Origin of the sequence: Neisseria sp. RH3002v2f (assembly GCF_014596375.1) — a bacterium.
In the GTDB taxonomy this organism is placed as follows: domain Bacteria; phylum Pseudomonadota; class Gammaproteobacteria; order Burkholderiales; family Neisseriaceae; genus Neisseria; species Neisseria cinerea.
The window spans coordinates 1-56,142 of the sequence record NZ_MAYZ01000026.1 but is presented as its reverse complement, the minus strand read 5'-3'; the positions used below and the strand labels follow the sequence as shown (position 1 = coordinate 56,142).

Below are 56,142 nucleotides of genomic sequence, written 5' to 3'. Positions count from 1 at the left end.
TTTTGTCTTGCAGCTTGCCGTACAACAGCCTCAACTGAGCCTGCTGCAAATCCAACGTCTGCCGTAATTCCGCCACCATCGCGTTCAGGCCGGTAATCACGTCCTCCTGAAGCGCAGATTGGATTTCCAGTTCGACAATACGGCACTCCAGCCCTTCAAGCCCATCCATTTACAGCACCATCGCGGCAATCCAACCGGCAATCAGCAGCGGGATGTTGTAGTGGAGAAAGGTTGGAATGACGGAATCCCGGATATGGTCGTGTTGTCCGTCAACGTTCAAACCCATGGTCGGGCCCAGCGTCGAATCGGATGCGGGCGAACCGGCATCGCCCAACGCACCCGCCGTACCAACAATAGAGACTGTGGCAAGCGGCGAAAAGCCCAGACTGATGCACAACGGTACATAAATCGCGGCAATAATGGGCAAAGTGGAAAAGGACGAACCGATACCCATGGTTACCAAAAGCCCCACCAGCAGCATAGCCAATGCCGCCATGCCTTTGTTACCGCCGAACATCGCCATGCTGCTTTCGACCAGCGGCTGGATGTGTCCGGTCGCACTCATCACGGCGGCAAAACCCTGTGCCGCAATCATGATAAAACCGACCATGGCCATCATCTTGATGCCTTCACCGAAGACATCGCTGGCCTTGTTGCGGTTGATTACGCCCAACATCATAAATACGGCGAAACCGAGCATCGCCCCCAACACCAGCGAATCTTCGTACATCAGCTGGATGGCAAAACATACGGCAATGGCGATGGCCGCAACCAGGCTGCGGTACGAAGACGCCTGAGGTTGGTTTGCCGCATCGGCATTGCCCGCCGCATCGGTATCATTGCTTTGATACAGGCGAGGCTTGCGGTAATGTACAAACGACAGCAGGAGTCCGGTTACCATACCCAATGCGGGGATAGCCATTGCCGCCATAACGTTGATGTTTTTAACGTCGAGTTCCGGCGCGGCGGAATGTATGTTGCCCAACAGAATTTCATTTAAGAAAATCGCACCGAAGCCGTAAGGCAGAAACATATAGGTCGTAACCAGACCGAAAGTGATGACGCACGCAACCAGTCGGCGGTCGACCTTCAGGCGGTTGAACACCAAAAGCAGCGGGGGGACAATCATCGGAATAAAGGCAATATGGATAGGCACGACGTTCTGGCTCATGATGCCCATCACCAAGATGATGGAAAGCAGCATCCATTTGACCGCGCCTTCTCCCGAACGCACGCTGTCGGGCATACTGCTCCGGTTCAATTTGCGGATAATCGCACCCGCAAGCTGTTGAGGCAGTCCCGAATGGGTGATTGCCATGGCAAACGCGCCGAGCATGGCATAAGAGAGCGCAATTTTCGCGCCGCCTTCCAAGCCTTTGTTAAATACGGGGATAATTCCAGCCTGACTGACCTGTCCGGCCGCATCGGTTATATTTTGCAGCGGCATACCTGCCACCACGCCGCCGACAAATGCACCGACCGTCAAACTCAATACCACATGCACGCGCGACAGCGACAGCACCAACATGACGATTACGGCGATTACGACTGCATTCATCTTCGTTTCTCCTTATTTTTTCTCCAAAAATTAAAATAAAATTTACATATCGAAACCCATCATAACCCAATAACGGAAAAACCGCCAATTGTGTAAACACTTATTTCAAATGCTTCATATATTTCCCAAACGTAACCCTGTCCAGCCCGGCCAGGTCGGTCAAGGTTTCCACTTCCGTAAACCCATGGGCCGCCAACACGCCGCGCACCGCACCGCCCTGATTGAATCCGTGTTCCAACAGCAGAAACCCGCCGTCTGCCAGATACTTTGGCGCACCCTCCGCCAATGCCCTGATGCAGCTCATGCCGTCTGAAAAATCGGTCAGCGCGTTTTTCGGCTCAAACCGCAAATCCCCTTGAGAAAGATGAATGTCGCCGTTTTCGATATAAGGCGGGTTGGAAACGATGACATCCCATTGCCTTTCAGACGGCATATCGGTGTCGAACCAGGAACCGTGTGCAAACTCGACCGCCGCACCCAAATCTGCCGCGTTCTTCCTGGCGGTTTCGAGTGCGCTCAGACTGATGTCGGATGCACGGACGAAGGCATCCGGGCGTTCGAGTGCGACGGTAAGGGCAACCGCGCCGCTGCCCGTCCCCAAATCCCATATACTGCCGCATTCCGGCAAACGTCCGATGGCCGCCTCGACCAAATGCTCGGTTTCGGGACGCGGAATCAACACGCTCGGATTGACTGTAAAGCGTCTGCCATAAAATTCACGCACACCCAAAATATAGGCGACCGGCTCGCCGTTCAGACGGCGTTGCACCAGCATGTCCGCATGCTGACGGACGCTGTCGGGCATTTCGTCCCCGCCACGGGTAACCAGCTCGATGCGGCTGTATCCGCCGGCGTGCTGCAACAGCATCCGCGCTTCGTTCTTGGGCAAAGGGCTTAAGCGAAGCCATTGATCGGGAGTCATATTTTCCTTTCATGGAAAATGCCGTCTGAAAGGTTTCAGACGGCATTTCGTGTTGGTCTGTTTCAGATTTCGCTACCGCCGACGGTCAGTCCGGCATCAATCCGCAAGGTCGGTTGCCCCACGCCGACAGGGACGCTCTGCCCTTCTTTGCCGCACACGCCGACACCGCTATCCAACGCAGTATCGTTGCCTATCATGGAAACATGTTTCAACACTTCGGGGCCGTTGCCGATAATGGTTGCGCCTTTGACGGGATATTGCAGTTTGCCGCCTTCGACCCACCACGCTTCGGATGCGCTGAACACGAATTTGCCGCTGGTAATGTCCACTTGTCCGCCGCCGAAGTTGACGGCGTAAATGCCTTTGTCGATGGACGCGATGATTTCGTCGGGTTCGTAGCCGCCGTTTTCCATAAAGGTGTTGGTCATGCGCGGCATAGGGACGGAAGCGTAGCTTTCGCGGCGGCCGTTGCCGGTCGATTGCGTACCCGTTAGGCGGGCGTTGGTTTCGTCCTGCATATAGCCGACCAAAATACCGTCTTCAATCAATACAGTGCGGCGGGTTTCGTTGCCTTCGTCGTCGATATTGAGCGAGCCGCGCCTGTCGGCAATATCGCCTTGATCCACAACGGTAACGCCTTTGGCGGCCACGCGCTCGCCGATTCGGCCGGAGAAAACGCTGGTTTCTTTGCGGTTGAAATCGCCTTCCAAACCATGTCCGACCGCTTCGTGCAGCAACACGCCCGGCCAGCCGTTGCCCAAAACGACAGTCATCTCGCCGGCAGGCGCAGGACGGGATTCGAGATTAATCAGGGCTTGTTTGACGGCGGAATCGACAAACTGCCGCACGAGGGTTTCATCGAAATAAGCCAAGTCGTAGCGTCCGCCGCCGCCCGCGCTGCCCTGTTCGCGCCTGTCGCCCTGTTTGGCAATGACGGTAACGTTCAGGCGCACCATCGGACGAATATCCGCAGCGTGTTTACCGTCCAAACGGGCGATGTACACCATATCGTATTCGCAGGTCAAACCGGCCATCACTTGCACGATACGCGGATCGGCGGCTTTGGCCAGCGTTTCGACTTTGTTCAACAACGCGACTTTGGCAGCGGAATCAAGGCTGGCAATAGGATCCATCGCCATGTGGACAGGCTTGCCGTAGGCAGGTGTCGGCACTTTGACGCTGGCCTCGCCACCGGCCGCACCAATCACGCGCACGGCTTTGGCAGAGCGGTTGATCGAATCGATACACAGGCTGTCGGCGTAGGCAAAAGCGGTTTTATCGCCCGAAACGGCACGAACGCCCACGCCCTGATCGATTTGGAAGCTGCCCGATTTGACGATGCCTTCTTCCAAATGCCAACTTTCATAGGCGGTGCGCTGACAATAAATGTCGGCATAATCGACATGGTTGGCGCCGATAATACTCAGGCTTTGGGCGAGCAGATCGGGAGAAAGATGATTGGCTTCGAGCAAATCTCGCTGTACGGCATAATAGGTTTGATGCATGGTGTCGGGACATAGAAAATCAGTGGGCCGATTATACGGCATTTGTTATGGAAATGTATCGTGCCGCCTGAAATGTAAGATTTTTGCCAACGCCCCCTGCTTTTGTGTACACTTAAAGCTTCTTGTCGGAGTGCCGCCGCCGGGCGGCTGAGATTGCGAAAGCAAAATCCGTAGAACCTGTCGGGGTAATGCCTGCGTAGGAAACAAACCTTCCCTGCCCGTTCGGGCCTCCGTTCCCTTTTCCGCACTTCCCCGACCACCTTCCTTCTTTTTAAAGGACGTCATATGTCGGGCAATATTTCACAACAACCTTCGTCTGCCGCCTCCGCTGCCGGCATCGGGCTGATTTGGTTCGGCGCAGCGGTATCGATTGCCGAAATCAGCACGGGCACACTGCTCGCCCCCTTGGGCTGGCAACGCGGTTTGGCGGCACTGCTGCTCGGCCATGCCGTCGGCGGCATATTGTTTTTCGCGGCGGCATATATCGGCGCATTCACGCAAAAAAGCGCGATGGAAAGCATACGCCTGTCGTTCGGCACAGGCGGTTCCGTCTTATTTTCGGCGGCGAACGTGCTGCAACTGGTCGGCTGGACGGCCGTCATGATTTATTCGGGTGCGGCAGCAAGTTCCGCACTGGGCAAAATGCTCTGGCAAAACGGATCGTTTTCCTGGTGGGCTTTTGCCAACGGCGCGCTGATTGTCTTGTGGCTGGTTTTCGGCGCACGCAAAACAGGCTGGCTGAAAACCGGTTCGATAGTGCTGATGCTGTTGGCGGTTCTGTGGCTGAGTGCCGAAGTCTTTTCCACGGCAGGCAGCACTGCCGCACAGGTTTCAGACGGCATGAGCTTCGGAACGGCAGTCGAACTGTCCGCCGTCATGCCGCTTTCCTGGCTGCCGCTGGCCGCCGACTACACACGCCAAGCACGCCGCCCGTTTGCGGCAACCCTGACGGCAACGCTCGCCTATACGCTGACGGGCTGCTGGATGTATGCCTTAGGTTTGGCAGCGGCGTTGTTCACCGGAGAAACCGATGTGGCAAAAATCCTGTTGGGCGCGGGCTTGGGCATAACGGGCATTCTGGCAGTCGTCCTGTCGACCGTTACCACCACTTTTCTCGATGCTTACTCCGCCGGCGTAAGTGCCAACAATATTTCCGCCAAACTTGCGGAAACACCCGTCGCCGTTGCCGTCGCCGTTGTCGGCACACTGCTTGCCGTCCTCCTGCCCGTTACCGAATATGAAAACTTCCTTCTCTTGATCGGCTCGGTATTTGCGCCGATGGCGGCAGTTTTGATTGCCGACTTCTTCGTCTTAAAACGACGTGAGGAAGTAAAAGGCTTTGATGTTGTCGGACTGGCCTTATGGCTGGCCGGCTTCATCCTCTACCGCTCCCTGCTGTCGGCAGGCTGGGAAAGCAGCATCGGCCTGACAGCACCTGTAATGATTGCTACCGCCATTGCCACCGTATCGGTACGCCTACCGTTTAAAAAATCATCCGACATACAAAGGAACCCGTCATGACCCGTATCGCCATCCTCGGCGGCGGCCTCTCAGGAAGGCTGACCGCACTGCAACTTGCAGAACAAGGTTATCAGATTGCACTTTTCGACAAAGGCACCCGCCAAGGCGAACACGCCGCCGCTTATGTTGCCGCCGCCATGCTCGCGCCTGCGGCGGAAGCGGTCGAAGCCACGCCTGAAGTCATCAAACTCGGCAGGCAGAGCATTCCGCTTTGGCGCAACATCAGAGGCCGTCTGAAAACGCCTGCCATGATGCAGGAAAACGGCAGCCTGATTGTGTGGCACGGGCAGGACAAGCCATTATCCAGCGAGTTCGTCCGCCATCTCAAACGCGGCGGCGTGGCGGATGACGAAATCGTCCGTTGGCGCACCGACGATATCGCCGAACGCGAACCGCAACTCGGCGGACGTTTTTCAGACGGCATCTACCTGCCGACCGAAGGCCAGCTCGACGGGCGGCAAATATTGTCTGCACTTGCCGACGCTTTGGACGAACTGAACGTCTCTTGCCATTGGGAACACGAGTGTGCCCCCGAAGACCTGCAAGCCCAATACGACTGGCTGATCGACTGTCGCGGCTACGGCGCAAAAACTGCTTGGAACCAATCCCCCGAACACATCAGCACCTTGCGCGGCATACGCGGCGAAGTGGCGCGGGTTTACACACCCGAAATCACGCTCAACCGCCCCGTGCGTCTGCTCCATCCGCGTTATCCGCTCTACATCGCCCCGAAAGAAAACCACGTCTTCGTCATCGGCGCGACCCAAATCGAAAGCGAAAGCCAAGCCCCTGCCAGCGTGCGTTCCGGGCTGGAACTTTTATCCGCGCTTTATGCCGTCCATCCTGCCTTCGGCGAAGCCGACATCCTCGAAATCGCCACCGGCCTGCGCCCCACGCTCAACCACCACGATCCCGAAATCCGTTACAACCGCGCCCGACGCCTGATTGAAATCAACGGCCTTTTCCGCCACGGTTTCATGATTTCTCCCGCTGTAACCGCCGCCGCCGTCAGATTGGCAGTGGCACTGTTTGACGGAAAAGACGCACCCGAACGTGATGAAGAAAGCGGTTTGGCGTATATTGGAAAATAAGCTTGAGATCGTCTGAAAACGTCGCGTTATCAGTTTTATAAAAGTAACAATATGAATTTAGAAACCAAAATTCCGCCGCCGGCGATATGTTTTATTTGTGCGTTGTTGATGTACATCTCTGCCCAAGTGTCGGCATTGGCCGGAATATTGCCGCACTTTCCTGTATTGCTGTCGGTTGTTTTCATGGTGTTTGGGACTCTGTTGAGCGTATTAGGTGTGCGAGCGTTTCGCCGTGTGCGCACGACCGTCAGCCCGCTCAACCCCGAACAAACCGAACACTTCGTTTCAGACGGCGTGTACCGTTTCAGCCGCAACCCGATGTATGCGGGTCTGGGCTGCTGGCTGGTCGCATGGGCGGGCTATTTGGCGCACCCGCTGCCGTGGTTGTTTTTGGCTGCATTTGTTGCCTATATGACACGCTTTCAAATCATGCCCGAAGAACGCGTTTTGGTGCAGAAATTCGGCGCAGAGTACGAGTCTTACTGTCGGCGCGTCCGCCGTTGGTTATAAAAGCGAAAGCTTCCCATCAAGTATCGCCCCTCTTCTGCTCTACGGCATGAATGTGAATACTCGATGTTTTCAGACGACCCCTATTGCTCCGTAAGAAATGAAAAAGGACACCCATGACCTTCCCGACCCTAAAATCCCCGCTCAAATTCTACGCCGTCGTTCCCACCGCCGATTGGGTGGAGCGCATGGTCAAAGCAGGTGCCGACACGGTGCAACTGCGCTGCAAAACCTTGCATGGCGATGAATTGAAACGCGAAATCGCCCGCTGTGTTGCCGCCTGTCAGGGCAGCCGCACGCAGCTTTTCATCAACGACCACTGGCGCAAGGCGATAGAAGCGGGCGCATACGGCGTGCATCTCGGGCAGGAAGACATGGACACCGCCGACCTCGCCGCCATCGCCGCCGCCGGTTTGCGTTTGGGTTTGAGTACGCACTCCGTCGCCGAACTCGACCGCGCCCTGTCCGTACACCCCAGCTATGTCGCCAGCGGCGCGATTTTCCCGACCACGACCAAACAAATGCCCACTGCCCCGCAAGGCTTGGAAAAACTGCGCGAATATGTGAAACAGGCTCACGGCACACCCGTCGTCGCCATTGGCGGCATCGATTTGAACAACGCCCGAGCCGTCCTTGCCACCGGCGTTTCCTCACTAGCCGTCGTCCGCGCCGTTACCGAAGCGGAAAATCCCGAGGCCGTGGTTAAAGCGTTTCAGGCTTTGTGGAATGAATAAGGTCTTATTACAGACGAACTTTACACTCAAAAAATAAAGAGGATGTCCATGAAAAAATTGCTCAACGGATTATTGATCGGCGTTTTATCTTTCAGTTTCATATCGACAGCTTCAGCCGCAAATAACAAGGAAGAACCGCAGAAAAAAGAACTGTATCTGCTTTGCGGTGTGCTGACCGGCGCGCTTGAACATATGAATAAAGATGAAAGAGCTTCCGACCGATTTATAGAACAAAAAATGAAAAACCTTCCGGCAGACAGGGTTAAGGCGGTAGAAAAAAAATTCAAGGAAATGTATAGCCCTGACGGTATGGCAAAAGCACTTTTTGTTATTCACTGGTATTTGAATAATGAAATCAGTGACGCTCTACAAAAGATGCCGCCATTGAGCAATCGTGAGGCGGAAGATATTCGCCGCAACTGGATAGCCACATTGAAACAGGGTGATGAATCATTCAGCAAAGAAAATGATGACTATGTTGCATACATCAATACAATCGAATTTATTCGACAAGAAGGTCTGATGTTGCAACAAAAAGGCGTAGATTTGAAACAATGTGGTAATTTTTTTGATTTGTATTATTAGGACAAAAAAATAATTTGCCCCTGCAAGTGTTGTAGGTTGAATTGAAACCCAACCTTTGCCAAAGGTCGTCTGAAAACCTCTATAAACACCGAAATATCGAGAAACCATGAACATCATCTTAAACGGCGAACCCGCCGAACTTCACGGCACAACCGTTGCCGACCTCATCGCCCAAACCGCGCCGCAAAAGCCTTTTGCCATCGCCGTGAATACCGGATTTGTCGCCAAAGGCGCGTATGCGGAAACGGTTTTGAACGAAAACGACAAAGTCGATATCGTGCGACCGGTGGTCGGCGGCTGAATACCATCTGAAACCCCAAAGGCACGCCGCCGGCTTTCAGACGGCATCGTATCCCAAACATATCAAGGAATTTTTATGCTCACCCTATACGGAGAAACTTTCCCTTCACGGCTGTTGCTCGGCACGGCTGCCTACCCGACCCCTGAAATCCTCAAACAATCCGTCCGTATCGCCCAACCCGCGATGATTACCGTCTCGTTGCGCCGCGCGGGAAGTGGCGGCGAGGCGCATGGTCAGGGATTTTGGTCGCTATTGGAAGAAAGCGGCGTGCCCGTACTGCCGAACACAGCAGGCTGCCAAAGCGTGCAGGAAGCGGTAACAACGGCACAGATGGCGAGGGAAGTGTTTGAAACCGATTGGATCAAACTCGAACTCATCGGAGATGACGACACATTGCAACCTGATGTGTTCCAGCTTGTCGAAGCGGCGGAAATCCTGATTAAAGACGGCTTCAAAGTGCTGCCTTATTGCACCGAAGACCTGATTGCCTGCCGCCGCCTGCTTGATGCGGGCTGTCAGGCGTTGATGCCGTGGGCGGCTCCCATCGGCACGGGTTTGGGAGCGGTTCACGCCTACGCACTGAACGTCCTGCGCGAACGCCTGCCCGACACGCCGCTGATTATCGACGCGGGCTTGGGTTTGCCCTCGCAGGCGGCGCAAGTGATGGAATGGGGGTTTGACGGCGTATTGTTAAACACCGCCGTTTCCCGCAGCGGCGACCCCGTCAACATGGCGCGCGCCTTCGCACTCGCCGTCGAATCCGGGCGGCTGGCATTTGAAGCCGAACCAGTCGAGGCTCGCACCAAAGCGCAAGCCAGTACGCCGACCGTGGGGCAGCCGTTTTGGCATTCGGCGGAATATTGAAAAGGGCAGAGAAAATGCCGTCTGAAATGTATTCAGACGGCATTTGTGTTTTCAGGATATCGATAAACCAAACCCGTTTGCGGCTCACTTGCGGTAAAGGCATACGATAAGTAAACCTTGATATCCCGGCGTAAACCTTTATTAGAAAACGGGTACATAAAATATACTGGACATCGTGCGCGCACCCTTTACAAAATATTTAATTTCTTTATTTTCATCATATTACAGAAAATATGTATTTATTTCTGATTTTTTATTGATAATTATTATTATTAGCGTATAATTAAAACCACTCGGAAGTCGTCAATTCCGAACCATTAAACACCGTATTCCCCATAATTCACTTTCACACTTGGAGTCTGCATATACGAGACATACATTCCCTTTTTATATATCAGATACTCAAAACCGAAATGCCAAACCCACCGTAAAGGTGGGTTTGGCATTTCTCCGTCTGCGGTTATTTGCAAGACTTAAAGTTCAGGCTCCCGTATGGGGACGTAATCTTGCGGATTTCGCGCGCGTCTTCATCATTAACGCCGGAAAACAAAACCGTCATGCGCGATACACTTAAGGATTCGTCCTGACCGTCGGATTCGGCAAAATGTTCGACAATGCGCGCACCTCCAAACCCCGCGCCGGCAAGCCGGTTTTGCAGCGTTTGGGCATTTTGGCGGCTGTTGCTCACACCCAGGCTCAATTCACCGTTAAGCGGTACGGCGTTAAAGCCTTGGGCAGACAATTCGGCCACCTGTCCTTCGGCATTGCCGGAAAGAGGCAGGACGACACGGTAGGTCTTGCCTCCGGGTTTTCTTTTGGCAGTGCGTTTTTCGACACTCCGGCTAGCAACGTGCGACCATTTGCCCAGAAGACCTTTAATCCGATGGTAGTCGTCTTCATCCATCGTGAGGCTTGCCTGAGCCGAACATGAAGCACGTCCATCCGGTGCGGCATTCATTTCACCGTTTTCCCCCTCTTCGCCTGCCTTTTCGGCGGCGAGTTTTTCTCGGCGTGCTTTTTCTTCACGCTGTTTTTTCTCCCTCAGTTTTTTCTGTTCCGCTTCTTTTTTCAAGCGCAACTGCTCTGCCTGTTCTTCGGTCAAAATATCGCTTGCACCAAGCAGTACGCCTGTATCCGATTCAGATGCCGTCTGAACGTCTGGCTCGTATTCCGGGGCTTCTAAAGCAACGGGACCGGTTGCCGGCATACTTTCGACAGCCTGTGTTTCCGATACGCTTGCCTGCTTCGGGGTCAGTTTGTAGCCTACCGTACCGCCGAATACGGCAATATTAATCGCAACCAAAAGGATAAATAGCCATTTCATCTCTGTATTCCCTAAATATGTTCATATTCCCTGCCTTCGGCGGCAATCATGTTCAACAAACCGTAAATAACGAGGTTGTCGACAACGCGCACGGTATTGGCTTCTAAAAACGCAGACGGCATGGCTTCTGCGACTTTTGCCGCACCGCCGCCGGTAATGATGACATCGACAGGCTTGCCTGCCCCGATTTTTTCTTTCAAACGGCCGTGCATCATCATAACCGAACCGCAAACCGCATCCATCATACCGCTGGCGACGGCATTACCCGTCGTGGTCGGAAACGGATAAACTTTACCGACAGGACGGTTTAGATTGGCCGTTTTGACGGCAAGCGATTCTTTCATTAGATGGAAACCGGGCATGATGGTTCCGCCGAGATAATGCCCGTCATCGGTGAGCGCATCAACCGTTACCGCTGTGCCGCAGCTGACGACGACGCAGGCATTTCGGCTGAAACGGCGGCTGCCCAATGCGTTAAACCAACGGTCGGAACCATGTTCTTCGGGATGACGGTAGTGATTGCGTATGCCCAAAGCCTGAGCGGAAGACGGCAGCCATTCGATTGTACTTGCAAGCTGTTCCTGAACCTGTGCCTTTTTTGATTCCCCGCACACGGCGCAACCGACAATACGGACACGGCCATCCGCCCTTTCCGCCCACTCCACGCCCAAACGGGACAAATCACGGTACGGTGCACGGCTGACTGCTGTAAATATGCCGTTTTCCACCCATGCCCACTTGAGCTGGCTGTTACCGCCGTCCAACAGCAAAAAACGTTCCGGTTCCCGCTTTCTCGGAACAGAGACCGGCCTATCGTCGGGACGCAGGCTGATTTCTCCGCTGACTACGGTTTGCCTGCCGTCTCCGGTATCCAGATGCAATATACCTTTCTCGTCCACACCGCTGACCGTACCTTCGCAAACGGTTTCGCCGTCGCGCAAAAGCAATACTGCCTTGCCGTGATCGCGGTTGGCCGTTTCATATTCCTTTAAAAATGGTGCAAACCCTTCTTCCGCATATTGTTCCAACACCGCATCCAACTCGGCCAACAACGTTTCCAACAACACGGTGGCATCCGCATTACCACGCTGCAATGCCGTCTGAAACAGCGATTGCACGGAAGCGGCATTTTCGACTTCCTTGGGCAGGACAAAATTGATGCCGATACCGATGACGGCAACCGTCTTGCCACCGACCCTGACCGTTTCGATAAGGATGCCGCCCAATTTATCGCGCCCGACAACCAAATCATTGGGCCACTTAATCTGTACATCCAAACCTAAACGCAACAAAGCTCGGCGGCACGCCACTGCCGTTGCCAGCGACAGCGAACCCAACTCATACTGCGGCCGGTCAAACACCCAGCCGAAACTGAACATCAGGCACTCGCCCAAACGGTGCGACCATTTCCTCCCCTGCCGCCCCCTGCCCTTACTTTGCAGATGAGCCACGCATAAGGCCTTATGTACTTTGTCCGGAGAAATCCGCGCCAGCTCCAGTATCTCATCGTTGCTGGAAACGCACTCGTGTTTCAATGCTGCCTGAAAACCCGACTTTTCCCCTAAAATACGCAAATTTTCAGCATTAAAAACCGCCAGCGGGCGCACCAGCCGCCAATAACCGTCATGCTGGCGCAGCAGTCCTCGTATATGCGCCGGCATCTGCTGCCAAAAACCGTTCAACTGATGCGGCCTCATATCCGCCATACGCGCCAGTTGCGAGACGTGTTGCGGCAAACCACCAGCAAGTTCTGCCAAAATCCGCCATTGCCGGGATTTTAAAACCATCATTTCCAACCCTCTGACGCACGGATTTTCTCCAGCGTTCCGGTTGTCGACGTTTGATGCAGGAAAGGAATCGAAAACACCTTACCTCCGCGCGCCAGCGTTTCCGCCGACCCGACAATCTTATCCACGGTCCAATCGCCGCCCTTGACTAAGACCTCTGGTCTGACTGCCTCTATCAAAGCCGCCGGCGTATCCTCGTCAAACCATGTAACCAAATCCACACTTTCCAACGCGGCGACAACGGCGGCACGGTTTTCCAAACTATTGATGGGACGGTCGCCCCCCTTACCCAAACGGCGTACCGAAGCATCCGTATTCAAAGCCAGAATCAGGGCAGCCCCTTTCGAACGCGCCTGCGCCAGATAAGTAACATGACCGCGATGAAGGATGTCGAAACAGCCGTTGGTAAACACCAGCGGGCGCGGCAACCGAGCCAACCGTTCGGACAATGCCTCAGGCGGACAGATTTTCGATTCAAAATCAGGAACAGACCAATGGCCAACCATCAAAGCCTCCGACAGAAACCATAAAAGACAGAAAAGCTACATGATACAGAAGCATATACGAAAGGCAAAGCCGAAGGCACACATGCCCCATCTAAAATACCCTTTCCCCACAGGGAAAACAGCTTCAGACGGCATATCCGCCGCACCAATATGACTGATGCAAATAATGAGCACAAACGGAAAAAGACCTGTACTGAAAAGTACAGGTCTTTATCTGGGGTGGCTGATGGGGCTCGAACCCACGACAACCGGAATCACAATCCGGGGCTCTACCAACTGAGCTACAGCCACCATAAAAACGGTTTGCAATTAAAAATCTTGGCACGCCCGACAGGAATCGAACCTGTAACCCCCGACTTAGAAGGTCGGTGCTCTATCCGGTTGAGCTACGGGCGCTCATGCCGATTCGTGCTGGTTGATTGGTCGGGGCGGTGGGATTCGAACTCACGACCCTCTGCTCCCAAAGCAGATGCGCTAACCGGGCTGCGCTACGCCCCGACTTGAAGTTTTGAATTGTACATATGGACGGAAAACACGTCAATGCTTATTTTTAAAATCCTAATAAAACCTACGTAGTATTTTGATTTATAAAAATATTTAACCAGATTCGAAATCTAAGCTCCATTTCCGGATAAATTTATTTTCGGCATCCTGCTGTAAAAATATACGGAAAATGCGATAATTTTTAGCAATTTCTACCTGTTTAATAAAAGGACGGACATGTCGGCACAATTAATCAACGGTAAAGAAGTTTCACAAAAGCGTTTGGAAGCGGTAGCCGAAGCTGTGGCGAAACGCCAACGCGACAGCCTGCATACGCCTTGTCTGGCCGTGGTTTTAGTCGGAGGCGACCCTGCCAGCGCGGTTTATGTGCGCAACAAGAAAACAGCCTGCCAAAAATGCGGCATCAAATCGCTGTCGTACGAGCTGCCCGAAAAAACGCCGCAGGAAGAACTGTTGGTACTGGTTGACCGGTTAAATGCCGATCCCGAAATAGACGGCATCTTGGTTCAGCTGCCCCTGCCGAAGCACCTCGACAGCCAAGCGGTCTTGGAACGTATTTCGCCGGATAAGGACGTGGACGGCTTCCATCCTTACAATGTGGGCAGGCTTGCAGTCAAAATGCCGCTGATGCGCCCGTGTACGCCCAAGGGCGTGATGACGCTTTTAGAAGCTTACGGCATTGATCCGAAGGGGAAAAAAGCGGTCGTGGTCGGCGCATCCAATATCGTCGGCCGTCCGCAGGCACTGGAATTGCTGCTGGCGCGCGCAACGGTAACAATCTGTCACAGTGCGACCGAAAATCTGGCGGATGAAGTTGCCGGGGCCGATATCCTTGTCGTTGGCGTAGGCATTCCGAACTTTGTCAAAGGCGAATGGATCAAACCCGGCGCGGTCGTTATTGATGTGGGCATCAACCGTCTGGACGACGGCAGCCTGTGCGGCGACGTGGAATTTGAAACGGCAAAAGAACGGGCGGCGATGATTACGCCTGTTCCCGGCGGTGTGGGCCCGATGACGATTGCCACATTGATGGAAAATACCCTGCACGCTGCCTCCCTGCACGATATTTAAGTATCAGGGAAATAAAAATGCCGTCTGAAAAGCCTTTCAGACGGCATTTTGTATGGCTGTTTATCCGGGCAGCTTGACGACAACCGTATCCGCCATCATGTCGTAAAGCGTGCGGCGGTCGCGTTTGATTATAAAAAGCAGGACAAAGTTGGCAAGAAATGCCAGCAGGTTGATGGCGCTTTCTCCGTTTTCACCTGCTATAAGACCGATAATGGCGGCAATAATGGCAACCAAAACCGACCATGCGATTTCGCGTACCAAAACCGTACCGACAAAACCGGGATTACGTCCGTCAGTTTTCAATACCCTGATTTTCATGATTTTCTTACCTAATGACTGCCCATCCCTGCTCATATAGTAGATTTGGATGACGGTGTACGCCAAAATGCCCGCCAGTCCTACCCAAAAGGAAGTCATACCCAAAAGCAGTCCGAATATTTCCTCACTGTCTCCGATTCTGCCTTCATGCTTGACGGCGAAGACAATCAGTCCGACAAACGGCACCAACAAAACCAAAAAGGTAAACAATTGGTTCAGCAAGGCCGCAAGTATCCTGTCTCCGGCACCGGCAACCGTTACCTCGATTTCCTGAATGTCAGACCTGCCGACACCGGCCGCACCGATATAGTTGTTTCTTTCTTCCATGTCTCTTCCTGATAATGGTTCTTAACCGACCACCGATTCTACCGTCCTGACACCGAAAACGCCAATATTTAAAGAAATCCCGATAAAAAACTTTACATTTTCTTAAGACGGCGTTAAAACGCTTCCTTTACGTAATACATAATTTTGTTAACGATTTTCCTCAAGGAGCAACACATGAAAGTAGGTTTCGTCGGCTGGCGCGGCATGGTCGGTTCGGTTTTGATGCAGCGTATGCAAGAAGAAAACGACTTCGCCCACATTCCCGAAGCATTCTTCTTTACCACTTCCAACGTTGGCGGCGCGGCACCTGATTTCGGTCAGGCGGCTAAAACATTATTGGATGCAAACAACGTTGCTGAACTCGCCAAAATGGACATCATCGTAACCTGCCAAGGCGGTGATTACACCAAATCCGTGTTCCAACCCCTGCGCGACAGCGGCTGGAACGGTTACTGGATTGACGCGGCGTCCTCACTGCGCATGAAAGACGACGCGATTATCGTCCTCGACCCCGTCAACCGCAACGTCATCGACAACGGTCTCAAAAACGGCGTGAAAAACTACATCGGCGGCAACTGTACCGTCTCCCTGATGCTGATGGCTTTGGGCGGCCTGTTCCAAAACGATTTGGTCGAATGGGCGACCAGCATGACGTACCAAGCCGCTTCCGGCGCGGGCGCAAAAAACATGCGCGAACTCATCAGCGGCATGGGCGCGATTCACGCCCAAGTAGCTGACGAGCTTGCCGATCCTTCCAGCGCGATTCTCGACATCGACCGCAAAGTGTCCGATTTCCTGCGCAGCGAAGACTATCCGAAAGCCAACTTCGGCGTACCGCTCGCCGGCAGTCTGATTCCGTGGATCGACGTGGATTTGGGTAACGGCCAGTCCAAAGAAGAATGGAAAGGCGGCGTGGAAACCAACAAAATCCTCGGTCGCAGCGACAATCCGACCGTAATCGACGGTTTGTGCGTCCGCATCGGCTCTATGCGCTGCCACAGCCAAGCCATCACCCTGAAGCTGAAAAAAGACCTGCCCGTTTCCGAAATCGAAGCGATTTTGGCAGGCGCGAATGACTGGGTGAAAGTCATCCCTAACGAAAAAGAAGCCAGCATCCACGAGCTGACTCCTGCCAAAGTTACCGGCACGCTGTCCGTCCCTGTCGGACGCATCCGCAAACTAGGCATGGGCGGCGAATACATCAGCGCATTCACTGTCGGCGACCAACTCTTGTGGGGTGCGGCTGAACCTCTGCGCCGCGTGTTGCGTATCGTATTGGGCAGCCTGTAAGCCGGATGTGAATAAAAAATGCCGTCTGAATCCTGTTTCAGACGGCATTTTCCTTGCAACCCCAGTTAACCGAAATTCCGATAAAGCAACCAGTCACGCCAGCAACATTTCCTGCATCAGCTTCATGCCCCACTGCCAGCCGCCGAGCATGCCGTTCAAACTTCCCGGATGCGGGGACAGCAAAAGGCGGGCGTTCCACGTGTCTGCCTGTTTTTGCGCCCAACCGTGCGGCACGCCCCCGTGTTCGGGTACAACCAATGCGGCACGGCAAGGACAGCGGACGCGCCGGAAGGTGTGTTCCGCATCATCGGAGAAAATATCGGGATGCTGCGGTACAAGGATGATGTTGGCAATTTTCTTCCGTGTCAGGATGTCTGCCCGATACAGCCACGCCAAGAATGCGGCCGCGCCCGCTCCGTGTGCGACAACGGCGATATGTCTGCCCTGTATCCGTTCGAATGCCGTCTGAAGCCCTGCCTGCCATTCCCCTATGCTTTGACCGGCCGATGCTTCGGACATCTGAACGACGGGATAACTGACCGCCCAACGGTCTATCCACATCTGATCCTCTCCGGCATCGCGTATCAGCCAAAGCGTCAAATCTTCGAGTTCAAAACCCTGCATACCGCCCCGCCTATTTCAGCAGGTCCCGGAGGGTAAAGGCGATGAGCAGCGAAGCGGGTACGCTCAATATGGCGCAGACGGTCAGGCAGACAAAAATATTCACCACCCGCCGCCAGCCTTTCCAACCCAAACATTTGGCCGCAATCAGCAGGCAGGGCAGACAAATCAGCAGCCACACCAACGCCCATATCGGGTTGGCCTTGGTCGGCGCAAGCCAGCCTTGCATCCGCAACAGCATAAATATCGCCCACACCAACATGGGCAGGATAAACGCAGCGACAACCCATGCCACGCCTATTCCTGTTTTTCCGTCCACATTCCAATCATATTTACCCAAAACTTTATTCGGCAGCATAGTCATACTCCACGACCAGCGGCGCATGGTCGGAAAATTTTTCGTCTTTATAAACGTGTGCGGACACGGCTTTGGTGGCAAGCTCGGGCGTAACCATCTGATAATCGATGCGCCACCCGACATCTTTCGCATACGCCTGCCCGCGGTTGCTCCACCAGGTATAGCCCGGCACATCGGGATAAAGTGTGCGCCACATGTCCGTCCAGCCCAGCGTATGGATGACTTTGCCTATCCACTCGCGCTCTTCAGGCAGAAAACCTGAATTTTTCTGGTTGCCTTTCCAGTTTTTCAGGTCGATGTTTTGGTGTGCGATGTTCCAGTCGCCGCAAACGACAATGTCGCGTCCTTCGTTTTTCATCGCTTCGAGCATAGGGTAAAACACATCAAGGAAACGGTATTTCACCTGCTGGCGTTCTTCCGCACTGCTTCCGCTGGGCAAATAAAGCGAAATGACGCTCAACTTGCCGAAATCGCAACGCACAAACCGCCCTTCCCTGTCGAATTCTTCAATGCCCATACCGATTTGCACATTGTCAGGCGCGCGTTTGCTGTACACCGCCACGCCGCTGTAACCGCGCTTTTCGGCGCAATGCCAATGGCCGTGCATCTCGTGCGGATTCTTCATATCGGCAGACAAATCGGCTTCCTGCGCTTTGAGTTCCTGCACGCAGACAATGTCCGCGCCCGATGCGGCGATGTATTCGTAAAATCCCTTTTTGTAAGCGGAGCGGATGCCGTTGACGTTGGCGGAAATGATTTTAAGCATAATAGAAAATGTGTTCTCGCAATAAAAAATGCCGTCTGAAAACATAGAAAAGGCAAGAGACAGCACTCCTGCCCTTTACCGTACCCCTTAACCGCGGCGCCAAGTCGTGCCGCCGGCGTTGTCTTCCAAAATGATTTTGTGTTCGTTCAAAAGGTCGCGGATGCGGTCGGATTCCGCCCAGTTTTTATCCGCGCGCGCCTGTTTGCGGCGGGCAATCAAATCGTCGATTTCTTCGTTGGAGAGGCCGTCTGAAACCGCGCCGCCCTGGAGGAACTCAATCGGATCGCGTTGCAGCAGGCCGATGATGCCGCCCAAGGCTTTCAGGCAGCCGGCGAGGTGCGCATCATTGGTTTTGTTCACTTCGCCTGCCAGTTCAAACAACACAGCAACCGCTTCGACCGTACCGAAATCGTCGTTCATGGCGGCGTAGAAGCGGCGGGTGTAGTCGTTGACATTTTCAAATAAGTCAAACTTAGCTGCTGGTGTGTTTTTCAACGTAGTGTACAGACGGGTCAGCGCACCTTTTGCGTCGTCCAAATGCGCGTCGGAGTAGTTCAGCGGGCTGCGGTAATGGGCGCGCAGGATGAAGAAGCGCACGACTTCGGGGTCGTATTGTTTCAACACTTCGCGGATGGTGAAGAAGTTGCCCAACGATTTGGACATTTTTTCGCCGTCCACACGGATGAAACCGTTGTGCAGCCAGTATTTGACGTGGCTGGCAATGCTTTGACCATGGTGGGTTTGCGCGTGGTTATGGCCGCAGGAATGACCACTGGCGCCGACGCTTTGGGCGATTTCATTTTCGTGGTGCGGGAACTGCAAATCCGCACCGCCGCCGTGGATGTCAAAAGTATCGCCGAACAGGTTTTCACTCATGGCAGAACATTCGATGTGCCAACCCGGACGGCCGTTGCCCCAAGGGCTTTCCCATGCCGGTTCGCCTGCTTTCGCCGCTTTCCACAACACAAAATCCAGCGGATCGCGTTTAAAACCGTCCACTTCCACACGCTCGCCTGCGCGCAGGTCGTCCAACGATTTGCCCGACAATTGGCCGTAAGCCGAAAACTCGCGCACGGCATAGTAAACGTCGCCGTTGGCGGCAGGATAAGCCTTGCCGTTTTGAATCAGGGTCTCAATCATGGCAATCATTTGCGGGATGTTTTCCGTCGCCTTCGGCTCAATATCCGGACGCAACACACCCAAAGCATCGGCATCTTCGTGCATAGCCTGAATGAAACGCGCAGTCAGCTCGCCAATAGTTTCGCCGTTTTCAGCTGCGCGCGCGATGATTTTGTCGTCGATGTCGGTGATATTGCGCACATAAGTGAGCGGATAGCCGCACTCGCGCAGCCAGCGGGCAATCATGTCGAACACCACCATCACGCGGGCGTGACCCAAGTGGCAATAGTCGTAAACAGTCATACCGCAAACGTACATACGGACGTTTTTAGGGTCGATGGGGGCGAAGGGTTCTTTTTGTCGGGTAAGGGTGTTGTATATATTTAGCATATTCAATAGGTTAATTTAATGATAATACATTTTGATGACGAATCAGATTAAACTGCCGGCGAACATGGCTTTCACCATATTTGCTTTCTAAGCGTTTAACAATAAAATGTCCGCGAGCGATATCTTGATAAAAATCAGTAAACATGACGTTTAGAGTTGCACCTGCAACTGCACCAATTCCGGGAACTAATTGCGCCGCCACTTTTTCGGTAAGCGGAACACCCAAACGTGTGGCAACAACTTGAATGATTTGCGCTAATGCTTTGCCGATAGCCGAAGTGTCAATCACTTTGGCGGTTGCACCCTGTGTCAAAACAAATAGTTCTTTTGAGGTTACATTCATGATTTGGCTCAATGCGATACGGCTGGCGTAATAACCGCTTTCAGCACTGTCATCACCTTTGTCTTCATTGACGGTAAAACCGAAGACGGCAATACATTCCAATTTGGTTTGGTAATCGTTGATGTTGAAACCTTCGCTGCGTGCTACGTCCAAAATGGAACGCATCATAATAGCAGTGGAAATCGGCAACTCGGCTGCCAAAGCAGTGAAGCCGAAAAAACCACCAACCGCGCCCGTTACGCCTGCCATTAATTTATGAGTTTTAGTAGAGGCTTCAGTTTTCTCACTATTCATAGTGGATACACTGGCATCGAATACTTTATGCAATGCCGTCTGAATAATTTGATTAACTTTGTCTGCCGCACCTTTGGGCAGCTTGTCTAACAGGTATTCCACAGGCGAACCGACTATTGCCGTCATTTTGGCAGTTAATGACGGACTGGTCAGCAGGACAACGGCTTGTTTCAATTCATCAAAATCCCGCGGTGCCATAGGTGTGTCGTTTAAAGAAGAAACAGATATATTTTCAGGATCCATCAAATTCTCCTCTACCTTTATTTTTAGACGATATTTCACGCTGGAATGCCGCCTGAAACTTTATTCAGCCTGTAAAACGTTGATATCCGTTTTTGGCTGATTTTCCGCAAATTCTACTTGGGCGGCTGCTTTTTCTACCTCCTCTTTCTCGGCCTCTATGCGTTTTTTCTCGGTCAGGTATTGGTTGATTTGGTGTACCAATTCCTGCGTGCCTTGGTGTGTCAGCGCGCTGATTTGGAAGAGGCGCGGGGTTTCCATGTCGAATTGGAAACGGTCGTCAGGTTTGGGATAGTCCCAGCCGATGGCTTCGAGGAAAGCGGCGCTACGCGCTTGGGCTTCTTCTTCATCGAGCATATCGAGTTTGTTCAGCACCAGCCAGCGCGGTTTGCCGTAGAGTTCTTCGTCGTATTTGCGCAATTCGTTGATGATAGCAAGTGCTTCTTCGGCGGGGTTGACGGTTTCGTCGAAAGGGGCCAAATCGACGACGTGCAACAGCAGGCCGGTGCGCGATAAGTGTTTGAGGAAACGGTGGCCTAGGCCTGCGCCTTCTGCCGCGCCTTCAATCAGGCCGGGGATGTCGGCCATGACGAAGCTGTGATTTTCGTCGATGCGCACGACGCCTAAATTCGGGTGCAGTGTGGTGAAGGGGTAGTTGGCGATTTTGGGACGTGCGGCGGAGACGGCGGTAATCAGGGTGGATTTACCGGCGTTGGGCATGCCTAATAAGCCGACATCGGCGAGGACTTTAAGCTCGAGTTGCAGGGAGCGGGTTTCGCCTTCTTCGCCGGGCGTGGATTGTTTTGGAGCGCGGTTTATGGAGGATTTGAAGTGGATGTTGCCCAAGCCGCCTTTACCACCTTTGGCGAGGCAGACGCGCTGGCCGTGATAAGTGAGGTCGGCAACGATTTCGTCGGTGTCGAGGTCGCGGATGAGGGTGCCGACGGGCATTTTGAGGACGATGTCGTCCGCACCTGCGCCGTAGCGGTCGGAGCCGTGGCCTTTTTCGCCGTTTTTGGCTTGGTAGCGTTTGACGAAGCGGTATTCAACGAGGGTATTGGTGTTTTCGTCGGCTTCTGCCCAGACGCTGCCGCCTTTGCCGCCGTCGCCGCCGTCAGGGCCGCCGCGGGGTACGAATTTTTCGCGGCGGAAACTGGTTGCGCCATTACCGCCTTTGCCTGCGGCAACTTCGATTTTTGCTTCGTCGATGAATTTCATTCAATGCTCTTGTTTGTTGGTTTCAAATGAGAGTTCAGACGGCATGGCGTGTGTTTTGATGCCGTCCGAACAGAATTTCGGACGCTATTATAAGGGATAAGCGGTTTTTCAACACGCCGTACCAAAACTATTTGTTCCGCCCATCTTAATGAATTTTTAAGCAAATCTTCAGCCTGCAAACAAAATATATCCAACTTCTTTGGTACAATCGCGCCTTTTTGACATTCCAACCCGACGGAATGTCCGTTCAAACCGTTACATATAATAAGGATTTTTTATGAACACAAACCAACCTGCCGTTTACGACCCGTTGACACGTGAGCTGCACTGGCTGACCGTTGCCGGTTTCATCGGCATTCTGACCACCATTGTCCTGTGGACGATTTACGAAGAGGCGGAATGGGCGGGCAGCCTGTTCGGCCTGCACAAATCTTTCGGTTTCCTTACCCTGCTGCTTATCGTATTCCGTATTATTTGGGCGGCTGCCAACCGTACCGGGCGCCCGCAAAGCGACAGCAAGGCGGCAGCAGTCGGTCACCGTATCTTATACCTGTTGATGCTTACCGTTCCTGTTATCGGCATGATCCGACAATACGGCAGCGGACGCGGTCCTCTGAAAGTATTCGGAATCGAGCTGATGCAGGGTTCGCCTGAAAAAATCGAATGGATGGCAAATTTGGGTAACCTGTTGCACGGCAATCTCGGTTGGCTGCTGTTTGCCGTCGTCGTCGGACATATCGCCATGGTCGTCATCCACCGTATTCAGGGCAGAGATGTTCTTTACCGTATGACGGGTCGTGTCCGCTGATTCCGTTCGCACTATGGTGCCGGCCCGTCCGGCACTATTTGTTTTTCCAAGACAGGGCCAGATCGTACAAAGCTTTTTTTCCCTCGCCCGTGATTTTGGCAGCAAGCTCCGCCGCCTGCTTGGTCGGCAGCTCGGCCGCAAGGATTTTCATCACATTTTGCACCGATTCCGGCAATCCCCCGGTGTTTTCGTTTTGTGCCGGATACAGTATCAACACCATCTCGCCGCGCGATTGGTTGCTGTCGGCAGACAATGCCGTCTGAATTTCCCCAACCGTGCCGCTTAGGAACGTTTCAAACGTTTTCGTGATTTCGCGTGCCAGCATCAGACGGCGTTCGGGGAACAGTTCCACCATATCAGCAAGCGTTGCCCCGATTCGGTGCGGCGTTTCAAACATGACGATAGGAAATGCCGCACGCACCCATTTGGCAAACAATTTTCTACGTTCTCCCGATTTCGGCGGTACAAAACCGTTGAAATAAAAATCAGATTCCGCCACACCAGCCACACTCAAAGCCGCCATCACCGCGCTTGCGCCGACAACAGGGACAACTTTAAACCCGGCCTCGCGCACGCGGCCGGCGAGTTTGGCACCCGGGTCGCACACGGCCGGCGTACCCGCATCGGAAACCTGTGCCACAACCATGCCGTCTGAAAGATAGCCGATAATCTTATCCGCCATCTGCCGTTCGTTGTGTTCGCGCACACTGACCAACCTGCCCTGAATGCCGTACGCGCTCAAAAGCTGCGCAGTAACGCGCGTGTCTTCGGCACAAATAATATCGGCACGCCGCAATACCGCCAAAGCACGCAGGGTAATGTCCGCCAAATTGCCGACAGGTGTGGCAACCACGTATAATGCCTGTCCGACGATGCTGTCGCAGGCTTTCTGAAAGTGTTTCTGAAACATAAAATTACCGCCTGAAAAACAAACATTATAAAGGCTAAACCGATTATGCGCCTAAACCACAAACAGGGCGAGGCAGGGGAAGATGCCGCGCTCGCCTTTCTCCTATCCCAAGGCTGTACGTTGCTTGGGCGCAACTGGCACTGCGCCTACGGCGAAATCGACCTTATTGTCAAAAACGACGACATGATTCTGTTTGTTGAAGTAAAATACCGCAAAAATCGGCAATTCGGCGGTGCCGCATACAGTATTTCCCCATCCAAATTATTGAAACTGCAACGAAGTGTAGAGTATTATCTGCAACAGAACAGGTTGACAAACGTACCGTGCCGCCTCGATGCGGTACTTATCGAAGGAAACCGCCCGCCCGAGTGGATACAGAATATTACAGGTTGACGATATGACGACATTACAAGAACGCGTTGCCGCACATTTTGCCGAAAGCATCCGTGCCAAGCAGGAAGCCGAAAAAGTACTGGTCGAACCGACCGTACAGGCTGCCGAGCTGATGCTGCAATGCCTGATGAATGACGGCAAAATCCTAGCCTGCGGCAACGGCGGTTCGGCTGCCGACGCGCAACACTTCGCCGCCGAAATGACCGGCCGTTTTGAAAAAGAACGCATGGAATTGGCCGCTGTCGCGTTGACAACAGACACTTCCGCGCTGACCGCCATCGGCAACGACTACGGTTTCGACCATGTATTCAGCAAACAAGTGCGCGCGCTCGGACGTGCAGGCGACGTATTGGTCGGCATTTCCACCTCCGGCAATTCCGCCAACGTCATCGAAGCCATCAAAGCGGCACACGAACGCGACATGCACGTCATCGCCATGACCGGCCGCGACGGCGGCAAAATCGCCGCAATACTCAAAGATACCGACGTTTTGCTCAACGTTCCTTATCCCCGCACTGCCCGCATTCAGGAAAACCATATTTTGCTGATACACGCCATGTGCGACTGCATTGACTCCGTATTGTTTGAAGGAATGTAAACCCACAGACGGCAGTGCACACAGAAATGCCGTCTGAAATGCCTAAGAAAGGAAGCCCCGATGAAACTCAAATCGCACACCGTCCGCATCCTGACCGCCGCCATCCTCAGCCTTACGCTCGGCGGCTGCGTCAGCGCAGTAATCGGAAGCGCCGCCGTCGGCACCAAATCCGTCATCGACCGCCGAACCACCGGCGCGCAAACCGACGACAACGTAATGGCGCTGCGTATCGAAACCACCGCCCGCTCCTATCTGCGCCAAAACAACCAGGTCCAAGGCTACACCCCAAAAATCTCCGTCGTCGGCTACAACCGCCACCTGCTTTTACTCGGACAGGTTGCCACCGAAGGCGAGAAACAGTTTGTCGGTCAGATTGCACGTTCCGAACAGGCAGCCGAAGGCGTATACAATTACATCACCGTCGCCTCGCAACCGCGCTCCCTCGGCGACATCACCAACGACACTTGGAATACGTCCAAAGTCCGTGCCGCACTACTGGGCATTGCCCCCGCAACCCAGGCACGCGTCAAAATCGTTACCTATGACAACGTAACCTACATCATGGGCATCCTCACACCTGACGAACAGGCGCAGGTTACCCAAAAAGTCAGCACCACCGTCGGCGTACAGAAGGTCGTTACCCTCTATCAAAACTACGTCCAACGCTAACCCGCCGCCATGCCGTCCGGACCACTCTTCAGACGGCATGGGATTACCCTACCGAATGCAATCGAAAATGACAAGAAAAACCGGCAAACCTTTCAGGCTGACACCAAAAATCTTCATCCGCACCCTGCTGCTCGTCAGCATCATAGCCATAGGTGCATTGGTTGCAGGCATCATCAGCACATTTAATCCAAACGGAGACAAAGAACAAGCACACACCGACAGCATCTTCGAAACCGAAATCTGGAGGCCGGATGGCACAGTTGGACACGATATCGTCCAACCCGTAAACCGACAAACCGCCGCATCAGAACCCGAGCAAACAAACGATACAAAAAATACGGACGAGAACGACAACAAGCTGCCTCCACCTGCCGTGCCCAAAAAACAGCGCACCAAGCCGCAACCTTCAAATATCAATCAGACGGACAAACAGCCACCCCAGGCAGAAAAAGCAGTCGTAGAAACCCCCGTACTGCCTAAAAACATCCCCCATACCGAAGAACCTAAAGAAACACCCAAAGAACAGGCTCGCCCAAAAGAAAACCATACCCAAACAGACAAACCGCAAAACACCCCCCAAAAAAACCATAAAGAAGTCATAGACAACCTCTTCTGACACGGATAATAGGTACGGCAGATAAGCCGGAAACCCAAGGAATCATCATGAACGGCATTATCATCAAGACACCCGAAGAAATCGAAAAAATGCGCGAACTCGGCCGCCTCGTTGCCGAAGCCCTCGACTACATCGGACAATTCGTCAAACCCGGCGTAACCACCAACGAAATCGACAAACTCGTTTACGACTACCACGTCAACGTCCAAGGCGGCTACCCCGCTCCCCTCCACTACGGCAACCCGCCCTACCCCAAATCCTGCTGCACCTCCGTCAACCACGTCATTTGCCACGGCATTCCCGACGACAAACCCCTCAAAGAAGGCGATATTATCAACATCGACCTCACCATCAAAAAAGACGGTTTCCACGGAGACTCCAGCCGTATGTTTACCGTCGGCAAAGTTTCCCCCATCGCCCAACGGCTGATTGACGTAACCCACGCCTCCATGATGGCGGGCATAGAAGCCGTCAAACCCGGCGCAACACTGGGCGACGTAGGTTACGCCTGCCAACAGGTTGCCGAAAATGCAGGTTATTCGGTTGTACAAGAATTCTGTGGCCACGGTATCGGACGCGGCTTCCATGAAGCCCCGCAAGTCCTGCACTACGGACAAAAAGGACAAGGCCCCGTTCTCAAACCGGGCATGATTTTCACTATCGAACCCATGATTAACCAAGGGAAACGCCACCTGCGCATCCTCAATGACGGCTGGACGGTCGTAACTAAAGACCGCTCCCTCTCCGCCCAATGGGAACACGAAGTCCTCGTTACCGAAACCGGCCATGAAATCCTTACTGTCAGCCCGTCCACCGGCAAACCCTAACCCCCCCTATAAAAACAAACAATGCCGTCTGAAGAAATGGCAGATATAATATGCAATATAAAAACAGGCTTGACTTAACACATTACAAAAATAAAGCAAATTAAAATTTACGCGACAACAAAACAAACTTTAAAAGGAATTCCCATGAAAGTATTTGAAGAGATTGAAGACGTTAAAGAAATCCGCAAAAAAACCGGGCTTAACCAGATAGATTTCTGGGGCAAGGTCGGCGTAACGCAATCCGGCGGTTCCCGCTACGAAACCGGACGCAAGATGCCTAAGCCCGTACGCGAGCTGCTCCGCCTTGTATACATCGAACGTATCGAACTGTCGAAGGTTAACAGGAAAGACTTGGAAATCGCCGCACTATTAAAAAAACACAATCCCGAGCTTTATGCCGAATTGTCCAAACAGACCAAGTCTGAAAGAAAAAAATAACACTTAACAAAAGCCTCCGGATTTTCGGAGGCTTCTTCTTCCGCTTCCCCAAACCTTAGAATACCGTCTCAAATACAAAAATCCCCGCCGCCATACCCACTGCTACCCTACTTTAAACAGCCAAACTATCCGCTTCATCCTTTTTACAAACTTTATCCAATTTTCTGTTTATTTCAGAATATTCTGACATTAGAATGTTAACTGTCCACAACGGGCAAACCCTTCACCATCATCCAAAGGAATAAAAATGAAACTCCTGACCACTGTAATCCTGTCTTCCGCACTTGCCCTCAGCGGCATGGCTGCCGCAGCCGGCATAAGCAACCCCACCGTTGCAAAAAAAACCGTCAGCTACGTCTGCCAGCAAGGTAAAAAAGTCAAAGTAACCTACGGCTTCAACAAACAAGGCCTGACCACATACGCTTCTGCCGCCATCAAAGGCAAACAAGTCCAAATGCCCATCAATTTGGATAAATCCGACAATATGGACACGTTCTACGGCAAAGAAGGCGGTTATGTGCTGAGCACCGGCGCAATGGACAGCAAATCCTACCGCAAACAGCCTATTATGATTACCGCACCTGACAACCAAATTGTCTTCAAAGACTGTTCTCCACGTTAATCAGGCAACAAAAAACAGCGTTTTCAAAAATGAAAACGCTGTTTTTTATATTACAAATCAAATACCCAGAATCTTAGCAGTATAAGCAATAATCTCATCAGCCATTCCGGAGTTATCGTTCAACTTGATACCGTAACCGGGCACCAATTCTTTCAGACGGCATTTCCAAGATTGCGCACGCTCGGGAAAACATTGGTGCATAAGACGGATCATCAGCGGTACGGCAGTCGAAGCACCCGGTGAGGCACCCAACAGTGCGGCAAGCGAGCCGTCGGCATGGGCGACAATCTCCGTACCAAACTGCAATACGCCGCCTTTTTTCGCGTCTTTCTTAATCACTTGGACACGCTGTCCCGCAGTAATCAGTTCCCAGTCGTCAGGATTTGCTTCAGGATAATAGTCTTTCAACGAAGCGAAGCGTTGTTCTTTGGTTTTACGCAATTCGCCCAGCAGGTATTTGGTCAACGGCAGGTTAGCCCAACCTGCGCACATCATCGGATAAATATTGTCCCTATGGATGGACAGCGGCAAATCCATTAGCGAACCCTGCTTGAGGAAATTGGGACGGAAACCTGCATACGGACCGAACATTAAATGACGCTGACCGTTAACATTGCGTGTATCCAAATGCGGAACTGACATCGGCGGCGCACCGACAGATGCCTGACCATAAACTTTTGCATTGTGCTGTGCGACAGTTTCCGGATTGCTGTTTCTAAAAAACAGGCCGGAAACAGGAAAACCGCCGTAACCTTTTCCCTCGGGAATCCCGGACTTTTGCAACAAGGTCAATGCGCCGCCGCCTGCGCCGAGAAACAGGAACCTCGTCCGTAAAACCAAGCCTTCCTGTTTGTTCATATGCGACGTTTTGATTTCCCATGTACCATCGTTTTGACGTTTGATACTCTCAACGTGTTGCCCGAACTCGGTTTTCACACCTTTCTTCTGCAAATATCCCACCATTTGCCGCGTCAACATGCCGAAATCGACATCCGTACCTTCTGCGGAGAAGTTTGCCGCGACAGGCTGACTGTCGTCCCGGCCGCGCATAATCAGCGGGGCCCAATCGGAAATCTTGTTCCGATCGGTAGAAAATTCCATATTTTCAAAAAGTTTTTGGGTTTTAAACGCATCATAACGTTTTTGAAGATAAGAACAATGGTCTTCATTCATCACCAAAGACATATGCGGCACAGCATTGACGAAAGAATTGTCTTCCAACTTGCCTTCCGCAACCAACGTCGCCCAAAACTGGCGGCTAACATGGAACTGTTCGGCAATATTGAGGGCACGCGTCGGATCGATAATCCCATTTGCACCCAACGGCGCGTAATTCAGCTCGCACAGGGCGGAATGCCCTGTACCCGCATTATTCCATGCATTCGAAGACTCCAAAGCCACATCTTCCAGCCGTTCAATCAGGGTAATTTCCCAAGACGGTTCGAGTTCCTTCAACAACACGCCCAAAGTGGCGCTCATGATACCTCCACCCACCAACACAACGTCTGTTGCTTCAGCCATGGTTCTACTCCTAGAAAACAGGCATATCCTGCCCTTATGATTATCCGTCTTACTACAAACGCCTGACTTGTGGAAGCAGAGGAAACTAGCAATGGTGTGTGTCCGAATACACTGTTTTTTTTGGTTAGGAATGCGTTGCAAGTATGGTTTCTGACACCGCTTCAGGTGCTTATAATATGTTATCGTGAATTTAGTGGATTTTACTGAGAAATGCAAAGATTTTCTGCCAAGCACTAGGGTGAAGACTAGGAAATAAAAAATAAAAATAGTTATTTATTTATATATATCAAATTTTTATAAAATAAACAATCGAAACTATTTATATATTAATTTTTTAAAAATTGTCAGCATCTTGTGTTAAGTTTCTTCAATTTAAAAATACTGCCTCACACCTGCACGCCGTATCCCGCCAACCTGCCGGTCAGGATTTCCCTGTTTCTGCACCAATCTTCCCTCAGCATACTGTACACAACCGTATCGCGCACACTGCCGTCTTTGCGGAGCATGTGCATACGCAGCACGCCGTCTTTTTCCGCACCCAACCGTTCGATGGCCCGTTGAGAATCACGGTTTAAGATATCTGTACGCCACCCTACGCAGCAACATGACAAAACATCAAACGCGTAATCCAACAACATGATTTTGCAACAGGTGTTTATCCGTGTTCGTTGTGCCGATGCCGCATACCATGTAAACCCAATGTCCAAACGCGGAATCTGCGGCTCAAAATGATAATACGCCGTTGTCCCAACCACCCTGTCCACCTCCTCATCGACAACAGCAAACGCCAAACGCGTTGCCAATGCTGTTCCGATATAGTCTGCCACCCTATCCGGATGAGGTGCGGACGTTACCCTCAGCTTCCAAACCTCCCCATCGCAAACCGCCTCGCGCAAACCCGTTTCATGATGCACATCCAACGGTTCGAGACGAACGCCGCCCAACGACAAGACCGGCAGTATTATCCTTTCCGACATCCTTTTCTCCCAATACTCCGCCTTCAGACGGCATTTCCGTTCAAAATGCCGTCTGAACACCTAAAAGCACAATACTCCTGCTTCCGAAACAAACCCACCCAAAGGCCGGTCGTGCTCCTCGACCGGCAGTCTGTCCACCAACTGGCAGGCAAAGCCTACGCCAACGGTTTTTGCCTGCAAACGGTATTTCATCGCTGCAAGCGTCGCATCGTAATAGCCGCCTGCCTGTCCCAAGCGGTAGCCCAGCCTGTCCATACCGACCACTGGCACAAGCAGGAGGTTCAAATCATGCACACGCCTTTTCCGACCTGCAAACTGAGGGACATGCAGCTTCGCCCTACCGCGCTTGCGTTCCTGTTTTACTCCGTCGGCGGGATAGGGCGTAAACCACATCCGCCGCGAACGCGGTTCGATATAAGGCAGATAGAGTTTGGCACCGCGTTTTTGCGCCGCACGGACAAAGCCATCCAGCCGCAGTTCGTTGCCCATCGGCCAATACACGCCGATCTTCCGCCCCTTTTTGATATAACGTTTGAGCAGGCGGTTAATCGTTTGCCCCGCCACCAACCGCCCTTGATGCCCCATCTGCGTGCGGGCGCGACGCAATTCTCGGCGTAGGGCGTGTTTTTCCTCATTCCTCATTTCAGACGGCCTTTTAAGTGTTGTTGTAGAATACGGCGATTATAAACACTCTGTTAACCTCGAAACAGGATTCCGCCATGTGGCATATCGTCCTTATCGGCTATCTTTTTGTTGCCGTGATGTTTTCCGCCGCTCAGCCGAGTATTGCGCGTGCGCTGATTTATTTGGTTTTTTGGGCAGTGTTGCCCACTGTGTTCACGGTCTTCGTCGTAACCGTCCGCCTCCGCAACCGCTTGATGAAGCAACAGGAAAAAGAAGCATTCGAACAAAGCCGCCGCACAGCTGGACAAGAAGGCGGCAAACACGGCGGCAGTGCATAAAATCCCTTTTCAGACGGCCTCTTATCCGCTATAATCCGTCAGTTTTCCATTTCGGAAACACACTATTTTTTAAAACTTATGCCCACTTTCGCCGAAGGGTGCTTGACAATAGGCGCCGCCTATCAAGTTCTATGCGATTGAATGTGTGCTCTTTAACCCTTTCAAGGAAATAACATGTCTCAAATTACTATGCGTCAGATGATTGAAGCCGGTGTTCACTTCGGTCACCAAACCCGTTTCTGGAACCCGAAAATGGCTCAATACATTTTCGGTGCGCGCAACAAAATCCATATCGTAAACTTGGAAAAAACCCTGCCGATGTTCCAAGAGGCGCAAGAAGCCGTACGTCGTCTGGTTGCCAACAAAGGTACAGTATTGTTCGTAGGTACCAAACGCCAAGCCCGCGAAATCATCCGCGAAGAAGCTACCCGTGCCGGTATGCCTTTCGTTGATTACCGCTGGTTGGGTGGTATGCTGACTAACTACAAAACCGTTAAGCAATCCATCAAACGCCTGGAAGAAAAAACTGCTGCCTTGGAAAACGCTGCCGAAGGCGGTTTCAATAAAAAAGAAATTCTGGAAATGCAACGCGACGTTGAAAAACTGGAACGTTCTTTGGGCGGTATCAAAAACATGAAAGGCCTGCCTGACGCAATTTTCGTTATCGATACCGGCTACCAAAAAGGTACTCTGGTTGAAGCTGAAAAATTGGGCATCCCTGTTATCGCCGTAGTCGATACCAACAATAGCCCTGACGGCGTGAAATACGTTATCCCTGGTAACGATGACTCCGCTAAAGCTATCCGCCTGTACTGCCGCGGCATCGCCGACGCAGTTTTGGAAGGCAAAAACCAAGCGCTGCAAGAAACTGTAGCCGCTGCCCAAGAAGCTGCTGCCGAGTAATTCGGTACACAGAAGAGGGGCGTTATGCCCCTTTTCTCAAATATGCCGTCTGAACGCCCGTTCGCGGCACACGATTCCCGAATACGGAAAATCCTTTCCGTATTTCCCAAAAATCTAGGAGATTCAAAATGGCAGAAATTACTGCAAAAATGGTTGCCGACCTGCGCGCCGCTACCGGCCTGGGCATGATGGAATGCAAAAAAGCCTTGGTTGAAGCTGAAGGCAACTTCGACAAAGCCGAAGAAATCCTGCGTATTAAATCCGGTGCGAAAGCCGGTAAACTGGCTGGCCGTACTGCTGCCGAAGGCGTATTGGCTTACGCCATCAACGGCAATGTCGGCGCATTGGTTGAAGTAAACTGCGAAACCGACTTCGTTGCTAAAGACGCCGGCTTCGTAGAATTTGCCAACTTCGTTGCGAAAACTGCTGCCGAGAAAAAACCGGCTTCTGTTGAAGAACTGAGCGAACTGGTTGAAGCAGAACGCAAAGCCATCATCGCTAAATTGGGCGAGAACATGTCTGTTCGCCGCTTCCAAGTGATCGATACTGCCAACCAACTGGTTGCCTACATCCACGGTGCTTTGGCTACTGAAGGCGTATTGGTTGAGTACAAAGGCTCTGAAGACGTAGCACGCAAAATCGGTATGCACATCGTTGCCGCTAAACCACAATGCGTAAGCGAAGCCGAAGTAGATGCTGAAACCATCGAAAAAGAACGCCACATCTACACCGAACAAGCTATCGCTTCCGGCAAACCTGCCGACATCACCGCTAAAATGGTTGAAGGCCGTATCCGCAAATTCTTGGCTGAAATCACTCTGAACGGCCAAGCATTCGTGATGAACCCTGACCAAACTGTTGCCCAATTCGCTAAAGAAAACGGCACTGAAGTAGTTAGCTTCGTACGCTACAAAGTAGGCGACGGTATCGAGAAAGCCGTTGTCGACTACGCAGCCGAAGTTGCCGCCGCTGCTAAAGTGTAAGGCACTTATGAAAAAGGAAGCACCTGGATTCCAAACGAATCAGGGTGCTTTTTTTTGAGAAAACCGTTTACGGTACCTATTTTAAGACGACCGAATATTCAGGCCGTCTGAAAACAAAACAATAATAAACCGACATACCCTATCATTAATATTCCGACCGTTTGAAAATTCAGACGGCCCAAACTCCGACCGACGACATTCAAGAAAGCAAGGTATCCCATGACACAGCAAATCAAATACAAACGCGTATTACTGAAACTCTCCGGCGAATCCCTGATGGGTTCCGATCCATTCGGCATCAATCACGATACCATCGTTCAAACTGTCGGCGAAATTGCCGAAGTCGTTAAAATGGGCGTGCAAGTCGGTATCGTTGTCGGCGGCGGTAACATTTTCCGCGGCGTATCTGCACAAGCAGGCAGCATGGACCGCGCCACTGCCGACTACATGGGCATGATGGCAACCGTGATGAACGCATTAGCACTCAAAGACGCCTTCGAAACCCTCGGCATCAAAGCGCGCGTACAATCCGCACTGTCTATGCAGCAAATCGCTGAAACTTACACTCGCCCCAAAGCCATTCAATATTTGGAAGAAGGCAAAGTCGTGATTTTCGCCGCCGGTACCGGTAATCCGTTCTTCACGACCGACACTGCCGCCGCATTGCGCGGTGCGGAAATGAACTGCGACGTGATGCTCAAAGCCACCAACGTTGACGGCGTGTACACCGCAGACCCGAAAAAAGACCCGTCTGCAACCCGCTACGAAACCATTACCTTTGACGAAGCCTTGAACAAAAACCTCAAAGTCATGGACGCGACCGCTTTCGCCCTCTGCCGCGAACGCAAACTCAACATCGTCGTCTTCGGCATCGCCAAAGAAGGATCGCTCAAACGCGTCATTACCGGCGAAGACGAGGGCACGCTGGTTCACTGCTGATTGCTCTAGGACCGGCAGATATAGTCGCATATAGGCTTCAGACGGCCATTTATTATATGGAAATTAATAAGCCTAGAGCCATCCTGTCTCATACATCAATTTTTCATATGTCGCCTATATTGCCTTCCATTTGAAAATGCCGTCTGAACAATGTTCAGACGGCATTTTTCCTTTCATTAGACAAACCGCCTTGCAGTAGGCGGACAAAATCGGCATAAGGAGCAACGCCGTACTCATCACACGCATCGACTTCAATCTGTTTTTCCTTTTTGACGAACTAAGCACCCCCGATTACAGCACCTTATACCGCTTCTGGTTTTTTCAGCCGTGTGGATGAGGCAGGAAAGCTAATATGGGAAAACGACCCCAATAAAAACTGGTGGGGTAACCGAATGGATGATATTCGTGGCATCATCCAAGGTGCGGTTAATCCTTTTTTAATGGGTTTTCAAGGAGTAGGGATTGGGGCAATTATCGACAGCGCGGTAAACCCGGTAACCGATGCGGCAGCACAGAAAACTTTACAAGATATTAATGATTTAGGAAATTTAAGTCCCGCAGCACAACTTGCGGCTGCAACCACATTACAAGACAGTGCTTTTGCGGTTAAGGACAGTATTAACTCTGCCAAACAATGGGCAGATGCCCATCCGAACATTACAGCTACTGCCCAAACTGCCCTTTCCATAGCAGAAGCTGCAGGTACGGTTTGGGGAGGTAAAAAAGTAAAACTTAACCCGACTAAATGGGATTGGGTTAAAAATACCGGCTATGAAACACCTGCTGCCCGCCATATGCAGACGTTGGACGGTGAGATGGCCGGCGGGAATAGACCGCCTAAATCTATAACGTCCAACGGCAAAGCAGATGCTTCCACACAACCGTCTTTACAAGCGCAACTAATTGGAGAACAAATTAGTAGTGGGCATGCTTATAACAAGCACGTCATAAGACAACAAGAATTTACGGATTTAAATATCAATTCACCAGCAGATTTTGCTCGGCATATTGAAAATATTGTTGCCAATCCTTCCGAAAGCAAAAAATTATCCAATGGGCGTAGTGTATATTGGGACGATAAGTCTGGAACAATTGTAATTAGAGACCCAAATTCAAAAGATGGTGGAACTGCATTTAGACCAACCTTAGGCAAAACTTACTTTGACAAGCAAAAATAAAATTATTATGAATATAATCAATTACACAAGTGATGACATTATTATTTCTTTAACAAGAGAAGAGCTTCAATTATTGCGTTCCCTTGTTATTGAAATTTATGCAGGTGTTTGCATAGATGCAGAAGAATTTGAGATTGTGTCAGGAATTCGCAATCCTCAATTAGTGCAAGAGCTAGAACAACATTTAATTGAAGCATATAATCTAATGGATACATCTAACTAAATGGTTATGCAGCCGTAGGTCGGATTCTCGAATCCGACATTTTCTAACAGCGGCATTTCGGAAACGATAAACGCGTCAAATATTTTTGTCGGATACAAATATCCGGTCCGCATTTTAAATTCAAATCTCTTCCAATTTCGCAAACTTGGTGTCCAGCTCTTTTACGCCCTGTTTGCCGAAGTTGATGGTCAGTCGGGCGGATTCGCCTTTGTCTACGGCATCGATGATGACGCCGGTGCCGAATTTGGCGTGGCGGACGTTTTGGCCGATGCGGAAGCCTGCGTAGGTTTGCGGCTGTTTGAAGTCTTCGATGATTTTGTCTTTGGGCGCGGCGGTTGGGCGTGTATTGCCGTAGCTGTCGTAGGTGGTTTTTTTTACGGACAGGTAGTGCAATACTTCGGGCGGGATTTCTTCGACGAAGCGGGAGACGATGCCGAATTGGGTTTGCCCGTGCAACATGCGTTGTTGCGCCATGGTGATGTAGAGGCGTTTGCGGGCGCGGGTGATGGCGACGTACATGAGGCGGCGTTCTTCTTCGAGGCCGCCGCGTTCGGCAAGGCTCATTTCGCTGGGGAAGCGGCCTTCTTCCATGCCGGTGAGGAAGACGGCGTTGAATTCCAAGCCTTTGGCGGCGTGGACGGTCATGAGTTGGACGGCTTTTTCGCCTGCGCCTGCTTGGTTTTCGCCGGATTCGAGGGCAGCGTTGCTTAGGAAGGCAAGGATGGGGAAGGCAGGGTCGTCTGAAATGTTTTCAGGCAGGGTTTCAAAGTTGCTGTCTTCGGGTTTGAACTCGATGGCGGCGTTGACGAGTTCGTCGAGGTTGTCGATGCGGTCTTGGTTGTCGCCTTTTTGGGTTCGGTAGTGTTCGGTCAGGCCGCTGTCTTTGAGGATGCCGACAATGATTTCGGACAGGGGCATTTGTCCGACTTGGTTGCGCAGGGCTTCAATGAGGCGGACGAAGGCGGCGATTTTGGTGGCTTTTGTGCCGGCATTGCAGGCTGCCTGCCAGAGGGTGATGCCTTGTTCGTTTGAGGCCGTCTGAAGGTTTTCGATAGTGCGTGCGCCGATGCCGCGCGGCGGGAAGTTGATGACGCGCAAGAGGGCGTTGTCGTCGTCGGGATTGACGGCGAGGCGCAGGTAGGCGAGTGCGTGTTTGATTTCTTGGCGTTCGTAAAAGCGCAAGCCGCCGTAGATTTTGTAGGGGATGCCGCTGCGGAACAGGCTTTGTTCGATGACGCGGGATTGGGCGTTGCTGCGGTAGAGGACGGCGATTTCGTCCAAATCCCAGCCTTCGCGTTCGAGAGCTTTGGTTTCGTCAACGATGAATTGGGCTTCTTCGAGGTCGGTAAAGGCGGAGTAGTAGCGGATTTTGTCGCCTGCTTCGGCGTCGGTGCGCAGGTTTTTGCCGAGGCGTTCGTCGTTGTTTTCGATAACGGCGTTGGCGGCGGCGAGGATGTTGCCGACGGAGCGGTAGTTTTGTTCGAGCTTGACGGGCGCATCGATGTGGAATTCTTCCATTAGCGCGGTCATGTTGCCGACGTTCGCGCCGCGGAACCGGTAGATGCTTTGGTCGTCGTCACCGACGGCAAACACTGCCGCGTTACCGCCCGCCATGAGTTTGAGCCAGGCGTATTGCAGTTTGTTGGTGTCTTGGAATTCGTCAACGAGAATGTGGTTGAAGCGGTTTTGGTAATGTTGGCGCAGGATTTCGTTGCTTTGCAGCATTTCGTAGCTTCGCAACATGAGTTCGGCGAAATCGACCACGCCTTCGCGTTGGCAGATTTTGTCGTATTCGGCGTAGCATTCGATCATGCGGTTTGTGTGCGGGTCGGGCGCGCTCAACACGGAAGCGCGCAAACCGGATTCTTTTTGCGCATTGATAAAGCCTTGCAGCGAACGCGGCGCGATGATTTCTTCGGCGATGTTGAGGCTTTTGAGCAGGCGTTTGATGAGGGAAAGCTGGTCGCCGCTATCGAGGATTTGAAAGGAAGACGGCAGACCGGCATCTCGGTGGTGCAGCCGTAGAAAGCGGTGGCACAAGCCATGAAACGTGCCGAGCCACATGGCGCGGACGTTGACGGGAATCATTGCGCCCAAACGGGTCTGCATTTCTTTGGCGGCTTTGTTGGTAAACGTTACCGCCATAATGCTGTGCACGCTTGCCTGACCGGTTTGCAAAAGCCATGCGATGCGCGTGGTCAGCACGCGCGTTTTGCCGCTGCCCGCGCCCGCCAGCACAAGGGCGGATTGCGGCGGCCAGGTTACGGCGGAGAGTTGTTCGGGGTTCAAGCCTTGCAGCAGATTGTGGGCGGATTGGTCGGGAAACATAGGGATGCCGTCTGAAAAGTGGAATGCGCTATTTTAATAGAAACGGAAGGATGCCTGACAACTTGATTTTAATTTCGGTTTTGGCAAAGCCATCACCGACACACACACGCAAAACCTTGATAGGCAGGTGTCACATTGCGGCGTTCCAAACCGATTTAGACGGACGTATCGGCAGGATACGGGCTGATTTGCCGTACCTAACCATGGTCAAGCTCGAAAAGCTCCTTCCCCGTAAAGGCGGTATTCGAATAGGCTTTGATACCGCCCTATCGGTTGGGGAAAATATTTCGGTTTGCCGACTGAACATAGGAATAACCGCCTTTCACTTTGCAAACAACCGAAATCGTACAGATTGTTCAGACACAGCCAAAAACAAATGCCGTCTGAAACCCGAATTGTCAGGCTTCAGACGGCATTTCTTATTCAGGCGGTTGCCGTTTCCTCCCCGAACACTTCCCGCCACAATTTCCTGACATTGCCGTAATGGGACAGCAATTCGTCGCTTACTTCGGTTTTTTCCGCGTCGCGCAGTTTGGTGTTGTGTTGCTGCTGACGGTAGAAGCGGTAGGCGGTGCGGCTTTGTTCGGCAAGGGTTTTGTCGATGAGGCCGCAGTCGGCGGCAATGTTCAAGAGGGCGATGTTGCCGTAGTTGTCGAGAAGTTGCGGATATTTTCGGGCATGGGCAAGGATGAGGTATTGGACGATAAATTCGACGTCGACCACGCCGCCGCGTGCGTATTTGACGTTGCTGTCAACCGGCGGGTGGGTGGGGAACATTTTTTCGCGCATTTCGATGATTTCGCCTGCCAAGGCGGTTTGGTCGCGTTCGGCGGTGAGGATTTCGGTGCGGATGCGGTCGAAGGCCGTCTGAATTTCGGGTGTGCCGCAGATGAAGCGGGCGCGGGTGAGGGACTGGTGTTCCCACGTCCATGCGTTTTCGCGCTGGTATTTTTTGAAGGCGGCGATACTGTGGGCGAGGAAACCGGCGTCGCCGTTGGGGCGCAGGCGCAGGTCGGTTTCGTAGAGGCTGCCTGCGCCGGTGGCGGCGGAAAGCCAGTTGGTCAGGCGGCGGGCGAGGCGGCTGTATACGTCGCCTGCGTCGGGATGGGGATCGTCGTAGAGGTAGACGAGGTCGAGGTCCGAGGCGTAGCCGAGTTCTTTGCCGCCGAGTTTGCCGTAACCGACGACGGCGAATTGCGGGGTGTCGCGGTGTTTTTTAGGCATGTCCGCCCATGCGCACGGCAGGGCGGCGGCGAGGATGGTATCGGCGAGGGCGGAGAGTTGGTCGGAGAGGGATTCTACTGTCCACAGTCCGGCGAGGTCTTGGACGGCGAGGCGGAAGACTTGGGCGTGCTGGAAGCGGCGCAGGGTGTCCATTTGCGCTTCGGTGTCGCCGCCGCAGCCTTTGAGGTCGTCTGAAAGGGCGGCGGCGAGGGCTTGCCAGTCAAACGCGGTATCCAAAAGCTGCGCGCTGATGAGTTCGTCCAGCAGAATCGGATATTTGCTCAGATACGCCGCCACCCATGAGCTTTGGCTCATAATCTGCGCGAGTTGCGCCAAGGTTTGCGGATGTTCGTTGAGGAAGGCGAGATAGGCGGAACGGCGGCTGATGTTTTCGAGGAAGTCAAACAGCCGCATCAGCGTATCGGTCGGATTGTTTTGCTCTGCCGCCGCTTGTACGAACAGCGGCACAATGGCGTCAAAACGCGGCTGGGCGTGTGCGGAAAGATGGCGGTATTTATGGCCGTGCCGGATTTGGTCTAGCCTTGCGGCGATAGTTTCGGCATCGAACCCGTGTTCTTTCAGACGACCTGGCCGCTCTTCTTCGTCGGGTTTGTCCTGCCATGCCCATTGCCATTCGCTATTGCTTTGCACTTGTTCTTCAGGTTCGCTCAAGATTTCGTTGAACAACTGATTGACTTTGTTCCGATGAACATTGAGGCCGTCTGAAAAGGCGGCATAGCTGTCGAAACCCATGCTTTCGGCGAGCAGTTGTTGTTGTTCGGGCGAAGTGGGCAGGGTTTGGGTTTGCTGGTCGTCCCAGTATTGCAGGCGGTGTTCGACGTCGCGCAGGAAGCGGTAGGCGGCAAGCAGGGTTTCGACGTTTTCAGACGGCATGATGCCCATCTCGGCAAGTTTCTTCAGCGTTTCCTGCGTGCCTTTCAGTTGCAGCGCGCGCATTTGTCCGCCGCGTATCATCTGAAAAATCTGGGCAATAAATTCGACTTCGCGGATGCCGCCCGCGCCGAGTTTGATGTTGTCCGCCATGCCTTTTTTGCTGACTTCGCTGCGGATTTGGCGGTGCAGGTTGCGCATTGCTTCATATGCGCTGTAATCCAGATATTTGCGGAACACGAAGGGGCGCACCAGCGATTTGATGTCGTTCGGATACGGCGTGACTACGCGGCCTTTGCACCACGCATAGCGTTCCCATTCGCGCCCCTGCGTAATCAAATATTGCTCCAGCGCGGTTTCGCTCAATACCAGCGCGCCCGAATCGCCGTCCGGCCGCAGCCGCATATCGACGCGGAACACCTGCCCGTCGGCGGTGATGTCGTTCAGCAGCGCAATCAGTTTTTGCCCGACTTTGGTGAAAAACTCCTGATTGCCCCGTTCGCGCCTGCCATCGGTGTCGCCCGATTCGGGATAGACGAAAATCAAATCGATGTCGGAAGACACGTTCAGCTCATAGCCGCCCGCCTTACCCATCGCCACCACGCTCAAATGTTGCGGCGATTTCGTATAACGCCCTATCGGTGTGCCGTACATGTCCTGATAATAGGCGTAGGAAAAGTCCAACGCGGTATTGACGGCAAAATCGGCAAACAACGTAATCGTGCGCGTAACTTCGTCCAAATCGCTGATGCGGTTTATATCGCGCACGATAATCTGCGACACGACATAACGGCGCAACTCGCGCAACTGCCGCGCCAATTCTTCCTCGTTTTCTTCCGCGCGGATAGTGTCCCAGTCGGCAAAGGCTTGGAAATCTGCTTCGGTCAACACCTTGTCCAGCATGGGCAGGAAAATTTCGGGCTTGAGTTTGCCGTTGTCGAGCTGGCGGGCAAGGAACAGGGAATAGCGGCGGGCGGTGTCGAGGCGGTTGTCGGACATTTCGGATTCCGTTTGGAAGGATGACGGGAATGGTATGGTGGATTAACTTTAAATCAGGGCAAGGCGAAACCGTACCAGTTTAAAGTTAAGCCACTATATCATAGCAACCTTCGATGCCGTCTGAAACCTTGCCCCGATATTCGGACGGATGCCTACCAATAAAAAACAGCGGCAAATGCCGCCGTTTCCTGTTCACACCTCGCCACGCTCTTTTAAAATAGCATAAGCCGCACTTTTCTCCCGTGTGGAATTTTTAAAAAAAACCATCACTCTTTACGATTTCATGCAGCTCCTCGCTTGATTTCTCCGCATATTCCATTTTCAATGCCTTATACTCTTTACCGGCTTCAATCATTCCCTCGCCTACTGCTTTTGCTGCTTTTGCCGCGCTATCCCAAAAGCCCATAATCATGTTCTCCAATCGTTTCAAATAAATAAGGTCGTTGTTTCTGTCAAGAAACAACGACAGTTTATAAACTGTCGGAAAACAAAATGCCGTCTGAAGACAGATTCTGACTTTCAGACGGCATTTCAAAACAGATTAAGCGTTCAGCAGGCTTTCATCCAAAGCCAAATCACCGTTTCGGTTAACCGCCACTTTGCGCGCCAACACGTTTTGCGCAATTTGTTGCGCTTCGGCAAGCGAGTGCATCAGATAGGTGCCGCATTGGTATTCGTTCAACTCGGGGATTTTGCTTTGGTCTTTGACATTGACCACATCCTGCATCGAGACGAGCCATGCGTCGGCGACCTGCTGTTCGGAAGGCGTACCGATGAGGCTCATGTAGAAACCGGTGCGGCAGCCCATCGGGGAAATGTCGATGATTTCCACGCCGTTGCCGTTTAAGTGGTCGCGCATAAAGCCTGCGAACAAATGCTCCAGCGTGTGAATGCCTTTTTCGGGCAGGATTTCTTTGTTGGGAACGCAAAAGCGCAGGTCGAATACGGTAATGGTGTCGCCTTTAGGCGTGGTCATGGTTTTCGCCACACGCACGGCAGGGGCGTGCATACGGGTGTGGTCGACTTTGAAACTGTCTAACAGGGGCATCGTGTTATCCTTTTGAATGAATGGTTTGGGGGTAGGATGGGCTTCCGAGTCCGATTACAATTCGGCAATTTCCACCGCTTCGCCCGAAGCCGCGCTTAAGGCTTCGTTCAAAACATCGTAAAAATCGCGGCTGTCTCGCGTTGCCAGCCATTTGCCGTTTTGCTCGGCGAAATGGTAGCCGCCGCTTTTTGCGGCAATCCACAATTCTTGGTTAGGCGTGTGGCGGTTGACGATGATTTGCGTGCCGTCTCCGGCTTCGATGGTTAGGACGTTTCCGGCAAACTGGCAGTCGAAATCCCAGCCGTTTTCGTCGATTTGGTCTTCGATGTGTTCGAACAATTCTTCGCTCATGCGGATGAATTCGCTTTCGGTCATCATGGCTTTTTGCGTGTTTTTTGTTTAAGATACCGAATCTTGCCACATTCGCGCTTATGAAGGAAGTTTACCGATGAAATACGGCGTATTTTTTGCGGCGGCAACCGCCCTCCTGCTCTCGGCCTGCGGTTACAAAGGCGACCTCTACCTGCCCAAAGAAGGCGATAAGGCGCGTTTCGGCGTAATCCAAACCGGTTTGCAACTTCAAAGCAAACCGCAATCCGCTTCACAAACCCAAAAATGAAAACGAAAACATGACCCTATTTTGCGAACAAGTCCCCTACCCCCGCCTTGCCGAAGAATTCGGCACGCCGCTTTATGTGTACAGCCAATCCGCGCTGACCGAAGCATTTGAACACTACCAAACTGCCTTTGCCGAGCTCTCCCCGCTCGTCTGCTATGCGGTTAAAGCCAATGGCAACCTAAGCATCATCAAGCACTTTGCTTCTTTGGGAAGCGGTTTCGACATTGTGTCCGGCGGCGAATTGGCACGCGTTTTGGCAGCAGGCGGCGATGCGGCAAAAACCATATTTTCAGGCGTAGGCAAAAGCGAGGCGGAAATCGAGTTCGCGCTGAATGCCGGCGTGAAATGCTTCAATATGGAAAGCATCCCCGAAATCGACCGTATTCAAAAAGTTGCTGCGCGTTTGGGTAAAACCGCGCCCGTCTCCCTGCGCGTCAATCCCGATGTCGATGCGAAAACCCATCCTTACATCTCCACAGGTCTGAAAGCCAACAAATTCGGCATCGCCTACGCCGACGCGCTCGAAGCCTACCGCCATGCCGCACAACAGCCCAATTTGAAAATTATCGGCATCGACTGCCACATCGGTTCTCAACTGACCGACTTAAGCCCGCTGGTCGAAGCCTGCGAACGCATTTTGATTTTAGTTGACGCTCTTGCCGCCGAAGGCATTGTTTTGGAACATTTGGACTTAGGCGGCGGCGTCGGCATTGTTTATCGAGACGAAACCGTGCCTGATTTGGGCGCGTATGCCCAAGCGGTTCAAAAACTGATCGGCACACGCCGTCTGAAACTCATTCTGGAGCCCGGCCGCAGCTTGGTCGGCAACGCAGGTTCGCTGCTGACACGCGTCGAATTCGTCAAATACGGCGAAGAGAAAAACTTTGTGATGGTCGATGCGGCAATGAACGATTTAATGCGCCCCGCCCTATATGATGCCTATCATCACATCGAAGCGGTAGAAACCAAAGACATTGAGCCTCTGACCGCTAATATCGTCGGCCCGATTTGTGAAACCGGCGACTTCCTCGGCAAAGACCGCACCATCGCCTGCGAAGAAGGCGATTTGCTGCTTATCCGCAGCGCGGGCGCATACGGTGCCAGCATGGCGAGCAATTACAACGCGCGCAACCGTGCGGCGGAAGTGTTGGTTGACGGCGGCGGATACAAGCTCATCCGCCGGCGCGAAACCTTAGAACAGCAAATGGCAAACGAACTCGCCTGCCTGTAAGCCGAACATCAAAATGCCGTCTGAAGCGGTTCGGACGGCATTATCCGTTTAAAGTTACATCTTAGGGCCGCATCGGCGGAATATTCAAACACAGCCTGTTTTCAAATGACGACGCAACAAATCCCCGTCTCGCCCGGCTGAAGAAGGGAATTGTTGAAAAAAATTACGCGCCCCTTTTATGGGGTGCAATCTAAGGAATTGAAATGAAGCACGCCCCGATTATCCTCCTGCTCGCCGCTTTGTCCGCCGCCCTCCTTTCGGCGGGCTGCACCGCCCTTACCTCCGACCGGCCGCCGCTTCACACCCTGCCGAAAAGCGCGCCCATCCAACCCGCCAACCCATACAGCCAGCCGCCTTCAGGCACGCCGGACGGTGCGTACAGCATCCGTTCTTCAAACGGGCGCGTATTGAAAAGCATCGTCAAAAACGGCGTGTTCGACCGCTTTGTCGATATTTACCATCCAAACGGCAAACTGCATTCGCACACGCCGGTTGAAAACGGCGTGGCGCAAGGTTGGTCGCAAGGCTATACCGAACAGGGCATATTGCGGACGCGCATCCTGTACCGGGATGGACATATCGTCCGAGCGCAAACTTTGGATGCGTCGGGCAAAATGGAACGCGAATGGCAGCCGTAAAACAAATGCCGTCTGAAACAGTTCAGACGGCATTTTTAACGCTCTAAAGGCTTACTCGTTCGGCAACCTTAATAGGGAAAGCAGCAAACCTCCCCAGATTATCACGATTGAGACAATCATCATCACAATGGCGGAAGTACTCATTTTTCTTCTCCTTGTTCATGTTCGTGTTCGTCTTTGACATTAAAATCCTGACCGTGTTTCCAAGGCAGCAGCGAAAGTAGCAGCCCGAACACGACCAATGCCGCCGACATTCCCCATCCGAAAATACTGAGGAAACCATCCGGATAACCTTCGTAATTTTTCTCCATCAGGCCGCTGGTATCTTTAAACAGCATATAGCCGAGCATGGCGACGGTAAAGAACACACAAACCGTCCACAACGCACCGATGCGTATGGAAGACAACGCGTTAAGATGCTTGCGCAACTCCTGCAGCCTGCGGAATACGATAATCGCCAAAACATACAAGAAACCGGATGCCACAATGCCGTAAGTATTGACGAACTTGTCCAAAACGTCCAAAACAGGCAGACCGGTGGTCGTACCGAACAACAATGTAGAAACAATGCCCATGGGAATACAGACGAGCAATGTAGCGTTGACGCGACCGATATTCAACTTGTCCTGAATGGCGGCCACAATCACTTCGACGATGGAAATCATCGAGGTAATGCCTGCAAACACCAGCGAACCGAAAAACAATACGCCGATAAGTGCACCCATGGGAGCCTGATTGATGATGGTCGGAAAAGCGATAAACGCCAAACCGATACCGCTGGAGGCGACCTCATTAACCGCCTGCCCGTTTGCCTGCGCCATAAAGCCCAGTGCGGCAAACACGCCGATACCCGCGAGCAACTCAAAACTGCTGTTGGCAAACCCGACCACCAAGCCCGTGCCGCCCAAATCCGTTTTCTTCTTCAAGTAAGAAGAATAAGTAACCATAATGCCGAAACAGATGGAAAGAGAGAAGAAAATCTGACCATAAGCAGCCACCCAGACCTTAGGATCGGCAAGCTTGGACCAGTCCGGCGTAAACAATGCGTCCAGCCCCTTTGCCGCACCCGGCAGGGTCAGTGAAATGCCGACCATAATCAAGAACATGATTACAAGCAACGGCATAAAGAAAGACGATGCGCCTGCCACGCCTTTTTGCACGCCCAAAGCCATAATGACCGATGTGAAAACCCATACGCCGACTAACGGCCCGACAACTTTACCGACAAAATCCAATCCCAAAGCCTCAGGCCCGGCCATATTCAGGAAGTCTTTAAAGAAGAAGTCTTGCGGATTGACACCCCATGCCGCATTGAACGAATAATAAACATAACTTGCCGACCAACCGATAATCACTGCGTAATAGATGCAGATGACGATATTGGTCATCACATTCCACCAGCCTACCGGTTCAAACCAGCGTCCGAGGCGGCGGAAAGCCAACGGCGGGGAACCCCGATAACGGTGCCCGATGGCATAATCAAGCAGCAGCAGCGGAATACCGGCTGTCAGAAGGGCGACCAAGTACGGCAGCATGAATGCGCCGCCGCCATTATCAAATGCAATATAGGGAAACCGCCAGATATTGCCCAAACCCACGGCAGAACCGATGGCGGCAAACATAAACGCCCGACGGTTGTTAAACGTGGCGCGTTCGTTCGTTTTGGAATCAGACACGTTGATACCTCTTAATTACCTAATAAAAAACAAGCCATTAACGGCTACTCGATATAGAAAACAGCGTCTGACAGGATAATGTCGTCTGAAAAAACAATCTGGCTTTTGACTGATTGTTTACAATCTATGCGCTTATCGTAAAAAAATTTAACGCCGATGGCAAGCAATGATGACTTGAAAATGAAAAAATTTTCTATTTACCCGTAAAAATCCCCTTTTTATGCCTACCGGCACCCGCCCATTATTCAGATAAAAAAACCGCACGGTATAAGCCGTGCGGTTTTTTTATCTGAAAGCTTCAGACGGCATTTCTTACATCATGCCGCCCATACCACCCATGCCGCCCATGTCAGGCATAGCAGGTTTTTCTTCAGGGATTTCAGCAATCATGCAGTCTGTGGTCAGCATCAGGCCGGCGATAGATGCGGCGTGTTGCAGCGCAGAACGGGTTACTTTGGCAGGGTCGAGTACGCCCATTTCGATCATGTCTCCGTATTCGCCAGAGCCTGCGTTGTAACCGTAGTTGCCTTTGCCTTCCAATACTTTGTTCACAACCACGCTAGGTTCGCCGCCTGCGTTGGCAACGATTTGGCGCAGCGGAGACTCAACGGCGCGCAAGACGATTTGTACGCCTGCGTCTTGGTCGGCATTGCCGGTGTGCAGGTTTTCCAGAGCGGCACGGGCGCGCAACAGGGCTACGCCGCCGCCTGCAACCACGCCTTCTTCAACGGCGGCACGGGTAGCGTGCAGCGCGTCTTCCACGCGGTCTTTTTTCTCTTTCATTTCGACTTCGGTAGCGGCACCGACTTTGATCACTGCCACACCGCCTGCCAGTTTGGCCACGCGCTCTTGCAGTTTTTCTTTATCGTAATCGCTGGTTGCGGTTTCGATTTGTTGGCGGATTTCGGCAACACGCGCTTCGATTTGGGCAGCGTCGCCGAAGCCGTCGATGATGGTGGTGTTTTCTTTACCGATTTCAATGCGTTTGGCTTGACCCAAGTCTTCCAGAGTGGCTTTTTCCAGAGACAGACCGACTTCTTCGGAAATTACCACGCCGCCGGTCAGAATGGCGATGTCTTGCAACATGGCTTTGCGGCGGTCGCCGAAGCCCGGAGCTTTCACGGCAACGGTTTTCAGGATGCCGCGGATGTTGTTCACCACCAAAGTCGCCAAGGCTTCGCCTTCTACGTCTTCAGCGATAATCAAGAGCGGACGGCTGGCTTTTGCCACTTGTTCCAAAACAGGCAGCAGGTCACGGATGTTGCTGATTTTTTTGTCGAACAGCAATACAAACGGATTGTCCAGCGCAGCGATTTGTTTTTCCGCATCATTGATGAAGTAAGGGGACAGGTAGCCGCGGTCGAACTGCATACCTTCGACGACATCCAATTCGTTTTCCAAAGATTTGCCGTCTTCAACGGTGATCACGCCTTCTTTGCCGACTTTTTCCATCGCTTCGGCGATAATCGCGCCGACTTGTTCGTCAGAGTTGGCGGAAATAGAGCCGACTTGGGCGATTTCTTTAGAAGTGTCGCAAGGTTTGGCGATGTTTTTCAGCTCTTCAACCAAAGCGGCAACAGCTTTGTCGATACCACGTTTCAGGTCGGTCGGGTTCATACCGGCGGTCACGTATTTCATGCCTTCGGCAACGATGGATTGTGCCAATACGGTTGCAGTAGTGGTACCGTCACCTGCTACGTCGTTGGTTTTAGACGCAACTTCTTTCACCATTTGCGCGCCCATGTTTTCGAATTTGTCTTTCAATTCGATTTCTTTTGCAACAGACACACCGTCTTTAGTGATGTGCGGACCGCCAAAAGCGCGGTCGAGTACCACGTTGCGGCCTTTAGGGCCCAAAGTTACGCGTACGGCGTTTGCCAATACATTGACGCCGTTTACCATTTTTTGGCGAACTTCATTGCCGAATTGTACGTCTTTTGCTGCCATTTAAATTCTCCAAATCAATATTAAAAATCTGTTCGATGCCGTCTGAAAACTTCATGTTTGATTCAGACGGCCTTCGGTTCTGAAACCTAATTCAACAATTATTCAACGATACCGAAGATGTCTTCTTCACGCATTACCAACAGCTCTTCGCCGTCGGCTTTTACGGTTTGGCCGCTGTATTTGCCGAAAATGATTTTGTCGCCGACTTTGACATCCAGCGGACGGCGCGCGCCGTCTTTACCGATTTTGCCCGCACCCACGGCGATTACTTCGCCCATGTCGGGTTTTTCAGCAGCCGCGCCCGGCAAAACGATGCCCGATGCGGTTTTCTCTTCAGCTTCCAAGCGTTTGACGACGACGCGGTCGTGTAAAGGGCGGATGGTCATGTTTATACTCCGATAAAATTATTTAAAAACAATTTCCTGCCTAAAAAACTCAGACAGATTAAGGATGAAAACCGGACAGCCGTCAGGCGGCTGCCTGTATAAGTCGGCAAAATTAGGGTTTGTTCGAACAAATTCAAGTGACGCGGTACAAAATTATTCCTGCCGTTTTTCATGTCGTCGAACAAACCTGTCAACAAAAAACAACACTTTCCAAATAAAAACAATACGCAACTTTACAGAATAACTACATCTCGATAATATTAATGAGAATAATTATTGACTGTCTAAAATCTAAACCATTTCTTAGCAGTTTTGTTTTTATTTTTCTATCTCAACAAGGAAGATTGAATGAATACCCCGTTGTTCCGCCTCAGCCTGCTCTCACTTACCCTGGCGGCAGGTTTTGCCCATGCGGCAGAAAATAATGCCAAGGCCGTACTGGATACCGTTACCGTAAAAGGCGACCGCCAAGGCAGCAAAATCCGTACCAACATCGTTACGCTTCAACAAAAAGACGAAAGCACCGCAACCGATATGCGCGAACTCTTAAAAGAAGAGCCGTCCATCGATTTCGGCGGCGGTAACGGCACGTCCCAACACCTGACCTTGCGCGGCATGGGTCATAATTCTGTCGACGTCAAGGTGGACAACGCCTATTCCGACAGCCAAATCCTTTACCACCAAGGCCGCTTCATCATCGATCCTGCTTTGGTTAAAGTCGTTTCCGTACAAAAAGGCGCGGGTTCCGCCTCTGCCGGTATCGGCGCAACCAACGGCGCGATTATCGCCAAAACCGTCGATGCCCAAGACCTGCTCAAAGGCTTGGATAAAAACTGGGGCGTGCGCCTCAGCAGCGGCTATGCCTCTAATGACGGCGTAAGCTACGGCGCAAGCGTATTCGGAAAAGAGGGCAACTTCGACGGTTTGTTCTCTTACAACCGCAACGATGAAAAAGATTACGAAGCAGGTAAAGGCTACAAAAGTCCCAACGGCGGCAAAACCGTACCTTACAGCGCACTGGACAAACGCAGCTACCTGGCCAAAATCGGAACAACCTTCGGCGACGGCGACCACCGCATCGTATTGAGCCACATGAAAGACCAGCACCGGGGCATCCGTACTGTGCGTGAAGAGTTTACAATCTTCGAGTCCGACCCTGCAAAAGACAGGCAGAAACCCTCATACCGTGAAACTACCCAATCCAACACCAACTTAGAGTACACGGGCAAAAACCTGGGCTTTGTCGAAAAACTGAACGCCAACGCCTATGTGTTGGAAAACGAACGCTATTCCGCCGATGACAGCGGCAGCGGTTACGCAGGCAATGTAAAAGGCCCTAACCATACCCGAATCGCCACTCATGGTGCGAACTTCAACTTCGACAGCCGCCTTGCCGAACAAACCCTGTTGAAATACGGTATCAACTACCGCCATCAGGAAATCAAACCGCAAGCGTTTTTGAACGGCGAATTTAAGATCTCCGATAAGAAACCAGACCCAACCGATCCCAAAAAAGAAATAGCTAAGACCGATGAAGAAAAAGCGAAAGACAAGATAGATATGGATCTTGTCCATTCCTACAAACTGTCTAACCCAGCCAAAACCGATACCGGCGCGTATATCGAAGCCATTCACGAGATTGACGGCTTTACCCTGACCGGCGGGCTGCGTTACGACCGCTTCAAGGTTAAAACCCATGACGGCAAGACCGTTTCAAGCAGCAGCCTTAACCCAAGTTTCGGTGTGATTTGGCAGCCGCACGAATACTGGAGCTTCAGCGCAAGCCACAACTACGCCAGCCGCAGCCCGCGCCTGTATGACGCGCTGCAAACCCACGGTAAACGCGGCATCATCTCGATTGCCGACGGCACAAAAGCCGAACGCGCACGCAATACCGAAATCGGCTTCAACTACAACGACGGCACGTTTGCCGCAAACGGCAGCTACTTCTGGCAGACCATCAAAGACGCGCTTGCCAATCCGCAAAACCGCCACGACTCTGTCGCCGTCCGTGAAGCCGTTAACGCCGGTTACATCAAAAACCACGGTTACGAATTGGGCGCATCCTACCGCACCGGCAGCTTGACTGCCAAAGTCGGCGTAAGCTACAGCAAACCGCGCTTTTACGATACGCACAAAGACAAGCTGTTGAGCGCGAACCCTGAATTTGGCGCACAAGTCGGTCGCACTTGGACAGCCTCCCTTGCCTACCGCTTCAAAAACCCGAATCTGGAAATCGGCTGGCGCGGCCGTTATGTTCAAAAAGCTGAGGGTTCGATATTGGTGGCAGGTCAAAAAGGTCGCGACGGCAAACTGGAAAACGTTGTACGCCAAGGTTTCGGTGTGAACGACATCTTCGCCAACTGGAAACCGCTGGGCAAAGACACGCTCAATGTCAATCTTTCAGTCAACAACGTGTTTAACAAGTTCTACTATCCGCACAGCCAACGCTGGACCAATACCCTACCAGGTACCGGACGTGATGTACGCTTGGGTGTGAACTACAAGTTCTAAAACATAGTGTAAAATCCGGATGCCGTCTGAAACCCGTTTGGCGTTGAAGGCGGCATTCGGATATTACAGGTCGGATATTGATGCCCGGCCTGTCTTGCCTACATCCTCGAATCCCACAACAGAGAAATTATCCTATGTCACGTTTAACTGCTTTAGCCGTATGCTGCGCCCTTGCTTTGGGTGCGTGTTCGCCGAAAGATTCCGCTTCAAACCAAAACGCGCAAACCGCTCCTGCCGCCCAAACCGAAGGCGCGTCTCTGACCGTCAAAACGGCGCGCGGCGATGCGAACGTGCCGCAAAATCCGGAGCGCATCGCCGTTTACGATTTGGGCGTACTTGATACTTTAAGCAAATTGGGCGTGAAAACCGGTTTGTCCGTCGATCAAAAACGGCTGCCTTATTTGGACGAATATTTCAAATCCACGAAACCTGTCGGCACGCTGTTCGAGCCGGATTACGAAGCACTCAACGCTTACAAACCGCAGCTCATCATCATCGGCAGCCGCACAGCCAAAGCGTTTGACAAATTGAACGAAATCGCGCCGACCATCGAAATGACCGCCGATACCGCCAACCTCAAAGAAAGTGCCAAAGAGCGTATCGACGCGCTGGCGCAAATCTTCGGCAAACAGGCGGAAGCCGACAAACTGAAGGCGGAAATCGACGCGTCTTTTGAAGCCGCGAAAACTGCCGCACAAGGCAAAGGCAAAGGTTTGGTGATTTTGGTCAACGGCGGCAAGATGTCCGCCTTCGGCCCGTCTTCACGACTGGGGGGCTGGCTGCACAAAGACATCGGCGTTCCCGCTGTCGATGAATCAATTAAAGAAGGCAGCCACGGACAGCCCGTCAGCTTCGAATACCTGAAAGAGAAAAATCCCGACTGGCTGTTTGTCCTTGACCGCAGCGCGGCCATCGGCGAAGAGGGTCAGGCGGCAAAAGACGTGTTAAATAATCCGCTGGTTGCCGAAACAACCGCATGGAAAAAAGGACAGGTCGTTTACCTCGTTCCCGAAACTTATTTGGCAGCCGGCGGCGCGCAAGAGCTGCTGAATGCAAGCAAACAGGTTGCCGACGCTTTTAACGCGGCAAAATAATGAAACGGCGGCATTCGATGCCGTCTGAAACACGGAGATTCAAACCGCCTCCTGTGTTTCAGACGGCATTTGCCCGATTTCCGGCGGTTGCATCATCCGGCACCCCGCCTTGTAAAAACAGGGTCGGAGGCGGATTCCCGCAGCCTTATTCAGATTTCCTACAGGCGTAAAAAACCGGCAATAACGCCTTCCCATCCTTCTCTTTTTATGACTGCCAGACCCTTATCGCTAAACTTAACCAACCTCCTGCTTTTGGCGGCATTATTTATCATCAGCCTGTCGGTAGGCGTTGCCGATTTCCGCTGGTCAGATGTATTTTCCCTGTCCGACAGTACCGAATTGATACTGGTCAGCCGCCTGCCCCGCACATTCGCCATCGTGCTGACCGGTGCATCGATGGCGGTGGCGGGGATGATTATGCAGATTTTGATGCGCAACCGTTTTGTCGAACCTTCTATGGCGGGCGCGAGCCAAAGTGCGGCCTTAGGCCTGTTGGCGGTAACATTGCTGTTTCCGACGGCCGCCCTGATGGTCAAAATGTCGGTTGCCGCCGTTGCTGCGTTAATCGGGATGTTGGTGTTTATGATGCTTATCCGCCGTCTGCCGCCGACGGCGCAATTAATGGTGCCGCTGGTGGGGATTATTTTCGGCGGCGTCATTGAGGCGGCGGCAACATTTGTGGCATACAAGTTCGAGATGCTGCAAATGCTCGGCGTATGGCAACAGGGCGACTTTTCAAGCGTACTGCTGGGACGTTACGAGCTGCTTTGGATTACGGGCGGATTGGCATTATTTGCCTACCTGATTGCAGACAGGCTGACCATTCTGGGGCTGGGTGAGGCAGTAAGCGTCAATCTGGGTCTGAACCGGACGGCGGTCTTGTGGTCGGGTTTAATTATTGTGGCACTGATTACATCGCTGGTTATCGTTACGGTCGGCAATATCCCGTTTATCGGGCTGGTCGTGCCGAACATCATCAGCCGGCTGATAGGTGACAGATTGCGCCAAAGCCTGCCGGCAGTGGCTTTGTTGGGCGCGTCTTTGGTTTTATTGTGCGACATTATCGGACGCGTGATTGTGTTTCCGTTTGAAATTCCGGTATCGACCGTCTTCGGCGTATTGGGTACGGTGTTGTTTTTATGGCTCTTGTTAAGGAAACCTGCCCATGCCGTCTGAAAACAAAATTGAATTTATGCAAGGTTCCCCACGCCCGTTATGGGCGGCATTCGCACTCTTACTGATCTGCTGCGGACTGTTTTTAACGCTCAATGTCAAAGGCGATTGGGATTTTGTACTGCAACTGCGGCTGACCAAGCTCGCGGCTTTACTGTTAGTCGCATATGCGGTCGGCGTTTCCACCCAGCTTTTTCAAACGCTGACCAACAATCCGATTCTCACACCCTCGATTTTAGGTTTTGACGCGCTGTATATGTTTTTACAGACGCTTTTGGTTTTCGCGCTGGGCGGTGTGGGCTATACATCCCTGCCTGCGGTCGGCAAATTCGGCTTCGAACTTGCCGTCATGATGGGCGGCTCGCTGCTGCTGTTCTACACGCTCGTCAAACAAGGCGGGCGCGATTTGTCGCGCATGATTTTAATCGGCGTGATTTTCGGGATTTTGTTCCGCAGCCTTTCCTCGCTGCTCTCCCGCATGATCGATCCCGAAGAATTTACCGCGGCGCAGGCGAATATGTTCGCCAGTTTCAATACCGTCCACAACGAACTGTTGGGGATAGGCGCGCTGATTCTGCTCATCAGTGCGGCGGCGGTTTGGCGCGAACGCTACCGCTTGGACGTTTACCTTTTAGGGCGCGCCCAAGCCGTCAATTTAGGCATCAACTACCCGCGCAACACCTTATGGCTGCTGCTTTATACCGCCGCATTGGTGGCAACGGCAACGGCTGTGGTCGGCCCCGTAAGCTTTTTCGGGCTTCTCGTCGCCTCGCTTGCCAACCACTTTTCCCCTTCCGTCCGCCATTCCGTCCGCCTGCCGATGACAGTTTGTATCGGCGGTATCCTTCTGGTCGGCGGACAAACCGTGTTCGAACACCTGCTCGGTATGCAGGCAGTTTTGAGCGTGGTAGTAGAATTTGCCGGCGGACTCGTTTTCCTCTATCTCGTTTTAAAACACAAAAAATGACGGATGCCGTCTGAACGGCCGCCCGCCTCGACAGGACAAAACATATGACACAAGAACATTTCCCATCATTCTTCAACCAAGCCCCGACCATCACCGTCAGGGACGCGCTTGCCGAATTCCTCGGCGCGGCCGAAAACGGCATCCTCACTTACCGCTACGCCGATGCCGTGCGCCTGTGCGGCCACTCCTGCCCGACCGTCGCCGGTGCCTATCTGATGGTCATCAAAGGGCTGGAAGCACTTTACGGCGCAGAGCTGCCGCAACGCGGCGACATCGAAGCCTTTATGCAAGGCAATCGTGACGAAGGCACGACCGGCGTTACCGCGTCCGTCGTCCAACTCCTTACCGGCGCCGCACCCGAAACAGGCTTTGGCGGCGTAGGCCCTGCCGGACGCTTTGCCCGCCGCCACCTCTTATCCTTTGGTGCAGGCGAAATCAACGGCACACTCGCGCTCCGCCGCCGCGATACCGGCAAAACCGTTGCCGTCAGCCTCAACGCCGCGCTCCAACCCTTTGCGCCACAAATGCGCGACATCATGCCCAAAGCCGTCAGCGGCAGCGCAAGCCCCGACGAACTCAAACAATTCGGCGAACTCTGGCAAGAACGCGTCCGCGCCTTCCTGATTGACCAAGCCGACAACCCCGAATTTGTTACCGTCAGCGAAATCTAACCATACAGGAATAAAATTCAGACGGCATCATCATTTAAAGGCCGTCTGAAAACCCAATTCCCCATATTCGAATCCGCCTATGATTACCATCCGCAACGTCAGCTTCCACATCGGCACTCGCCCCATTCTGGACAACATCAGCCTCGACATTCCCGAAGGCGGCATTACCGCGCTAATCGGCCCGAACGGCGCAGGCAAATCCACCCTCCTCTCCTTTATGGCGCGGCTTCAGCCTCTGGTACACGGCAACATCAGCTACGCAGGCAAAGACATCAAAACCACCCCCACCGCCGAACTCGCCCGCACGCTCTCCATCCTCACCCAAGAAAACAGCATCATGAGCCGCATTACCGTGCGCGACCTGCTCATGTTCGGCCGCTATCCCTACCACCAAGGCAGGCCGTCTGAAAACGACAAAACCATCGTCGAAGAAGCACTTGCCGAGTTCCACCTGCAAGACTTCGCCGACCGCTACCTGACCGAGCTTTCCGGCGGCCAACGCCAACGCGCCATGATTGCCATGGTATTCTGCCAGCGCACCGACTACGTTTTGCTGGACGAACCGCTGAACAACCTCGACATGTATCATGCCCGCTGCCTCATGCAAATCCTGCGCCGGCTGACCGACGAACACAAACGCACCACCGTCGTCGTATTACACGACATCAACCAGGCCGCCGCCTACGCCGACCACGTCGTCGCCATGAAAAACGGCCAAGTCGCCATGCAGGGCAAGCCCAACGACATTTTCACCGCCGCAAACATCAAAACCCTATTCGACATGGATGTCGACGTACTCGACCACCAAGGCAAAAAACTGATTGTCCACCATATCTGAACCCGAAAAAATGCCGTCTGAACATTCAGACGGCACCCCATATCCTGACAAAATTAAGGCACGACACAGGCGGCATTGGCGGCGGCATAATATGCACATATTAACAGATATTGATGCCGAACCGTCCGCCGGCAAGAATCTAAATAAATAAATAAATAAATAAATAAATAAATAAATAAATAAATAAATAAATAAATAAATAAATAAATAAATAAATAAATAAATAAATAAATAAATAAATAAATAAATAAATAAATAAATAAATAA

At 52.4% G+C, this 56,142-nt stretch carries 58 protein-coding genes, 3 tRNA genes, 1 pseudogene and 1 riboswitch (1 of these 63 only partly in view); of the genes and pseudogenes, 32 read left to right on the top strand and 30 right to left on the bottom strand.

Annotated elements, in window-relative coordinates:
- The 4 genes from BBW69_RS09695 to tldD all read right to left on the bottom strand — a co-directional run.
- Positions 1 to 169, bottom strand: the 5' portion of a protein-coding gene (locus BBW69_RS09695) for a SlyX family protein (protein WP_107860469.1). Its footprint begins 56 nt before the window's first position; only the first 169 of its 225 coding nucleotides appear in the window; the start codon lies at positions 167 to 169; the stop codon falls past the left edge of the window.
- Positions 170 to 1,558 carry a Na+/H+ antiporter family protein gene (locus BBW69_RS09690; protein WP_107860468.1) on the bottom strand — a complete coding sequence of 463 codons (1,389 nt, stop codon included), beginning with the start codon at positions 1,556 to 1,558 and terminating at the stop codon, positions 170 to 172.
- A 100-nt stretch (positions 1,559 to 1,658) separates the two neighbouring features.
- Positions 1,659 to 2,480, bottom strand: a complete 822-nt coding sequence (gene prmC, locus BBW69_RS09685; protein ID WP_003677223.1) for a peptide chain release factor N(5)-glutamine methyltransferase — start codon at positions 2,478 to 2,480, stop codon at positions 1,659 to 1,661.
- 62 nt (positions 2,481 to 2,542) lie between these two features.
- The gene (gene tldD / locus BBW69_RS09680; protein WP_188211172.1) at positions 2,543 to 3,985 is read right to left on the bottom strand and encodes a metalloprotease TldD; all 1,443 of its coding nucleotides are present in this window, start codon (positions 3,983 to 3,985) and stop codon (positions 2,543 to 2,545) included.
- Between the two features lie 116 nt (positions 3,986 to 4,101).
- A riboswitch (TPP riboswitch) is annotated at positions 4,102 to 4,205 on the top strand.
- 65 nt (positions 4,206 to 4,270) lie between these two features.
- Between tldD and cytX the strand changes: the two genes are divergently transcribed.
- From cytX to BBW69_RS09645, 7 genes are all read left to right on the top strand, one after another.
- A complete protein-coding gene (gene cytX / locus BBW69_RS09675; protein WP_188211171.1) occupies positions 4,271 to 5,506 on the top strand; it encodes a putative hydroxymethylpyrimidine transporter CytX in 1,236 nt (411 codons plus the stop codon).
- Positions 5,503 to 6,597, top strand: a complete 1,095-nt coding sequence (locus tag BBW69_RS09670; RefSeq protein ID WP_188211170.1) for an FAD-dependent oxidoreductase — start codon at positions 5,503 to 5,505, stop codon at positions 6,595 to 6,597. The genes cytX and BBW69_RS09670 overlap by 4 nt, the downstream gene beginning before the upstream one ends.
- A gap of 51 nt (positions 6,598 to 6,648) precedes the next feature.
- Positions 6,649 to 7,107 (top strand): isoprenylcysteine carboxylmethyltransferase family protein, encoded by a 459-nt coding sequence (locus tag BBW69_RS09665; RefSeq protein ID WP_188211169.1) that lies wholly within the window; start codon positions 6,649 to 6,651, stop codon positions 7,105 to 7,107.
- A 113-nt stretch (positions 7,108 to 7,220) separates the two neighbouring features.
- The gene (thiE, locus tag BBW69_RS09660; RefSeq protein WP_188211168.1) at positions 7,221 to 7,838 is read left to right on the top strand and encodes a thiamine phosphate synthase; all 618 of its coding nucleotides are present in this window, start codon (positions 7,221 to 7,223) and stop codon (positions 7,836 to 7,838) included.
- Positions 7,839 to 7,886: 48 nt separating this feature from the next.
- Complete coding sequence (locus BBW69_RS09655; RefSeq protein WP_188211167.1) at positions 7,887 to 8,423, top strand: hypothetical protein; 537 nt, start codon at positions 7,887 to 7,889, stop codon at positions 8,421 to 8,423.
- Between the two features lie 106 nt (positions 8,424 to 8,529).
- Entirely contained in the window at positions 8,530 to 8,724 is a 195-nt protein-coding gene (gene thiS / locus BBW69_RS09650; RefSeq protein ID WP_188211166.1) for a sulfur carrier protein ThiS, read from the top strand.
- 75 nt (positions 8,725 to 8,799) lie between these two features.
- On the top strand, positions 8,800 to 9,588 hold the full coding sequence (locus tag BBW69_RS09645; protein ID WP_049228583.1) for a thiazole synthase: 789 nt from the start codon (positions 8,800 to 8,802) through the stop codon (positions 9,586 to 9,588).
- 460 nt (positions 9,589 to 10,048) lie between these two features.
- On the opposite strand, the gene BBW69_RS09640 is transcribed toward BBW69_RS09645, so the two are convergent.
- The 6 genes from BBW69_RS09640 to BBW69_RS09615 form a co-directional block, all read right to left on the bottom strand.
- Entirely contained in the window at positions 10,049 to 10,912 is an 864-nt protein-coding gene (locus BBW69_RS09640; RefSeq protein ID WP_108044256.1) for a cell division protein, read from the bottom strand.
- An 11-nt stretch (positions 10,913 to 10,923) separates the two neighbouring features.
- A complete protein-coding gene (locus tag BBW69_RS09635) occupies positions 10,924 to 12,702 on the bottom strand; it encodes a bifunctional biotin--[acetyl-CoA-carboxylase] ligase/type III pantothenate kinase (RefSeq protein WP_188211165.1) in 1,779 nt (592 codons plus the stop codon).
- Positions 12,699 to 13,205, bottom strand: a complete 507-nt coding sequence (rfaE2, locus tag BBW69_RS09630) for a D-glycero-beta-D-manno-heptose 1-phosphate adenylyltransferase (protein ID WP_111727394.1) — start codon at positions 13,203 to 13,205, stop codon at positions 12,699 to 12,701. Before rfaE2 ends, BBW69_RS09635 begins: the two co-directional genes overlap by 4 nt.
- Positions 13,206 to 13,420: 215 nt before the next feature.
- Positions 13,421 to 13,496: transfer RNA gene (locus tag BBW69_RS09625), tRNA-His, on the bottom strand.
- Between the two features lie 28 nt (positions 13,497 to 13,524).
- Positions 13,525 to 13,601: transfer RNA gene (locus tag BBW69_RS09620), tRNA-Arg, on the bottom strand.
- A gap of 24 nt (positions 13,602 to 13,625) precedes the next feature.
- Positions 13,626 to 13,703 (bottom strand) — tRNA-Pro (locus BBW69_RS09615).
- 222 nt (positions 13,704 to 13,925) lie between these two features.
- On the opposite strand from BBW69_RS09615, the gene folD reads away from it, so the two are divergent.
- Positions 13,926 to 14,780, top strand: a complete 855-nt coding sequence (gene folD / locus BBW69_RS09610; protein ID WP_188211164.1) for a bifunctional methylenetetrahydrofolate dehydrogenase/methenyltetrahydrofolate cyclohydrolase FolD — start codon at positions 13,926 to 13,928, stop codon at positions 14,778 to 14,780.
- Positions 14,781 to 14,840: 60 nt separating this feature from the next.
- Here the strand turns inward: folD and BBW69_RS09605 are convergent, their stop codons facing one another.
- The gene (locus BBW69_RS09605; protein ID WP_107961071.1) at positions 14,841 to 15,425 is read right to left on the bottom strand and encodes an RDD family protein; all 585 of its coding nucleotides are present in this window, start codon (positions 15,423 to 15,425) and stop codon (positions 14,841 to 14,843) included.
- A gap of 174 nt (positions 15,426 to 15,599) precedes the next feature.
- On the opposite strand from BBW69_RS09605, the gene asd reads away from it, so the two are divergent.
- Positions 15,600 to 16,715: an aspartate-semialdehyde dehydrogenase gene (gene asd, locus BBW69_RS09600; protein ID WP_188211163.1), complete on the top strand. Its 1,116-nt coding sequence runs from the start codon at positions 15,600 to 15,602 to the stop codon at positions 16,713 to 16,715.
- A 93-nt stretch (positions 16,716 to 16,808) separates the two neighbouring features.
- Here asd and BBW69_RS09595 read toward each other — a convergent pair whose 3' ends face one another.
- The 6 genes from BBW69_RS09595 to obgE form a co-directional block, all read right to left on the bottom strand.
- Positions 16,809 to 17,339, bottom strand: coding sequence for an alpha/beta hydrolase (locus tag BBW69_RS09595; RefSeq protein WP_188211162.1), 531 nt, complete (start codon positions 17,337 to 17,339; stop codon positions 16,809 to 16,811).
- Between the two features lie 10 nt (positions 17,340 to 17,349).
- Positions 17,350 to 17,694 (bottom strand): hypothetical protein, encoded by a 345-nt coding sequence (locus BBW69_RS09590; RefSeq protein ID WP_188211161.1) that lies wholly within the window; start codon positions 17,692 to 17,694, stop codon positions 17,350 to 17,352.
- Positions 17,681 to 18,460: an exodeoxyribonuclease III gene (locus BBW69_RS09585; protein ID WP_188211160.1), complete on the bottom strand. Its 780-nt coding sequence runs from the start codon at positions 18,458 to 18,460 to the stop codon at positions 17,681 to 17,683. Before BBW69_RS09585 ends, BBW69_RS09590 begins: the two co-directional genes overlap by 14 nt.
- 87 nt (positions 18,461 to 18,547) lie before the next feature.
- Entirely contained in the window at positions 18,548 to 19,969 is a 1,422-nt protein-coding gene (gene cysS / locus BBW69_RS09580; protein ID WP_188211159.1) for a cysteine--tRNA ligase, read from the bottom strand.
- A gap of 10 nt (positions 19,970 to 19,979) precedes the next feature.
- Positions 19,980 to 20,849: an EcsC family protein gene (locus tag BBW69_RS09575; protein ID WP_223170004.1), complete on the bottom strand. Its 870-nt coding sequence runs from the start codon at positions 20,847 to 20,849 to the stop codon at positions 19,980 to 19,982.
- Between the two features lie 60 nt (positions 20,850 to 20,909).
- Positions 20,910 to 22,064 carry a GTPase ObgE gene (obgE, locus tag BBW69_RS09570; RefSeq protein ID WP_188211157.1) on the bottom strand — a complete coding sequence of 385 codons (1,155 nt, stop codon included), beginning with the start codon at positions 22,062 to 22,064 and terminating at the stop codon, positions 20,910 to 20,912.
- Between the two features lie 277 nt (positions 22,065 to 22,341).
- On the opposite strand from obgE, the gene BBW69_RS09565 reads away from it, so the two are divergent.
- Entirely contained in the window at positions 22,342 to 22,872 is a 531-nt protein-coding gene (locus tag BBW69_RS09565; protein WP_188211156.1) for a cytochrome b, read from the top strand.
- Positions 22,873 to 22,906: 34 nt separating this feature from the next.
- On the opposite strand, the gene rsmI is transcribed toward BBW69_RS09565, so the two are convergent.
- Positions 22,907 to 23,782 (bottom strand): 16S rRNA (cytidine(1402)-2'-O)-methyltransferase, encoded by an 876-nt coding sequence (gene rsmI, locus BBW69_RS09560; protein ID WP_188211155.1) that lies wholly within the window; start codon positions 23,780 to 23,782, stop codon positions 22,907 to 22,909.
- 45 nt (positions 23,783 to 23,827) lie between these two features.
- Here rsmI and BBW69_RS09555 point away from each other — a divergent pair, with 45 nt between their 5' ends.
- The 7 genes from BBW69_RS09555 to BBW69_RS09525 all read left to right on the top strand — a co-directional run bounded on the left by BBW69_RS09555 (position 23,828) and on the right by BBW69_RS09525 (position 27,945).
- On the top strand, positions 23,828 to 24,175 hold the full coding sequence (locus BBW69_RS09555; RefSeq protein WP_107961080.1) for a YraN family protein: 348 nt from the start codon (positions 23,828 to 23,830) through the stop codon (positions 24,173 to 24,175).
- 4 nt (positions 24,176 to 24,179) lie between these two features.
- Positions 24,180 to 24,773 carry a phosphoheptose isomerase gene (locus BBW69_RS09550; protein WP_107860446.1) on the top strand — a complete coding sequence of 198 codons (594 nt, stop codon included), beginning with the start codon at positions 24,180 to 24,182 and terminating at the stop codon, positions 24,771 to 24,773.
- Between the two features lie 60 nt (positions 24,774 to 24,833).
- Positions 24,834 to 25,442 (top strand): BON domain-containing protein, encoded by a 609-nt coding sequence (locus BBW69_RS09545; protein WP_003677161.1) that lies wholly within the window; start codon positions 24,834 to 24,836, stop codon positions 25,440 to 25,442.
- A 67-nt stretch (positions 25,443 to 25,509) separates the two neighbouring features.
- The gene (locus tag BBW69_RS09540; RefSeq protein ID WP_223170003.1) at positions 25,510 to 26,058 is read left to right on the top strand and encodes a hypothetical protein; all 549 of its coding nucleotides are present in this window, start codon (positions 25,510 to 25,512) and stop codon (positions 26,056 to 26,058) included.
- Between the two features lie 47 nt (positions 26,059 to 26,105).
- Complete coding sequence (map, locus tag BBW69_RS09535; protein WP_188211154.1) at positions 26,106 to 26,885, top strand: type I methionyl aminopeptidase; 780 nt, start codon at positions 26,106 to 26,108, stop codon at positions 26,883 to 26,885.
- Positions 26,886 to 27,029: 144 nt separating this feature from the next.
- On the top strand, positions 27,030 to 27,323 hold the full coding sequence (locus BBW69_RS09530; RefSeq protein WP_188211153.1) for a DNA-binding transcriptional regulator: 294 nt from the start codon (positions 27,030 to 27,032) through the stop codon (positions 27,321 to 27,323).
- Between the two features lie 247 nt (positions 27,324 to 27,570).
- Complete coding sequence (locus BBW69_RS09525; RefSeq protein ID WP_107961084.1) at positions 27,571 to 27,945, top strand: adhesin; 375 nt, start codon at positions 27,571 to 27,573, stop codon at positions 27,943 to 27,945.
- A gap of 57 nt (positions 27,946 to 28,002) precedes the next feature.
- On the opposite strand, the gene BBW69_RS09520 is transcribed toward BBW69_RS09525, so the two are convergent.
- The 3 genes from BBW69_RS09520 to BBW69_RS09510 all read right to left on the bottom strand — a co-directional run bounded on the left by BBW69_RS09520 (position 28,003) and on the right by BBW69_RS09510 (position 31,085).
- A complete protein-coding gene (locus BBW69_RS09520) occupies positions 28,003 to 29,466 on the bottom strand; it encodes a malate:quinone oxidoreductase (protein ID WP_003677153.1) in 1,464 nt (487 codons plus the stop codon).
- A gap of 386 nt (positions 29,467 to 29,852) precedes the next feature.
- Positions 29,853 to 30,443 carry a GNAT family N-acetyltransferase gene (locus BBW69_RS09515; RefSeq protein WP_188211152.1) on the bottom strand — a complete coding sequence of 197 codons (591 nt, stop codon included), beginning with the start codon at positions 30,441 to 30,443 and terminating at the stop codon, positions 29,853 to 29,855.
- A gap of 60 nt (positions 30,444 to 30,503) precedes the next feature.
- Complete coding sequence (locus BBW69_RS09510; protein ID WP_107997348.1) at positions 30,504 to 31,085, bottom strand: 5-formyltetrahydrofolate cyclo-ligase; 582 nt, start codon at positions 31,083 to 31,085, stop codon at positions 30,504 to 30,506.
- A gap of 77 nt (positions 31,086 to 31,162) precedes the next feature.
- On the opposite strand from BBW69_RS09510, the gene BBW69_RS09505 reads away from it, so the two are divergent.
- The 6 genes and pseudogenes from BBW69_RS09505 (at position 31,163) to BBW69_RS09480 (ending at position 35,631) form a co-directional block, all read left to right on the top strand.
- Complete coding sequence (locus BBW69_RS09505) at positions 31,163 to 31,405, top strand: hypothetical protein (protein ID WP_107997347.1); 243 nt, start codon at positions 31,163 to 31,165, stop codon at positions 31,403 to 31,405.
- Positions 31,406 to 31,579: 174 nt separating this feature from the next.
- Positions 31,580 to 32,308, top strand: a complete 729-nt coding sequence (gene rpsB, locus BBW69_RS09500; protein ID WP_002243114.1) for a 30S ribosomal protein S2 — start codon at positions 31,580 to 31,582, stop codon at positions 32,306 to 32,308.
- A 128-nt stretch (positions 32,309 to 32,436) separates the two neighbouring features.
- On the top strand, positions 32,437 to 33,291 hold the full coding sequence (gene tsf / locus BBW69_RS09495; protein ID WP_188211151.1) for a translation elongation factor Ts: 855 nt from the start codon (positions 32,437 to 32,439) through the stop codon (positions 33,289 to 33,291).
- A gap of 219 nt (positions 33,292 to 33,510) precedes the next feature.
- On the top strand, positions 33,511 to 34,230 hold the full coding sequence (pyrH, locus tag BBW69_RS09490; RefSeq protein ID WP_188211150.1) for a UMP kinase: 720 nt from the start codon (positions 33,511 to 33,513) through the stop codon (positions 34,228 to 34,230).
- A gap of 308 nt (positions 34,231 to 34,538) precedes the next feature.
- A pseudogene (mafB, locus tag BBW69_RS09485) lies at positions 34,539 to 35,408 on the top strand (polymorphic toxin MafB class 3); the annotation flags it as partial.
- Positions 35,409 to 35,415: 7 nt separating this feature from the next.
- Positions 35,416 to 35,631, top strand: coding sequence for a hypothetical protein (locus BBW69_RS09480; protein ID WP_003677137.1), 216 nt, complete (start codon positions 35,416 to 35,418; stop codon positions 35,629 to 35,631).
- Between the two features lie 120 nt (positions 35,632 to 35,751).
- Here the strand turns inward: BBW69_RS09480 and uvrD are convergent, their stop codons facing one another.
- The 5 genes from uvrD to cyaY all read right to left on the bottom strand — a co-directional run bounded on the left by uvrD (position 35,752) and on the right by cyaY (position 42,499).
- Complete coding sequence (gene uvrD / locus BBW69_RS09475; RefSeq protein WP_188211149.1) at positions 35,752 to 37,959, bottom strand: DNA helicase II; 2,208 nt, start codon at positions 37,957 to 37,959, stop codon at positions 35,752 to 35,754.
- A 423-nt stretch (positions 37,960 to 38,382) separates the two neighbouring features.
- Positions 38,383 to 41,073, bottom strand: coding sequence for a bifunctional [glutamate--ammonia ligase]-adenylyl-L-tyrosine phosphorylase/[glutamate--ammonia-ligase] adenylyltransferase (glnE, locus tag BBW69_RS09470; protein WP_188211148.1), 2,691 nt, complete (start codon positions 41,071 to 41,073; stop codon positions 38,383 to 38,385).
- 253 nt (positions 41,074 to 41,326) lie between these two features.
- Positions 41,327 to 41,479 (bottom strand): hypothetical protein, encoded by a 153-nt coding sequence (locus BBW69_RS09465; protein ID WP_223170002.1) that lies wholly within the window; start codon positions 41,477 to 41,479, stop codon positions 41,327 to 41,329.
- 135 nt (positions 41,480 to 41,614) lie between these two features.
- Positions 41,615 to 42,121, bottom strand: a complete 507-nt coding sequence (luxS, locus tag BBW69_RS09460) for an S-ribosylhomocysteine lyase (RefSeq protein WP_188211147.1) — start codon at positions 42,119 to 42,121, stop codon at positions 41,615 to 41,617.
- 54 nt (positions 42,122 to 42,175) lie between these two features.
- A complete protein-coding gene (gene cyaY / locus BBW69_RS09455; RefSeq protein ID WP_096111721.1) occupies positions 42,176 to 42,499 on the bottom strand; it encodes an iron donor protein CyaY in 324 nt (107 codons plus the stop codon).
- A 70-nt stretch (positions 42,500 to 42,569) separates the two neighbouring features.
- Here cyaY and BBW69_RS09450 point away from each other — a divergent pair, with 70 nt between their 5' ends.
- The 3 genes from BBW69_RS09450 to BBW69_RS09440 all read left to right on the top strand — a co-directional run bounded on the left by BBW69_RS09450 (position 42,570) and on the right by BBW69_RS09440 (position 44,609).
- Positions 42,570 to 42,740 carry a lipoprotein gene (locus BBW69_RS09450; protein WP_002246479.1) on the top strand — a complete coding sequence of 57 codons (171 nt, stop codon included), beginning with the start codon at positions 42,570 to 42,572 and terminating at the stop codon, positions 42,738 to 42,740.
- Positions 42,741 to 42,750: 10 nt separating this feature from the next.
- Complete coding sequence (gene lysA / locus BBW69_RS09445) at positions 42,751 to 43,971, top strand: diaminopimelate decarboxylase (protein WP_188211146.1); 1,221 nt, start codon at positions 42,751 to 42,753, stop codon at positions 43,969 to 43,971.
- 203 nt (positions 43,972 to 44,174) lie between these two features.
- Positions 44,175 to 44,609: a toxin-antitoxin system YwqK family antitoxin gene (locus BBW69_RS09440; RefSeq protein WP_188211145.1), complete on the top strand. Its 435-nt coding sequence runs from the start codon at positions 44,175 to 44,177 to the stop codon at positions 44,607 to 44,609.
- A gap of 51 nt (positions 44,610 to 44,660) precedes the next feature.
- On the opposite strand, the gene BBW69_RS10145 is transcribed toward BBW69_RS09440, so the two are convergent.
- The 4 genes from BBW69_RS10145 to BBW69_RS09420 form a co-directional block, all read right to left on the bottom strand.
- The gene (locus BBW69_RS10145) at positions 44,661 to 44,729 is read right to left on the bottom strand and encodes a MetS family NSS transporter small subunit (RefSeq protein WP_367682828.1); all 69 of its coding nucleotides are present in this window, start codon (positions 44,727 to 44,729) and stop codon (positions 44,661 to 44,663) included.
- A gap of 20 nt (positions 44,730 to 44,749) precedes the next feature.
- A complete protein-coding gene (locus BBW69_RS09430; protein ID WP_188211144.1) occupies positions 44,750 to 46,285 on the bottom strand; it encodes a sodium-dependent transporter in 1,536 nt (511 codons plus the stop codon).
- 312 nt (positions 46,286 to 46,597) lie between these two features.
- Complete coding sequence (gene groL, locus BBW69_RS09425) at positions 46,598 to 48,232, bottom strand: chaperonin GroEL (protein ID WP_188211143.1); 1,635 nt, start codon at positions 48,230 to 48,232, stop codon at positions 46,598 to 46,600.
- Between the two features lie 98 nt (positions 48,233 to 48,330).
- Positions 48,331 to 48,618: a co-chaperone GroES gene (locus tag BBW69_RS09420; RefSeq protein WP_002218094.1), complete on the bottom strand. Its 288-nt coding sequence runs from the start codon at positions 48,616 to 48,618 to the stop codon at positions 48,331 to 48,333.
- A 348-nt stretch (positions 48,619 to 48,966) separates the two neighbouring features.
- Between BBW69_RS09420 and fetA the strand changes: the two genes are divergently transcribed.
- The 6 genes from fetA to BBW69_RS09390 all read left to right on the top strand — a co-directional run bounded on the left by fetA (position 48,967) and on the right by BBW69_RS09390 (position 55,875).
- Complete coding sequence (gene fetA / locus BBW69_RS09415; protein ID WP_188211142.1) at positions 48,967 to 51,132, top strand: TonB-dependent siderophore receptor FetA/FrpB; 2,166 nt, start codon at positions 48,967 to 48,969, stop codon at positions 51,130 to 51,132.
- A gap of 134 nt (positions 51,133 to 51,266) precedes the next feature.
- Complete coding sequence (locus tag BBW69_RS09410; protein WP_188211141.1) at positions 51,267 to 52,226, top strand: siderophore ABC transporter substrate-binding protein; 960 nt, start codon at positions 51,267 to 51,269, stop codon at positions 52,224 to 52,226.
- A gap of 207 nt (positions 52,227 to 52,433) precedes the next feature.
- Positions 52,434 to 53,402 carry an ABC transporter permease gene (locus tag BBW69_RS09405; protein WP_188211140.1) on the top strand — a complete coding sequence of 323 codons (969 nt, stop codon included), beginning with the start codon at positions 52,434 to 52,436 and terminating at the stop codon, positions 53,400 to 53,402.
- A complete protein-coding gene (locus BBW69_RS09400; protein ID WP_188211139.1) occupies positions 53,392 to 54,366 on the top strand; it encodes an iron chelate uptake ABC transporter family permease subunit in 975 nt (324 codons plus the stop codon). The genes BBW69_RS09405 and BBW69_RS09400 overlap by 11 nt, the downstream gene beginning before the upstream one ends.
- Before the next feature lie 44 nt (positions 54,367 to 54,410).
- A complete protein-coding gene (locus BBW69_RS09395; protein WP_003678422.1) occupies positions 54,411 to 55,037 on the top strand; it encodes an FmdE family protein in 627 nt (208 codons plus the stop codon).
- Positions 55,038 to 55,116: 79 nt separating this feature from the next.
- On the top strand, positions 55,117 to 55,875 hold the full coding sequence (locus BBW69_RS09390; RefSeq protein ID WP_107997336.1) for an ABC transporter ATP-binding protein: 759 nt from the start codon (positions 55,117 to 55,119) through the stop codon (positions 55,873 to 55,875).
- The last annotated feature ends 267 nt before the right edge of the window (positions 55,876 to 56,142 follow it).

Coding starts and splice junctions, on each gene's coding strand:
- BBW69_RS09690 (WP_107860468.1), bottom strand. CDS start 1,558: ATGAATGCAGTCGTAATCGCCGTAATCGTCATGTTGGTGCTGTCGCTG.
- prmC (WP_003677223.1), bottom strand. CDS start 2,480: ATGACTCCCGATCAATGGCTTCGCTTAAGCCCTTTGCCCAAGAACGAA.
- tldD (WP_188211172.1), bottom strand. CDS start 3,985: ATGCATCAAACCTATTATGCCGTACAGCGAGATTTGCTCGAAGCCAAT.
- cytX (WP_188211171.1), top strand. CDS start 4,271: ATGTCGGGCAATATTTCACAACAACCTTCGTCTGCCGCCTCCGCTGCC.
- BBW69_RS09670 (WP_188211170.1), top strand. CDS start 5,503: ATGACCCGTATCGCCATCCTCGGCGGCGGCCTCTCAGGAAGGCTGACC.
- BBW69_RS09665 (WP_188211169.1), top strand. CDS start 6,649: ATGAATTTAGAAACCAAAATTCCGCCGCCGGCGATATGTTTTATTTGT.
- thiE (WP_188211168.1), top strand. CDS start 7,221: ATGACCTTCCCGACCCTAAAATCCCCGCTCAAATTCTACGCCGTCGTT.
- BBW69_RS09655 (WP_188211167.1), top strand. CDS start 7,887: ATGAAAAAATTGCTCAACGGATTATTGATCGGCGTTTTATCTTTCAGT.
- thiS (WP_188211166.1), top strand. CDS start 8,530: ATGAACATCATCTTAAACGGCGAACCCGCCGAACTTCACGGCACAACC.
- BBW69_RS09645 (WP_049228583.1), top strand. CDS start 8,800: ATGCTCACCCTATACGGAGAAACTTTCCCTTCACGGCTGTTGCTCGGC.
- BBW69_RS09640 (WP_108044256.1), bottom strand. CDS start 10,912: ATGAAATGGCTATTTATCCTTTTGGTTGCGATTAATATTGCCGTATTC.
- BBW69_RS09635 (WP_188211165.1), bottom strand. CDS start 12,702: ATGATGGTTTTAAAATCCCGGCAATGGCGGATTTTGGCAGAACTTGCT.
- rfaE2 (WP_111727394.1), bottom strand. CDS start 13,205: ATGGTTGGCCATTGGTCTGTTCCTGATTTTGAATCGAAAATCTGTCCG.
- folD (WP_188211164.1), top strand. CDS start 13,926: ATGTCGGCACAATTAATCAACGGTAAAGAAGTTTCACAAAAGCGTTTG.
- BBW69_RS09605 (WP_107961071.1), bottom strand. CDS start 15,425: ATGGAAGAAAGAAACAACTATATCGGTGCGGCCGGTGTCGGCAGGTCT.
- asd (WP_188211163.1), top strand. CDS start 15,600: ATGAAAGTAGGTTTCGTCGGCTGGCGCGGCATGGTCGGTTCGGTTTTG.
- BBW69_RS09595 (WP_188211162.1), bottom strand. CDS start 17,339: ATGCAGGGTTTTGAACTCGAAGATTTGACGCTTTGGCTGATACGCGAT.
- BBW69_RS09590 (WP_188211161.1), bottom strand. CDS start 17,694: ATGCTGCCGAATAAAGTTTTGGGTAAATATGATTGGAATGTGGACGGA.
- BBW69_RS09585 (WP_188211160.1), bottom strand. CDS start 18,460: ATGCTTAAAATCATTTCCGCCAACGTCAACGGCATCCGCTCCGCTTAC.
- cysS (WP_188211159.1), bottom strand. CDS start 19,969: ATGCTAAATATATACAACACCCTTACCCGACAAAAAGAACCCTTCGCC.
- BBW69_RS09575 (WP_223170004.1), bottom strand. CDS start 20,849: ATGGATCCTGAAAATATATCTGTTTCTTCTTTAAACGACACACCTATG.
- obgE (WP_188211157.1), bottom strand. CDS start 22,064: ATGAAATTCATCGACGAAGCAAAAATCGAAGTTGCCGCAGGCAAAGGC.
- BBW69_RS09565 (WP_188211156.1), top strand. CDS start 22,342: ATGAACACAAACCAACCTGCCGTTTACGACCCGTTGACACGTGAGCTG.
- rsmI (WP_188211155.1), bottom strand. CDS start 23,782: ATGTTTCAGAAACACTTTCAGAAAGCCTGCGACAGCATCGTCGGACAG.
- BBW69_RS09555 (WP_107961080.1), top strand. CDS start 23,828: ATGCGCCTAAACCACAAACAGGGCGAGGCAGGGGAAGATGCCGCGCTC.
- BBW69_RS09550 (WP_107860446.1), top strand. CDS start 24,180: ATGACGACATTACAAGAACGCGTTGCCGCACATTTTGCCGAAAGCATC.
- BBW69_RS09545 (WP_003677161.1), top strand. CDS start 24,834: ATGAAACTCAAATCGCACACCGTCCGCATCCTGACCGCCGCCATCCTC.
- BBW69_RS09540 (WP_223170003.1), top strand. CDS start 25,510: ATGACAAGAAAAACCGGCAAACCTTTCAGGCTGACACCAAAAATCTTC.
- map (WP_188211154.1), top strand. CDS start 26,106: ATGAACGGCATTATCATCAAGACACCCGAAGAAATCGAAAAAATGCGC.
- BBW69_RS09530 (WP_188211153.1), top strand. CDS start 27,030: ATGAAAGTATTTGAAGAGATTGAAGACGTTAAAGAAATCCGCAAAAAA.
- BBW69_RS09525 (WP_107961084.1), top strand. CDS start 27,571: ATGAAACTCCTGACCACTGTAATCCTGTCTTCCGCACTTGCCCTCAGC.
- BBW69_RS09520 (WP_003677153.1), bottom strand. CDS start 29,466: ATGGCTGAAGCAACAGACGTTGTGTTGGTGGGTGGAGGTATCATGAGC.
- BBW69_RS09515 (WP_188211152.1), bottom strand. CDS start 30,443: ATGTCGGAAAGGATAATACTGCCGGTCTTGTCGTTGGGCGGCGTTCGT.
- BBW69_RS09510 (WP_107997348.1), bottom strand. CDS start 31,085: ATGAGGAATGAGGAAAAACACGCCCTACGCCGAGAATTGCGTCGCGCC.
- BBW69_RS09505 (WP_107997347.1), top strand. CDS start 31,163: ATGTGGCATATCGTCCTTATCGGCTATCTTTTTGTTGCCGTGATGTTT.
- rpsB (WP_002243114.1), top strand. CDS start 31,580: ATGTCTCAAATTACTATGCGTCAGATGATTGAAGCCGGTGTTCACTTC.
- tsf (WP_188211151.1), top strand. CDS start 32,437: ATGGCAGAAATTACTGCAAAAATGGTTGCCGACCTGCGCGCCGCTACC.
- pyrH (WP_188211150.1), top strand. CDS start 33,511: ATGACACAGCAAATCAAATACAAACGCGTATTACTGAAACTCTCCGGC.
- BBW69_RS09480 (WP_003677137.1), top strand. CDS start 35,416: ATGAATATAATCAATTACACAAGTGATGACATTATTATTTCTTTAACA.
- uvrD (WP_188211149.1), bottom strand. CDS start 37,959: ATGTTTCCCGACCAATCCGCCCACAATCTGCTGCAAGGCTTGAACCCC.
- glnE (WP_188211148.1), bottom strand. CDS start 41,073: ATGTCCGACAACCGCCTCGACACCGCCCGCCGCTATTCCCTGTTCCTT.
- BBW69_RS09465 (WP_223170002.1), bottom strand. CDS start 41,479: ATGGGCTTTTGGGATAGCGCGGCAAAAGCAGCAAAAGCAGTAGGCGAG.
- luxS (WP_188211147.1), bottom strand. CDS start 42,121: ATGCCCCTGTTAGACAGTTTCAAAGTCGACCACACCCGTATGCACGCC.
- cyaY (WP_096111721.1), bottom strand. CDS start 42,499: ATGATGACCGAAAGCGAATTCATCCGCATGAGCGAAGAATTGTTCGAA.
- BBW69_RS09450 (WP_002246479.1), top strand. CDS start 42,570: ATGAAATACGGCGTATTTTTTGCGGCGGCAACCGCCCTCCTGCTCTCG.
- lysA (WP_188211146.1), top strand. CDS start 42,751: ATGACCCTATTTTGCGAACAAGTCCCCTACCCCCGCCTTGCCGAAGAA.
- BBW69_RS09440 (WP_188211145.1), top strand. CDS start 44,175: ATGAAGCACGCCCCGATTATCCTCCTGCTCGCCGCTTTGTCCGCCGCC.
- groL (WP_188211143.1), bottom strand. CDS start 48,232: ATGGCAGCAAAAGACGTACAATTCGGCAATGAAGTTCGCCAAAAAATG.
- BBW69_RS09420 (WP_002218094.1), bottom strand. CDS start 48,618: ATGACCATCCGCCCTTTACACGACCGCGTCGTCGTCAAACGCTTGGAA.
- fetA (WP_188211142.1), top strand. CDS start 48,967: ATGAATACCCCGTTGTTCCGCCTCAGCCTGCTCTCACTTACCCTGGCG.
- BBW69_RS09410 (WP_188211141.1), top strand. CDS start 51,267: ATGTCACGTTTAACTGCTTTAGCCGTATGCTGCGCCCTTGCTTTGGGT.
- BBW69_RS09405 (WP_188211140.1), top strand. CDS start 52,434: ATGACTGCCAGACCCTTATCGCTAAACTTAACCAACCTCCTGCTTTTG.
- BBW69_RS09400 (WP_188211139.1), top strand. CDS start 53,392: ATGCCGTCTGAAAACAAAATTGAATTTATGCAAGGTTCCCCACGCCCG.
- BBW69_RS09395 (WP_003678422.1), top strand. CDS start 54,411: ATGACACAAGAACATTTCCCATCATTCTTCAACCAAGCCCCGACCATC.
- BBW69_RS09390 (WP_107997336.1), top strand. CDS start 55,117: ATGATTACCATCCGCAACGTCAGCTTCCACATCGGCACTCGCCCCATT.